The 56,338-nt window shown below is 59.5% G+C and carries 56 protein-coding genes (1 of these 56 cut by a window edge); 34 read left to right on the top strand and 22 right to left on the bottom strand.

The window, feature by feature from the left end; translation table 11 throughout:
• From VJU77_00550 to VJU77_00515, 8 genes are all read left to right on the top strand, one after another.
• Positions 1–462, top strand: the 3' portion of a protein-coding gene (locus VJU77_00550) for a trypsin-like peptidase domain-containing protein (protein ID HKP01824.1). Its footprint begins 549 nt before the window's first position; the window shows 462 of its 1,011 coding nt (coding positions 550–1,011); the start codon falls outside the window, past its left edge; the stop codon is at positions 460–462.
• Between the two features lie 107 nt (positions 463–569).
• Entirely contained in the window at positions 570–2,144 is a 1,575-nt protein-coding gene (locus VJU77_00545; protein ID HKP01823.1) for an MFS transporter, read from the top strand.
• Positions 2,145–2,374: 230 nt separating this feature from the next.
• Positions 2,375–2,548, top strand: coding sequence for a hypothetical protein (locus tag VJU77_00540; protein HKP01822.1), 174 nt, complete (start codon positions 2,375–2,377; stop codon positions 2,546–2,548).
• A complete protein-coding gene (locus VJU77_00535; GenBank protein HKP01821.1) occupies positions 2,545–2,748 on the top strand; it encodes a hypothetical protein in 204 nt (67 codons plus the stop codon). Before VJU77_00540 ends, VJU77_00535 begins: the two co-directional genes overlap by 4 nt.
• A 4-nt stretch (positions 2,749–2,752) precedes the next feature.
• Positions 2,753–3,724: a hypothetical protein gene (locus VJU77_00530; GenBank protein HKP01820.1), complete on the top strand. Its 972-nt coding sequence runs from the start codon at positions 2,753–2,755 to the stop codon at positions 3,722–3,724.
• A 66-nt stretch (positions 3,725–3,790) separates the two neighbouring features.
• Complete coding sequence (locus VJU77_00525) at positions 3,791–4,285, top strand: hypothetical protein (GenBank protein ID HKP01819.1); 495 nt, start codon at positions 3,791–3,793, stop codon at positions 4,283–4,285.
• 49 nt (positions 4,286–4,334) lie between these two features.
• The gene (locus tag VJU77_00520) at positions 4,335–5,654 is read left to right on the top strand and encodes an NAD(P)/FAD-dependent oxidoreductase (GenBank protein ID HKP01818.1); all 1,320 of its coding nucleotides are present in this window, start codon (positions 4,335–4,337) and stop codon (positions 5,652–5,654) included.
• 2 nt (positions 5,655–5,656) lie between these two features.
• Positions 5,657–6,103, top strand: a complete 447-nt coding sequence (locus VJU77_00515) for a hypothetical protein (protein ID HKP01817.1) — start codon at positions 5,657–5,659, stop codon at positions 6,101–6,103.
• Positions 6,104–6,115: 12 nt separating this feature from the next.
• On the opposite strand, the gene VJU77_00510 is transcribed toward VJU77_00515, so the two are convergent.
• Positions 6,116–7,018: a LysR family transcriptional regulator gene (locus VJU77_00510; protein HKP01816.1), complete on the bottom strand. Its 903-nt coding sequence runs from the start codon at positions 7,016–7,018 to the stop codon at positions 6,116–6,118.
• A 102-nt stretch (positions 7,019–7,120) separates the two neighbouring features.
• On the opposite strand from VJU77_00510, the gene VJU77_00505 reads away from it, so the two are divergent.
• From VJU77_00505 to VJU77_00490, 4 genes are all read left to right on the top strand, one after another.
• Positions 7,121–8,470 (top strand): efflux RND transporter periplasmic adaptor subunit, encoded by a 1,350-nt coding sequence (locus VJU77_00505; GenBank protein HKP01815.1) that lies wholly within the window; start codon positions 7,121–7,123, stop codon positions 8,468–8,470.
• Positions 8,467–11,661 carry a multidrug efflux RND transporter permease subunit gene (locus VJU77_00500; protein HKP01814.1) on the top strand — a complete coding sequence of 1,065 codons (3,195 nt, stop codon included), beginning with the start codon at positions 8,467–8,469 and terminating at the stop codon, positions 11,659–11,661. The genes VJU77_00505 and VJU77_00500 overlap by 4 nt, the downstream gene beginning before the upstream one ends.
• Before the next feature lie 144 nt (positions 11,662–11,805).
• Positions 11,806–12,150 (top strand): hypothetical protein, encoded by a 345-nt coding sequence (locus VJU77_00495; GenBank protein ID HKP01813.1) that lies wholly within the window; start codon positions 11,806–11,808, stop codon positions 12,148–12,150.
• Between the two features lie 60 nt (positions 12,151–12,210).
• Positions 12,211–12,339, top strand: a complete 129-nt coding sequence (locus VJU77_00490; protein HKP01812.1) for a hypothetical protein — start codon at positions 12,211–12,213, stop codon at positions 12,337–12,339.
• Positions 12,340–12,395: 56 nt separating this feature from the next.
• Here the strand turns inward: VJU77_00490 and VJU77_00485 are convergent, their stop codons facing one another.
• Both VJU77_00485 and VJU77_00480 read right to left on the bottom strand, forming a co-directional pair.
• Positions 12,396–14,828 carry a tetratricopeptide repeat protein gene (locus VJU77_00485; protein HKP01811.1) on the bottom strand — a complete coding sequence of 811 codons (2,433 nt, stop codon included), beginning with the start codon at positions 14,826–14,828 and terminating at the stop codon, positions 12,396–12,398.
• Between the two features lie 74 nt (positions 14,829–14,902).
• Positions 14,903–15,799 (bottom strand): tetratricopeptide repeat protein, encoded by an 897-nt coding sequence (locus VJU77_00480; protein ID HKP01810.1) that lies wholly within the window; start codon positions 15,797–15,799, stop codon positions 14,903–14,905.
• A 135-nt stretch (positions 15,800–15,934) separates the two neighbouring features.
• Here VJU77_00480 and VJU77_00475 point away from each other — a divergent pair, with 135 nt between their 5' ends.
• Both VJU77_00475 and VJU77_00470 read left to right on the top strand, forming a co-directional pair.
• Positions 15,935–16,780, top strand: a complete 846-nt coding sequence (locus VJU77_00475) for a UDP-2,3-diacylglucosamine diphosphatase (protein HKP01809.1) — start codon at positions 15,935–15,937, stop codon at positions 16,778–16,780.
• On the top strand, positions 16,777–17,124 hold the full coding sequence (locus VJU77_00470) for a hypothetical protein (GenBank protein HKP01808.1): 348 nt from the start codon (positions 16,777–16,779) through the stop codon (positions 17,122–17,124). The genes VJU77_00475 and VJU77_00470 overlap by 4 nt, the downstream gene beginning before the upstream one ends.
• A 75-nt stretch (positions 17,125–17,199) precedes the next feature.
• Here VJU77_00470 and VJU77_00465 read toward each other — a convergent pair whose 3' ends face one another.
• Positions 17,200–18,015 carry a phosphate ABC transporter substrate-binding protein gene (locus VJU77_00465; protein HKP01807.1) on the bottom strand — a complete coding sequence of 272 codons (816 nt, stop codon included), beginning with the start codon at positions 18,013–18,015 and terminating at the stop codon, positions 17,200–17,202.
• A 175-nt stretch (positions 18,016–18,190) separates the two neighbouring features.
• Here VJU77_00465 and VJU77_00460 point away from each other — a divergent pair, with 175 nt between their 5' ends.
• Both VJU77_00460 and VJU77_00455 read left to right on the top strand, forming a co-directional pair.
• Positions 18,191–18,703, top strand: coding sequence for a hypothetical protein (locus tag VJU77_00460; protein ID HKP01806.1), 513 nt, complete (start codon positions 18,191–18,193; stop codon positions 18,701–18,703).
• A gap of 15 nt (positions 18,704–18,718) precedes the next feature.
• A complete protein-coding gene (locus VJU77_00455; protein ID HKP01805.1) occupies positions 18,719–19,645 on the top strand; it encodes a CHAD domain-containing protein in 927 nt (308 codons plus the stop codon).
• Between the two features lie 14 nt (positions 19,646–19,659).
• On the opposite strand, the gene VJU77_00450 is transcribed toward VJU77_00455, so the two are convergent.
• Positions 19,660–20,700 carry an Mrp/NBP35 family ATP-binding protein gene (locus VJU77_00450; protein ID HKP01804.1) on the bottom strand — a complete coding sequence of 347 codons (1,041 nt, stop codon included), beginning with the start codon at positions 20,698–20,700 and terminating at the stop codon, positions 19,660–19,662.
• 305 nt (positions 20,701–21,005) lie between these two features.
• Positions 21,006–21,665 carry a DUF4440 domain-containing protein gene (locus tag VJU77_00445; protein HKP01803.1) on the bottom strand — a complete coding sequence of 220 codons (660 nt, stop codon included), beginning with the start codon at positions 21,663–21,665 and terminating at the stop codon, positions 21,006–21,008.
• 212 nt (positions 21,666–21,877) lie between these two features.
• On the opposite strand from VJU77_00445, the gene VJU77_00440 reads away from it, so the two are divergent.
• The 9 genes from VJU77_00440 (at position 21,878) to VJU77_00400 (ending at position 32,618) form a co-directional block, all read left to right on the top strand.
• On the top strand, positions 21,878–23,332 hold the full coding sequence (locus VJU77_00440; protein HKP01802.1) for an ankyrin repeat domain-containing protein: 1,455 nt from the start codon (positions 21,878–21,880) through the stop codon (positions 23,330–23,332).
• Positions 23,333–23,413: 81 nt separating this feature from the next.
• The gene (gene pdxH / locus VJU77_00435; protein HKP01801.1) at positions 23,414–24,070 is read left to right on the top strand and encodes a pyridoxamine 5'-phosphate oxidase; all 657 of its coding nucleotides are present in this window, start codon (positions 23,414–23,416) and stop codon (positions 24,068–24,070) included.
• Positions 24,043–24,837, top strand: coding sequence for a class I SAM-dependent methyltransferase (locus VJU77_00430; protein ID HKP01800.1), 795 nt, complete (start codon positions 24,043–24,045; stop codon positions 24,835–24,837). The genes pdxH and VJU77_00430 overlap by 28 nt, the downstream gene beginning before the upstream one ends.
• Positions 24,838–24,867: 30 nt before the next feature.
• Positions 24,868–25,380 carry an O-acetyl-ADP-ribose deacetylase gene (locus VJU77_00425; protein ID HKP01799.1) on the top strand — a complete coding sequence of 171 codons (513 nt, stop codon included), beginning with the start codon at positions 24,868–24,870 and terminating at the stop codon, positions 25,378–25,380.
• Positions 25,381–25,428: 48 nt separating this feature from the next.
• Positions 25,429–27,984 carry an ATP-dependent helicase HrpB gene (gene hrpB / locus VJU77_00420; GenBank protein ID HKP01798.1) on the top strand — a complete coding sequence of 852 codons (2,556 nt, stop codon included), beginning with the start codon at positions 25,429–25,431 and terminating at the stop codon, positions 27,982–27,984.
• Positions 27,985–28,053: 69 nt separating this feature from the next.
• Positions 28,054–28,551 (top strand): hypothetical protein, encoded by a 498-nt coding sequence (locus VJU77_00415; protein ID HKP01797.1) that lies wholly within the window; start codon positions 28,054–28,056, stop codon positions 28,549–28,551.
• A 180-nt stretch (positions 28,552–28,731) separates the two neighbouring features.
• Entirely contained in the window at positions 28,732–29,880 is a 1,149-nt protein-coding gene (locus tag VJU77_00410) for a multiheme c-type cytochrome (protein ID HKP01796.1), read from the top strand.
• An 81-nt stretch (positions 29,881–29,961) separates the two neighbouring features.
• Positions 29,962–31,920 carry a hypothetical protein gene (locus VJU77_00405; protein HKP01795.1) on the top strand — a complete coding sequence of 653 codons (1,959 nt, stop codon included), beginning with the start codon at positions 29,962–29,964 and terminating at the stop codon, positions 31,918–31,920.
• Positions 31,920–32,618 carry a DUF1353 domain-containing protein gene (locus VJU77_00400; GenBank protein ID HKP01794.1) on the top strand — a complete coding sequence of 233 codons (699 nt, stop codon included), beginning with the start codon at positions 31,920–31,922 and terminating at the stop codon, positions 32,616–32,618. The genes VJU77_00405 and VJU77_00400 overlap by 1 nt, the downstream gene beginning before the upstream one ends.
• Here VJU77_00400 and VJU77_00395 read toward each other — a convergent pair.
• The 4 genes from VJU77_00395 to VJU77_00380 are packed head-to-tail and all read right to left on the bottom strand — an operon-like array spanning position 32,592 to position 36,715.
• Complete coding sequence (locus tag VJU77_00395; GenBank protein ID HKP01793.1) at positions 32,592–34,322, bottom strand: D-aminoacylase; 1,731 nt, start codon at positions 34,320–34,322, stop codon at positions 32,592–32,594. The genes VJU77_00400 and VJU77_00395 overlap by 27 nt on opposite strands.
• Positions 34,315–34,887: a GreA/GreB family elongation factor gene (locus VJU77_00390; protein ID HKP01792.1), complete on the bottom strand. Its 573-nt coding sequence runs from the start codon at positions 34,885–34,887 to the stop codon at positions 34,315–34,317. Before VJU77_00390 ends, VJU77_00395 begins: the two co-directional genes overlap by 8 nt.
• A gap of 24 nt (positions 34,888–34,911) precedes the next feature.
• The gene (locus VJU77_00385; protein ID HKP01791.1) at positions 34,912–36,294 is read right to left on the bottom strand and encodes a glycoside hydrolase family 75 protein; all 1,383 of its coding nucleotides are present in this window, start codon (positions 36,292–36,294) and stop codon (positions 34,912–34,914) included.
• A 10-nt stretch (positions 36,295–36,304) separates the two neighbouring features.
• Positions 36,305–36,715 (bottom strand): TMEM14 family protein, encoded by a 411-nt coding sequence (locus VJU77_00380; protein HKP01790.1) that lies wholly within the window; start codon positions 36,713–36,715, stop codon positions 36,305–36,307.
• Between the two features lie 39 nt (positions 36,716–36,754).
• On the opposite strand from VJU77_00380, the gene VJU77_00375 reads away from it, so the two are divergent.
• The 6 genes from VJU77_00375 (at position 36,755) to VJU77_00350 (ending at position 42,864) form a co-directional block, all read left to right on the top strand.
• Positions 36,755–37,078 carry a hypothetical protein gene (locus VJU77_00375; GenBank protein ID HKP01789.1) on the top strand — a complete coding sequence of 108 codons (324 nt, stop codon included), beginning with the start codon at positions 36,755–36,757 and terminating at the stop codon, positions 37,076–37,078.
• A 137-nt stretch (positions 37,079–37,215) separates the two neighbouring features.
• On the top strand, positions 37,216–38,805 hold the full coding sequence (locus VJU77_00370) for a hypothetical protein (protein HKP01788.1): 1,590 nt from the start codon (positions 37,216–37,218) through the stop codon (positions 38,803–38,805).
• 18 nt (positions 38,806–38,823) lie between these two features.
• A complete protein-coding gene (locus VJU77_00365) occupies positions 38,824–39,723 on the top strand; it encodes a metal ABC transporter substrate-binding protein (protein ID HKP01787.1) in 900 nt (299 codons plus the stop codon).
• Between the two features lie 88 nt (positions 39,724–39,811).
• Complete coding sequence (locus VJU77_00360; protein HKP01786.1) at positions 39,812–40,636, top strand: metal ABC transporter permease; 825 nt, start codon at positions 39,812–39,814, stop codon at positions 40,634–40,636.
• A gap of 88 nt (positions 40,637–40,724) precedes the next feature.
• A complete protein-coding gene (lysA, locus tag VJU77_00355; GenBank protein HKP01785.1) occupies positions 40,725–42,011 on the top strand; it encodes a diaminopimelate decarboxylase in 1,287 nt (428 codons plus the stop codon).
• Between the two features lie 145 nt (positions 42,012–42,156).
• Positions 42,157–42,864, top strand: a complete 708-nt coding sequence (locus VJU77_00350; GenBank protein HKP01784.1) for a hypothetical protein — start codon at positions 42,157–42,159, stop codon at positions 42,862–42,864.
• On the opposite strand, the gene VJU77_00345 is transcribed toward VJU77_00350, so the two are convergent.
• The 4 genes from VJU77_00345 to VJU77_00330 form a co-directional block, all read right to left on the bottom strand.
• Positions 42,854–43,870 carry a quinone-dependent dihydroorotate dehydrogenase gene (locus VJU77_00345; GenBank protein HKP01783.1) on the bottom strand — a complete coding sequence of 339 codons (1,017 nt, stop codon included), beginning with the start codon at positions 43,868–43,870 and terminating at the stop codon, positions 42,854–42,856. The genes VJU77_00350 and VJU77_00345 overlap by 11 nt on opposite strands.
• Before the next feature lie 37 nt (positions 43,871–43,907).
• On the bottom strand, positions 43,908–45,269 hold the full coding sequence (gene mnmE, locus VJU77_00340; GenBank protein ID HKP01782.1) for a tRNA uridine-5-carboxymethylaminomethyl(34) synthesis GTPase MnmE: 1,362 nt from the start codon (positions 45,267–45,269) through the stop codon (positions 43,908–43,910).
• On the bottom strand, positions 45,266–46,372 hold the full coding sequence (gene hisC / locus VJU77_00335) for a histidinol-phosphate transaminase (protein HKP01781.1): 1,107 nt from the start codon (positions 46,370–46,372) through the stop codon (positions 45,266–45,268). Before hisC ends, mnmE begins: the two co-directional genes overlap by 4 nt.
• A gap of 66 nt (positions 46,373–46,438) precedes the next feature.
• Positions 46,439–46,888, bottom strand: coding sequence for a GNAT family N-acetyltransferase (locus tag VJU77_00330; protein HKP01780.1), 450 nt, complete (start codon positions 46,886–46,888; stop codon positions 46,439–46,441).
• Positions 46,889–47,006: 118 nt separating this feature from the next.
• On the opposite strand from VJU77_00330, the gene VJU77_00325 reads away from it, so the two are divergent.
• Together VJU77_00325 and nifS are read left to right on the top strand one after the other, a co-directional pair.
• Entirely contained in the window at positions 47,007–47,348 is a 342-nt protein-coding gene (locus VJU77_00325; protein HKP01779.1) for a lipid-A-disaccharide synthase N-terminal domain-containing protein, read from the top strand.
• Positions 47,349–47,402: 54 nt separating this feature from the next.
• Positions 47,403–48,590 (top strand): cysteine desulfurase NifS, encoded by a 1,188-nt coding sequence (gene nifS / locus VJU77_00320; protein ID HKP01778.1) that lies wholly within the window; start codon positions 47,403–47,405, stop codon positions 48,588–48,590.
• Here nifS and VJU77_00315 read toward each other — a convergent pair.
• The 3 genes from VJU77_00315 to VJU77_00305 all read right to left on the bottom strand — a co-directional run bounded on the left by VJU77_00315 (position 48,580) and on the right by VJU77_00305 (position 50,676).
• Positions 48,580–49,392, bottom strand: a complete 813-nt coding sequence (locus VJU77_00315; protein ID HKP01777.1) for a hypothetical protein — start codon at positions 49,390–49,392, stop codon at positions 48,580–48,582. The two genes, nifS and VJU77_00315, sit on opposite strands and share 11 nt — an antisense overlap.
• A 135-nt stretch (positions 49,393–49,527) precedes the next feature.
• The gene (locus tag VJU77_00310) at positions 49,528–49,917 is read right to left on the bottom strand and encodes a response regulator (GenBank protein HKP01776.1); all 390 of its coding nucleotides are present in this window, start codon (positions 49,915–49,917) and stop codon (positions 49,528–49,530) included.
• An 81-nt stretch (positions 49,918–49,998) separates the two neighbouring features.
• Positions 49,999–50,676, bottom strand: a complete 678-nt coding sequence (locus VJU77_00305) for a hypothetical protein (GenBank protein ID HKP01775.1) — start codon at positions 50,674–50,676, stop codon at positions 49,999–50,001.
• 212 nt (positions 50,677–50,888) lie between these two features.
• On the opposite strand from VJU77_00305, the gene VJU77_00300 reads away from it, so the two are divergent.
• Positions 50,889–51,275 (top strand): response regulator, encoded by a 387-nt coding sequence (locus VJU77_00300; GenBank protein ID HKP01774.1) that lies wholly within the window; start codon positions 50,889–50,891, stop codon positions 51,273–51,275.
• 3 nt (positions 51,276–51,278) lie between these two features.
• Here VJU77_00300 and VJU77_00295 read toward each other — a convergent pair whose 3' ends face one another.
• From VJU77_00295 to VJU77_00275, 5 genes are all read right to left on the bottom strand, one after another.
• On the bottom strand, positions 51,279–52,295 hold the full coding sequence (locus tag VJU77_00295) for an exostosin family protein (GenBank protein ID HKP01773.1): 1,017 nt from the start codon (positions 52,293–52,295) through the stop codon (positions 51,279–51,281).
• A 77-nt stretch (positions 52,296–52,372) separates the two neighbouring features.
• A complete protein-coding gene (locus tag VJU77_00290) occupies positions 52,373–52,996 on the bottom strand; it encodes a hypothetical protein (GenBank protein HKP01772.1) in 624 nt (207 codons plus the stop codon).
• Between the two features lie 14 nt (positions 52,997–53,010).
• The gene (locus VJU77_00285; protein ID HKP01771.1) at positions 53,011–55,011 is read right to left on the bottom strand and encodes a hypothetical protein; all 2,001 of its coding nucleotides are present in this window, start codon (positions 55,009–55,011) and stop codon (positions 53,011–53,013) included.
• A gap of 1 nt (position 55,012) precedes the next feature.
• The gene (locus VJU77_00280; GenBank protein ID HKP01770.1) at positions 55,013–56,041 is read right to left on the bottom strand and encodes a hypothetical protein; all 1,029 of its coding nucleotides are present in this window, start codon (positions 56,039–56,041) and stop codon (positions 55,013–55,015) included.
• Positions 56,038–56,338, bottom strand: a 301-nt coding sequence (locus tag VJU77_00275; protein HKP01769.1) for a hypothetical protein, incomplete at its 5' end; no start/stop codon positions are given. The genes VJU77_00280 and VJU77_00275, both read right to left, overlap by 4 nt.

The following is a 56,338-nucleotide window of genomic DNA, read 5'->3' as shown; positions in this document are numbered from 1 at the left end:
AATCCCGGAAACTCCGGCGGTCCGTTATTGAACAGCGCGGGCGAAGTCATCGGAGTCAATACCGCGGTGATTCTTCCGGCGCAGGGAATTTGTTTCGCGATCGCGAGCAACACCGCTCATTTTGTCGCCGGGTGGTTGATCCGTGATGGGCGTATCCGGCGAAGCTCGATTGGTTTCGCCGGACAGAATGTGCCGCTGCATCCCCGCTTGGTGCGATTCCACAATTTGCCGGTGAAGACGGGCGTGCAGGTCACCGAGATCAATCGCAATAGTCCGGCCGCCGTCGCCGGGCTCCGCGAGGGCGACATCGTCGTCGGTTTCAAAGGTCAGGCCATTGCGACTATCGACGATCTGCACAAACAGCTCGTTGCGTCTGAAATCGGCATCACCTCACCGATGATGGTCATTCGTGGCAAAGAGAAGTTCTTCCTGATCGTCACGCCACGCGAACTGACGAGCTGAGCCGCGAGCTGCCGCAACGGCGTACCCTCGCGCGAGCGCAGCGAAGAAGAGAAGCGCGATCCCCAATTGCGGTGGACGGCATGGACTGCAAGTTCCATGCTCTCCCTGTGCTCCAGCCTTGCCCTGAAGCAACGATAAGCACGGGCCCGACGATTTCGCCCTGCGGAAAAAAAGCCGAGCGCTGGGTCCTGGCCGCGACCATCCTCGGGTCGAGCATGGCGTTCATCGACGGCACCGTCGTAAACGTCGCTTTGCCTGCGCTCCAGAACGAGTTGCACGTCGGGGTCGCCGATGTGCAATGGGTTGTCGAGGCGTACCTGCTCCTGCTCTCGGCGCTGCTCCTCATTGGCGGTGCGTTAGGTGATCATTACGGGCGCCGGCGCATTTTCCTGATCGGTATCGCCATTTTCGCACTCGCCTCCGCCTGGTGCGGGCTCGCCCTCGGTATCTGGCAGCTGATTGCGGCTCGCGCACTCCAAGGTTTGGGCGCTGCGTTACTCGTCCCTGGGAGTCTGGCGATTATCTCCAGCTCGTTTCGGGAACAGGATCGCGGACGCGCCATCGGCACATGGTCGGGCTTTAGCGCGATTACGGCGGCGATTGGACCGGCCCTGGGCGGTTGGATCATTGAGCATCTTTCCTGGCGCGCTGTCTTTTTCATCAACGTGCCGCTCGCGCTCGTGGTCATCGCGATTTCTCTGCGTCATGTTCCGGAGACATCCAACCCGGCGAAAACGCCGCTGGACTTGTTAGGCGCGGTCCTGGTCGCAGCTGGTTTGGGCGCGCTGGTTTATGGACTGATCGAATCGGCCCGGCCGGGTGTCGCCCAATCAACGGCGATGATCGCTCTCGTTCTCGCGGCGCTGTTGCTGACAGCTTTTGTCGTCTGGGAAGCGCGCAACCAGGCGCCGATGGTGCCGCTGGAACTTTTCCGCTCGCCTGCTTTCACCGGGGCGAATCTGGTAACGCTCTTCCTGTACGGAGCGCTGGGCGCGACCTTTTTCTTTCTCCCGCTCAATCTCATCCAGGTCCAACATTACACGCCGACCGCCGCCGGCGCGGCCCTGCTTCCGCTTATCCTTATCATATCGTTGCTTTCGCGCTGGGCCGGTGGACTGGTGGCGCGGTTTGGTCCGAGATTGCCCCTCGTCATCGGGCCTTTGATCGCCGCAGCGGGTTTTGCTCTCTTTGCGCGACCATCAATCGGCGGCAGCTACTGGTCGGCGTTCTTTCCCGCGGTGGCAGTGCTCGGGATTGGAATGGCCATCAGCGTGGCGCCACTTACGACCACTGTGATGAACGCAGTCCCGCAGGATCGCGCGGGAGTTGCATCGGGGATCAACAATGCCGTCGCGCGGGCCGCCGGTCTGCTTGCGATCGCGATCTTCGGTGCCGTCATGCTCCATACCTTTCAACAGCATCTCGCCCCGCGAGTGGCCTCTCTTCATCTGCCGCCAACCGCCGGGCAGGCGATCGAGGATCAACAAGCAAAGCTTGCCGGCGCCGAAATTCCCTCCGATCTCATTGCTGAAACGCGCGATCAACTCCGCGCCGCGATCGACCAATCATTCGTCGCCGGCTTCCGCGTAATTGCCGTCATGGGCGCGGGCTTGGCGCTGGCGAGCGCGATCACCGCCTTGTTCATGATTGCTCCGCGAGTTCAGGAGAATCGCGAGGATTAGAAGCTGCGACTCCCTCGCGTCACGAAACAAGTAACCGGCCGCGCAGCATGCCTGTTGGTTATGCTGAGACAAGAAACGTAGTCTTTCCCAAGACCCACGTCGTGGCCGCATTGTCGGGCCATGAGCACGATATCAATCCTGTGGGCCCTGGTTCTCGCGCTGTTCACGATTACTGGCGAAAACGCGAATGGCCGTGGCGATCAGAGCCGCAAACTTGTCGGAGGTCGCTAATGAACACCACCAAAAAGAATCAAAGGAAATCACCAAGGTTACGATGGCTTTACGGGTGCCGGCGACACGACCCGATGCTGGTGTTGAGCATGGCGCTCTTTAATTCGGGCAGCAGTTGGGACCGCATCTTCAGTCCGATTCCGCAGCGCGAGAACGTGTGGGGTTACCGATGAATACGACCGGATCGACGAATTCGGCCACTCAAGGCGCGACCTATGTCGGGCTTCAGCGTGAGATGCACGATGCGCTCCGCACGCAGCACCCGGAATGGATTGAAGCAAATGGCGATTGTCCAACCTGTGACTCCTACGAATCGCGTCTCGCCCAATTGCTTGGTTTTTCCCTGGCGTTCGAACAAGGCCATGCGCATTAACCGAATGAAGACCGAAAGAGCTGGCAGGCTCGCGATTGCCGCAGCGTTTCTGGTGTTTGCCGGTTGCGCTTCGACGCGGGTTGCTTCACCGGACCATCTTCGCCACGATATCGCGGCGGCCGAATCCTCTTATCGGCAGTTGGCGCCAGATCACACCCGGGCATACAACGCGACGCTCGGTTCTATCGCGCGAGATCTCAATCTTGCCACTCCGGCAGAATTACACAGCGAGCTGCGCGACACTGGAATAACGATCGACGAGCCGGCCATGAAACTGCCGCTGGTTCGCTATCACGCTGTTCCGACAACGCCGCCGCGAAACGAGCTTTCGGCGCTTGGCGCGCCGGTCGTCCTCGAATACGACACCGGTCGCGCCCCGATTTATCCGCGCGCTGGGATGTTTCTCCCCGCGACAGCAGTCTACCGGCGAGTGCACAACCGAGCGCATCTATCCTTCCTTCCAGCCGCGAACGAAATCGCGCTGGGTCGATCGATCTATCCGCTTGCCACCGACAAAGCCGCCGCAACTTCAATGCTCGTCCGTCGCGCCCGGACCGTCGCGCAAAGCGGACTGACGAACCTGCTCCATCCGGACGTTCGCGCGAAAGCGGAGATTGTTCTGACCCAGCCCTACGATCCGGACAAGATCCCCATTTTGCTGGTGCACGGATTGCAGTCGACGCCTGTCACCTTCTTGAAACTCGTGACGGCCCTCGAAAGCGACCCAGAAATCGCCCGGCGTTTTCAATTCTGGCACTTTTATTATAGTACCGGCACGCCGGTTCTGCTGAACGCCCTCAGGCTCCGCCAGCAACTCGAGCGGACGGTCCGCCTGGTCGATCCCAACGACGACGATTTTGCGACGCACCGCATTGTCGTGGTTGGCCACAGCATGGGCGGGTTGCTCACGCATACGCTCGTCAGTTCGAGCGGCGATCGGCTCTGGACGAGTCTCTTCGTCGTTCCGCCAGAATAATTGCGCGGCAATCCCGAGACGATCCAGCTGTTGCGGCGCGGCTTGTTCTTCCAGCGTAATCCCCGCGTGGTTCGCGCGATCTTCATATCCACTCCGCATCGGGGCAGCTCGATGGCCGACTCCTGGATCGGGGGCTTCGCGCAGTCGCTCATTCGATTGCCCAACGAATTGCAAAATGGGTTCGCGGAGGTTGACCAGGCGAACACGGGGGTCACAACGACGGAAGGAGCCGCCTTTTTCAAACAACTGAACTTCACCTCAGTGCACACCCTTTCGCCCCGCAATCCAACGTTGCTCGCGGCCGCGCGTTTGCCGATCGCGGTGCCATTTCACAACATCATCGGGCAAAAGCACGACGGCGGGGCAAGTGACGGCGTCGTTGCCTACTCGAGCGCGCATCTCGGCGGCGCATCGTCAGAGCTGATCGTCCGAAGCGGACACAACGCTTTTAACAATCCCGAGGCGCAGAGGGAAGTGATCCGGATTCTTCGCGAGGAATTGGGGCGAGGCCCTGCCCGCAAACCGCGCAATTCAACCATGCTCGCTGACTATGCTGAGTAAAGAAACATGGTCTTTCCCAACCAGCACGCGCCACGCGAATGCTTTTAACATGAAGAAAACACGGATCGTGATCGCGGGTGGCGGGTTTGCCGGGCTCTACGCCGCAAAATATTTGGACAGACATCTGGCGCGCCGGGCGGACGTGGAAGTGACGCTGATCGCGCGGGAGAATTATATTCTCTTCACGCCGATGTTGCATGAGGTGGCGGCTGGCGACCTGGCGCCCGGGGACATCGTCAATCCACTGCGGCGAATTCTGCGCCACGTTAATGTGATCGGAGCTGATGTCTCAGATATCGATCCTGGCGCGCGCAAAGTTCGTTGCGTCCACGGCTTGGATCAGCGCGAGCTCGAGTTCGACTTCGATCATTTGCTTCTCGCTCTCGGCTCCGAGACAAATTTTTTCGAAAACGCCGGCATCCGGGATTGGTCGGTGACGATGAAGAGCCTCAGCGATGCGGCCCTGCTGAGAAACCGAATGGTGGCGTTTTTGGAGGAAGGAAGCCTGGAGAAGGATACGGCCGCGCGCCGCCAATGGCTCACCTTTGTCATCGCCGGCGGCGGATTTGCCGGCGCGGAAACAGCGGGCGCGGTCAACGATTTCGTTCGCCAGGCGGCGAAGTTTTACCCGCAAGTGGGCGAAGAGGAAATTCGCGTGGTGGTGATTCATCCCGGTGATTATTTGCTCCCGGAGCTGGGCGAAGAGCTCGGCCGATATGCCGAACACAAACTGCGCGAGCGCAACGTGGACGTGATCAAAGGCGCGCGCGTGGCCAGCTACGATGGTTGGGACGTTACCCTGAACAACGGCATGTCGATTCCCGCCGCGACCCTTGTTTGGACGGCGGGGGTAAAACCCAGTCCGGTGGTCGCCGCTTTGGCGTGTCCGAAAGAGAGAGGACGGATTATTGCAGATCAATATCTTCAGGTTCCCGGATTCCCCGGACTTTGGACAGCGGGCGATTGCGCGGCGGTTCCCGATGGTTACGAAACTGGAAGGTGGTTCCCGCCCACTGCGCAGCACGGAATGCGCGAGGCACTGACGGCGGCGAAGAACATCGAGCGCACGATTCTCGATCAAGAACTAAAGCCGTTCCGTTACCGGACGATGGGAATGCTCGCGAGCATCGGCCATCATACCGGGGTAGCGAGTTTCTTCGGATTCAAGTTCTCCGGGTTCATTGCCTGGTGGATGTGGCGCTCGGTTTATCTGGCGAAGCTTCCGCGGTTGGTGAAGAAACTGCGGGTGATGACGGCGTGGACACTCGATCTTGTTTTCGGACGCGAAATCGAACAGATGATCACGCTGCGCGATGTTGAGGAGCTTAGTGAGCGGTGGACACGGCTCCGCGGACGACGCGCAGCCTAGTCATGGACACTACAATCGTTACCGCGCTGGCGGGTATTTTCGGATCGCTGACCGGCGGCTCGGCGAGCGTGGCGACGGCGTGGGTCGCGCAAAAGGCTCGCAATCGGCGCGCCGCGCTGCGCGCCGAACTAAACAGGCGCGAAACGCTTTACGGCGAATTCATCAACGAATGCTCGAAACGGGTGATGGACTCACTCGAGCGAAACCTCGACAGGCCGGAGACCCTGTTGTCGATCTATGCGTTGCTGAACCGTATTCGGCTGTGCGCCTCGGAGGCTGTCCTCGCCGACGCGGTAGAGCTGGTGAAATTCATCATGGAACAATATTTCGAGCCGAATGTGTCGGTCGAAGAATTTCACGAACGTGTTCATAATGGAGGAATTGATCCGCTCAAGGCCTTTAGCGAAGCCTGCCGGCGCGAACTAATGTCACTCCACGCCCACGTCTAGGACCGGCGCGGCCTAACGCATAGAAGCAAAGGCGTCCTTCGCACACTGGCAGAACATCTCCGTGGCCGGGGTGAGTTTTCCTTTTCGCGTAATCATCCCGACGACGACGCGTTTCGGTTCAGGCGTGAGGCGCACGCATTTGATCCGGTCGTTGAACGCATAATTGAACGCGTCCGATGTGAGTGCAATTCCCGCGCCGGCGCTGACAGCGGAAAAAACACCAGACCAACCATCCTGCTCCTCCACGAGGCGCGGCTTCTCGTTCACAGGCGCAAAGATCGCACTCAAATATTCCAGGTAACGCGGATAGTCCTCGCGCGTCAGCCCGACGAACGGTTCGCGCGCGGCGTCGGCTAACGGAACGGATCGGCGCGAGGCGAATGGATGATCGCATGAAACGGCGAGGCAAACGCGCCCAGTGAACAATGGTTCGAACCGCAGCTCCTCCAGCGCATTTCCTTTGAGCGGTGGAAGAATGATCGCGAGCTGCAGGCGACCATCGCGCACTCCCGAGATGTTCTTCTCCACCGCCCAATCATGCACCTTCACTTTCACCTTAGGCATCGCTTTTTGATACGCGCGAAGAAGCCCGGGCAGGATCCGGCCGGTGGCGAGCGGCCAATCGCCAATGTGCAGCTCGGTGTCACCCTTGCCAGCGATGGCGCGCACTTTCCCCACGGCGTCGCTGGTCTGTTTTAGAATCGCGCGCGCCTCATCGAGAAACGCGCGACCTGCGTCGGTCAGGCGAACCGACTTCGCTGTGCGTTCGAGCAACTGCACGCCCATTTCATCTTCGAGATCGCGAATCTGGCGGCTGAGCGACGGCTGCGAAACGTGCAACCGCTGCATCGCGGCCCGCGAGACGTTTTCCATCTCGGCCACCGCGACGAAGTAACGTAAATGCCGCAGTTCCACGGCCCATTAGGGTATGCCCACCAGGCATGGTGAGGCAAGAAACATAGTCTTTCTCACCGGACCCGCCATGCCCCATCCTTTCCTCAACAAAGGAAGAATCATATGAACCTAATAAGTCCACCAGTTTCGCTCACCGCGCCCGGGCTCGTCCTGGAGTGGCAGGAGGGCTTGGTGACCGATTTCGGTCATCGGCAACAGAAGATTCGTCTGAGATTCGCAGACCTCCCAGACGAAGCGAACGCGCATCCGAAGAAGATCAACGAACGCAGAAGCGCAGGACGCAGCCGGACAGGGTCCATCGGACAATCCGTGCGCTTTGGGGTTGTCGCGCTGGCGGCGCTCGCGTTGGCCGCCTGCAAACCAAGCGCGCCTCAATCGCAGCCAGCGCTGCCCGTGAATGTTGTCACGGTCGTCGAGAAGGATGTGAACGAGTGGGACGAATACACGGGGCGCCTTGATGCTGTGGAGTCGGTGGAAGTGCGGCCCCGCGTTTCCGGTTACATTACAGAGGTGAAGTTCGAGGCCGGGGCCATGGTCAAGGCCGGCGATCTGCTTTACGTCATCGATCCGCGCCCGTATCAGGCCGACTTCGATCGCGCGGCGGCCGAATTCGAGCGCACCCAGGCGAACCAGAAACTCGCGCAGATCGAATTGGATCGCGCGAAGGACCTGCGGAGCAAGAACACCATTTCCGCGAGCGAGTTCGATCAGAAGGCGGCGACCTATCAGCAGGCATCCGCCGGGGCGCGTTCCGCGGAGGCCGCGAAGAATGCGGCGGCCTTGAATCTCGAGTTCACGCAGGTGAAGTCGCCGATTGCCGGACGGGTCAGTGATGCTCGCATCACGCTCGGCAACCTGGTGCAGCCAGGAGCGGGACCCGAAAGCGTTCTTACCACGGTCGTTTCCGTCGATCCGATCTACGTCCGGATCGACGCGGACGAAAACAGCCTTTTGAAGTACGTGAAGCTGGACGAAGAAGGTAAGCGGAAGAGCGCTCGCAATGGACAGATCCCTGCCTGGGTCCAACTCGGCAATGAGACTGACTTTCCGCACGAAGGGGTAGTCGACTTCGTCGATAACCGCCTCGATCCGGGAACCGGGACGGTGCGCGCGCGCGTGGTGCTTCGCAACTGGAGCACGCTCGTCGTGCCGGGCTTCTTCGCCCGCATTCGCGTGGCCGGCGCGACCCCATACCGCGCCGCCTTGGTGGCCGACAAGGTCATCAGTTCCCAGCAGGGACTGAAGTACGCCTATGTCGTCAAACCGGACAACACCCTCGAGCGTCGCAATCTCGAAACAGGCCCAATCTTTGAGGGCAAACGGATCGTTAAAAAAGGTCTGAAGGACGGCGAGAAGGTCGTCTCCACGCGTTTGCAGCTCCTCCAGCCGGGAATGCCGGTGACGCCAATTTCTGAGCAGCCTCCCTCAATAGAAAGCAAATCCGCGCAATGAACTTCTCTCACTTTTTCATCGACCGGCCCATCTTCGCCGGAGTCATTAGCATCCTCATCACGCTGATCGGCGCCATCGCGCTCTTCACCTTGCCGATCGCGCAGTATCCGGAGATTGCGCCGCCAACCATTCAGGTCACCGCCAATTATCCGGGCGCGAATGCCAAGGTGGTCGCGGAGACGGTGGCCACGCCGATCGAGCAGCAGGTCAATGGCGTGGAGAACATGCTCTACATGACTTCGCAGAGCACGAGCGATGGCAACATGGCGCTCACCGTCACCTTCAAGCTCGGGACCAATCTCGATGACGCGCAGGTGCTGGTGCAGAATCGCGTCGCGATTGCGGTGCCGACTTTGCCGCAGGATGTGCAGCGCATCGGCGTCACCACGCGAAAGCAATCACCCGATCTGACGATGGTCGTGCACCTCGTCTCGCCGGATGGTTCGCTCGATTCGCTTTTCACGAGCAACTACGCGCTCCTTCAGCTCCGCGATGAGCTCGCGCGGCTCGATGGCGTCGGCGACATCACGGTCTTCGGGGCGCGCGAATACTCGATGCGCATCTGGCTTGATCCGGACAAGCTTTCCGCGCGAGGGCTGACCGCGCAGGACGTCGTCAGCGCAATCCAGGAGCAGAACGTGCAGGTCGCGGCCGGGATCATCGGCGCGCCGCCGGTGCCGAAGGAGTCCACCGCCTTTCAATACACCGTCAGTACCCAGGGCCGGCTTGCGAATGAGGACGAGTTTGGCGAAATCGTGGTCAAGACCGGAACCGGCGGGCAGGTCACGCGCATTCGTGATGTCGCGCGGGTCGAGCTGGCGGCGCGCGATTACACGGTCAACAGCCAGCTCGGCGGAAAACCGGCGACTGCGATGGGCATTTTCCAGCGGCCCGGTTCGAATGCGCTTCAGACCTCCGCGGCGGTGCGCAAAAAGATGGAGGAGCTGAAGCACCGTTTCCCGGCCGGGCTGGACTATACGATCGTGTATGACCCGACTGTCTCCGTGCGCGAGTCGATCCACGAAGTGCAGAAGACGCTCTTCGAAGCGATCGCGCTGGTGGTGCTCGTCGTCCTCGTGTTTCTCCAGACCTGGCGCGCGGCGATCATCCCGCTCATCGCCATTCCGGTTTCATTGATCGGAACTTTTGCGGCGATGACGGCTTTTGGCTTTTCCATCAACAACATTTCGCTCTTTGGCCTGGTGCTCGCGATCGGAATCGTGGTCGACGATGCGATTGTGGTGGTCGAGGCGATCGAGCACAAAATCGAAGAAGGCCGCAGCCCGCGCGACGCCGCCCGTGAAGCGATGAGCGAAGTCGGAGGCGCGCTCGTCGCCATCGCGGTCGTGCTCTGCGCCGTCTTTATTCCCACGGCGTTCCTGAGCGGAATCACCGGACAATTCTTCCGGCAGTTCGCGCTCACGATCGCGGTCTCGACTGCGATCTCGGCGTTCAACTCCCTCACATTGTCCCCCGCGCTCGCAAAGCTGCTTCTCCGCCCGCGCGGCGCAGAGAAGGATCGGTTTCAGCGCATTCTCGACGCGCTCCTCGGCTGGTTCTTCCGCGGCTTCAACAAAGTGTTTGCGTGGGCGGGAAATGCCTACGGCCATACTGTCTCCCGGCTCACCAAGCTCGCCGTTATTGTGCTGTTCATTTACGCGGGTTTGCTTGGCCTCACCGTGCTCGGATTCAAAGTCGTCCCGGGCGGATTTCTCCCGACGCAAGATCGCGGCTACGCCGTCGTGTATGCGCAATTGCCCGATGCCGCGTCGCTCGATCGCACCCAGGCGGTCGTCGACAAGATTGCCAAGATCGCCCACGAGACTCCCGGCATTCTCAACACCGTTGAATTCGCCGGGTTCAATCTTTTCGGCGGCAATCAGACAAACACCGCCGCGGTCTTCCTGCCGTTCAAGGAATTCTCTGAGCGGACCAAGCCTGAGGAAAAGCTCCCGGCGATTCTCGCGAAGATGAATGCACGCGTGCGCGCGGAGATACCTGAGGCGCTCGTCGCGGTATTCCCACCGCCACCGGTCGCCGGCATCGGCAACGCGGGTGGTTACAAGGTTTTCATCCAGGATCGAGGCAACGCCGGCATCGAAGAGCTCCAGGCCCAGGCGTTCGCGATGGTTGGGAAAGCGAACCAAACGCCGGGCCTGACGAATAACATCACGACATTTCGGGCCAATGTGCCCCAGCTTTGGCTCGAGGTGGATCGCGTCAAAGCGAAGAGCATGAACGTGCCCTTAAGCAATATCTTCGGAACGTTGCAAACCTATCTCGGCTCTTCCTACGTAAATGATCTTACCTTGTTTGGGCGCACCTACCGCGTCACGGCCCAGGCCGACTCACAATTCCGGCTCAAGCCGGAAGACATCCGTCTGCTCAAGACGCGCAACAGCAACGGCGGGGTCGTTCCACTCGGCGCGGTCGCGACCGTGCAGGAAGTAAACGGTGCGGACAAGGTCACCCACTACAACATGTTTCCCGCGGCCGATCTGAGTGGCCAGCCCGCCCCCGGGACGAGCACAGGCGACGCGATTAACTCCATCGAGCGCCTGGCCAAGGAAATTCTACCGACGAGTTTCACGACCGAATGGACTGAGATCGCCTACCAGGCGAAAGTCGCCGGCAATAGCGCCATCTACGTTTTCCCGCTCTGCGTCCTGTTCGTCTTTCTCCTGCTCGCCGCGCAATATGAAAGCTGGTCGTTGCCGCTCGCAATCATCCTGATCGTGCCAATGTGTATCTTCAGCGCGATCGGCGGCGTCTGGCTGCGCTCGATGGACAACAACGTCTTTACTCAGATCGGCTTCGTCGTGCTGGTCGGCCTCGCCTGCAAGAATGCCATCCTGATTGTCGAATTCGCGAAGCAGATCCAGGATCGGGACCACAAAGATCGCTTCACGGCCGCCGTCGAAGCGTGCCGCCTCCGTCTCCGGCCGATCTTGATGACCAGCTTTGCCTTCATCCTCGGGGTGTTTCCCCTCGTCATCGGCACCGGAGCAGGCGCGGAAATGCGCCAGGCCCTCGGCACCGCCGTCTTCTTCGGCATGCTGGGCGTGACGTTCTTCGGCCTGCTCCTCACGCCGGTGTTCTACGTGGTGATCATGTGGTTCAAAGAACGACGGCAGGCGGCGCCGACGATCAACGCGCAGGATATTGCTATCGAGCCCGCCGTATCGCATTAACAACGTCTGCTTACGCCGACCGGCTAAATGGGTTTCAACTCCAGGCTAGCCGGGCTGACTCTTCGATCGCAACGTCAGGCGGCCGAGCGACCCATCGCGGCGATGTTGAATCGGAGCCTGCAAAGCTGTAATGTCGGATCGCGAATGCGAACGGCCCTTCGATTTCTGGTTTACGCGTTGACCTCCTGTTCGATCGCTTTTGCAGTCACACCCGCGCAGTCACCCCTGCCCCAAACAGAGAAGACCGGCTGTTGCGCCAAGGTGAAAACCGAGAGGGTGACGGACGGTTGTCCCCGGCATGAGCCGAAATCCGACCAGGAGAAGCAATGTTGCGGCGGCTGCGTCTTTTGCCTCGCCATCCTTTCGGCCCCAGCCACGCCGTTCGTTTATCCGCCGACCGGCGAAGAATCTTTTGCCGCATTCGCGGCCCGTGAGCTGGTCCGACCGCATCGTCCCCAGGTCCCGCCGCCGCGCCTCCCAGTCGCTTAACGGCGTTGGCTCCTTCCGCTCCGCGGGAGAAGAGGAAACGAAATTCAACAGGAGGATTCCATGAAATACCTGATGATGATCGTGGCGGCCCTGGCGCTGGTCGGCACAGCGAACGCGATTTCGCGTTCGGCTGATTGCTGCGGCGGTGGTGGTTGCTGCCCGTTCAAAATGCCCTGCTGCGACGAGTAAGCACGGCTGACAGATAAGCGAGCCCCCGTCGGAGAAATCCGGCGGGGGTTTCGTTCTTATGGAGTCGCGCGCCACGCCTCCCGGCGCCTGAATGATGCCAGATGCCTTTCGAATTCCCCGCGATCTTCAGAGTCGGGCGCCAACTTTGAAATGGCATCGGCCAAATACTTCTCCGCCTGCTTGAAGTCGCCGGCTTCGGCGTAAGCAGCCGCCAGCGTGTCGACATAATCTTGATTTTTCCATTGGCTCAACTCGCAGGCCTGCGTGGCATGGGAGATGGCGTCTGTTCCGTTGCGGCAAGCTCGATCCGGGCACGTCGCTAGAAACCAGCCTAACGCATTTTGAGCACGGGCCGACCGCGGAAAGCGCCCTGCCGCTTCACGCAATTCGACCTCCGCGCGTTTGAAATCTCGATCGTGCTCGAAGATCTCCGTCGGTCCCAAGATGTCATCCATCCGATCGGGATCGAGTCGTTCTGCTTCGCCGAACTCCCGGTCCGCTTTCTCCAATTGGTTTTCGGCGAGGTAAATTCGACCGCGGACTTCGTGGGGCAACGCAAGCTTTGGATCGAGTTGGATCGCCCTGGTCGCGGCTTCTGCGGCTGCGGCCGTTTGTTTATTCATTTCCAAAATATCCGCGCGCACCGCATAGGCGAGAGCGTCGTCCGGGTCGCGCCGAAGCATTTCGTCGAGATCACGAAATGCGAGCTCGGACTTGTTCTGCCGCTGGTAACAAACGCTGCGCTCCGCCAGGACCAGGCGGGAGTTGGGCTCTCTCCAGATCGCAGTGGAAAAATCGGCGACGGCCCTGGCCCATTCCCGGCGTTTCTCATAGGCCAGACCGCGGTAATAGAAACCATTTGTCGTCTCCACGGTTTCGCTCGAGGCCCAGGGAGGACGATATTTGCGATCGTGAGTACCGTCGAAAAAATGAAATAGGGCAGCCGATACGGAATCCCCTGGGTTCGGTGGCAGGACAAGGTCCAGGCAGCGGATCACGCGATCGAACTCCTGGTGCGCATAAGCGCTTACGGCTTCCTCGAACAAAGTGGGCGCCATTTCGGCACCACCCAGATCACGAATGGCAAGGCCGACGCGGTATCGGGAGAGGCGTTGCTCCATTCGGACACGATCTTTCGGGGCAATGCCGGGCATGGTGAGAACGGTCGTCGCCAGTTTCTCGGCCTGTTCGAAATCCCCCTGTTCCGCGTAGGCGGCGCCCAGCGCATCGAGCGCGTACCAATTTTGCCAATGTGAAATCTCGCACCCTTTCGTCGCTTCCTCGATTGCTTCGCTTCCGTTGCGATAAGCATCGTGCGGACAAGTCGCGAGAAACCAGCCCAAGGCGGAATGAGCGACCTCCGCCCCGGGGAATTGCTCGACCATCCGGCGGAGTTCGCCCAGGGCGCGGGAATACTCCTGGCGATAAGCGTAGGTCTGGGCGCGAAAATAAATTGCCCAAAGAAGAGTCGGATCCATTCGCAGCGTTTGATCAAAAGCGGCGATCGCTTCATCGAACTTGCCTTGAACCATCAGGGCCCTGCCCCGGAAAAAGTAAGCCCCGGCAATCTTCGGATTTAGCTCCAGCGTTTTCTCGACATAGGCCACCACTTCCCGCCAATCGCCTTTTTGCATCGCCGCGCGGGCGAGTTGGAGATAGGCATAAACGTAATCCGGCCGCAGCCGGATCGCTTCGTTGAAATTCTCGATCGCCTTATCAACCATCCCGCGATCGAGGTAAATGTAACCGCGTGCGAAGTGGAGTTGGGGCGCCGCGGGCATCGCCGCGATGGCCTCATCGATGTCGGCCAGGCCCTTGGCAAGGTTCCCTTTGCGAGCATAAGCCGCTGCCCGGTGAACGTAAGCGCCAGCGTGCCCCGGAAACAGCCGAAGGGCCGAATCGAAATCCGCGATCGCCGCGTCCACCCGATCGCTTGCCGCGCACGCTATTCCGCGATCGACAAAATATTGGGACTGAAACGGAACGCAGCGGATCGCCTCGTTGAAGTCGGCAATTGCCAGGTCCCAGTCACCTCTGAGCATGAAGATAGACCCTCGGTTATAGTATGCTTCCGCCTGGTTCGGATCCTTTTCGAGCGTGGTCGTGAAATCAGTGCGAGCCTTTTCGAAGTCGCCTTTCCGAACGTACGCCAGCCCACGATTGAAGACGCTGAAAAGCGGCTGCGGATCGAGCCGGATCGATTCCGTGAAGTCCCGGATCGCCTGGTCGTCGTTCTCCTTCCTGGTGTAACACCAGCCCCGGTTTCCATAGACAAGCGCACGCGTCGGCGAATCGAGAATTTTGTGCGAGGCCCGATCGTAGAACGCGATGGCTGAATCGAAATTCCCCGAGATTTGTTCCCGGTAACCCCGCGCGTTCAAATCTCTTCCTTGGACGTAGCTAATCAGGCAATAAAGCGCCGTCGCAGCCGTTCCGATAAACAGAAGGCCAATTGCGGCGACGATGTAAAATCTCGCTCGGGGAGTCATGGGCGCGGCAAACTGGGGTTAACTCGCACGCCGTTCAAGCGGGCCCCCTCTTTAAACCGGCCACCGAAGAGATTTTAGCGCTTCAGTTTCGTCAGGGCTTCGCGCGCAGGTTTCATTTTTGCGTCGAGGCTGAGCGCTGTTTCGTATTCGGCTCGGGCGGCAGCCAGGTTGCCTTTCTTTTCCAAAATACACCCCAGGCGGTAATGCGCGGCGGAGAAGGACGGGTTCTCCAACTCTTCCCGCACGGGCATTGCCAGATAGGTACGAAGACATTTTTCTCCCCGCTCCAGTTGCTGTCCGCTCACTGCAGCGGTCCGGCCCAGTTGATAAAGAAGGAAGGGATGGTTCGGGTCGATCCCGAGGCCGCGATCCAGGGCGGCGAAAGCTTTGTCCCAATCTTTCTTTTGCTGGTGGATGAGCGAAATCCGGGCGTGGATCACCGGATTCGAAGGATTCAGTCGCGCCGACTCGTTGTAGCTGGCGAGAGCGGCATCGTACTTGTTGTCGCCCGCCAGAAAATCGCCGTCGATTTGCGCGGCCAGGGCGGGATCGCTCCGCCGGATGATCGCCACCTGCTCGGCCGCCTTGGCGTTGCTTCCGCCGAAAATCCCCGGCAGGGCCCGGTAGAAAATCGCCAGATCATTTCGCGCCTGAAGATTATTTGGATCGAGAGAGATCGCTTTCTCCAGCTCCGTTTTCACCTTCCCAATGCTCAGCACGCTGCTGGTAATGCCATTCTGCACGCCCTGAAGCGCGAGAGCGCGGCCGAGCCACTGGTGGAATTTTGAGTTGGCGGGCTGGGCGGCCACACATTTTTCGAGCAGCGGAATGGCGGCCGCGTATCGCTGCCGGCGAACGAGTTCCTGGGCCTGGTTGTAAAGCACGGATAGATCCTCCGCGGCGGTGACCCGAATGAGGAACGCGAAAACGGTAGCGACGGCAGCCAGACGAAGGAAAAACAGGGCGTTCATTGCTACGGTTTTCACAACCATGCGCCGGAAAACGCGGTCGGGCGAAGCGAACTTCATTTCACCGACGAACCGTCACAGAAACGTAACAAAACTGGCTTTGTCGGCCGGCCGCCGCCCCTGCTATTTTTAGGGCACATGGAGAGAATCGAGCCCCTCCCGCGGTTTCGAAACCTTCGCGTCGTGACCGCACCCGCGCCGCGCCGGCTCCGCACGGCATGGATCTCCGATGTCCATCTCGGAACGCGGAACAGCAAGGCAGCCGCCCTGCTGGATTTTCTCCGCGACTACGAATTGGAAACGCTCTACATCGTCGGCGACCTCATCGATACCTGGCAGATGCGCCGAGGCATTTTCTGGCCGCAGGCGCACAATGACGTGATTCAGAAACTATTGCGGAAAGCGCGCAAAGGCACCCGCATCATCTACATCCCGGGCAACCATGACGAACTGATCGGGAGCTTCTGCGGTTACTACGGCCATATTGCGATTGAGAAACAGGCGATCCACCTGACCGCCGATGGCCGGCGCATCCTCGTTATTCATGGCCACGAGCTGGATACAGTCGTGCAAAACGCGCGCTGGCTCGCCTTCGCGGGCGACCTCGGCTACCAGTTCCTGCTTGGGCTCAATCCCGTCATCAACTTCGTCCGGCGGCGGTTCGGTCTCGGTTATTGGTCCCTGAGCGCTTACGCCAAGAAACGGGTCAAGGACGCGGTGAATTTTATCGGGGAATTCGAAGCGGCGATCGTGCGCTATGCCGAACGCCACGGCGTGGATGCAGTGCTGTGCGGCCACATCCACAGCGCCGGGATCCGGCAAATCGGAAACGTCACCTATTACAATTGCGGGGACTGGGTCGAGACCTGCTCGGCGCTCGTCGAAAATTTCGATGGCGAGATGGAGCTGCTGAATTTTAGCCCATTCCTCGAGCCGCCGCTCGAGTCCGCCAGAAAGCCCGACCTCGCAGGAGCCTTATTATGACCTCTCTCAAAACCAAAAAAAGCGCCCGCGCCAAGTCTGTCCACACCTCACCGGTGAAGGTGTTGGAATCGGAACTGGAGAAACTTCGCTCCGACCTCCGGGCTACGGTCCGCGCTTATGCCGCGCGGCTGGAGATCAATCTCGCTGAGAGCCGCGCCGCGCTCAGCTCCTTCAAGCCCGCCGAAGAATTGTCGCGCGAGCGTCTGAACCAGGTGAGGGACCTGATGATCCATGTCCGCAAGCGCAAGCTGAAGCCGGAGAAGGGACGCCGGAAGGACCTGCGCAAGATCGATTCGCTAATCGAGGACCTGCAGTTGCTCGTTCCGAACAAGCTTCAGAGATGACTTCGAAGTTCGGCCCTGGCGACCCTGTGGGGCCGGCAAGACAGATTCCTCACACGAAGGTCACCAAGAATCCGCTCAGCGGATCGGAACGAATCCCGCGTCGCCCACAATCTTCTGCCCATCCGGGCCAAGTGTGAAATCGACGAATTGTTTCACCATCCCGGCCGGTTCCCCGTTGGTATAAAAGAAGGTCGGCCTCGCGTAGGGATAGCTCTTCTTCTGCACGCTCTCGACGGACGGCATGGCGCCATCGATCGAGACCACCTTGATCCCCTGCGCTTCGGCGTAGGCAAGCCCCACGTACCCGACGCCGTTCGGGTTCTTTCCCACTTCAGCGGCGATCTGCTCGTTCCCGGCCATCTTCTGAGCGGAGGCTGCGTAGTCGCGCTTCTTCATCGCGAGCTCCTTGAACTCGGAATAGGTGCCGGAAGAAGTGTTGCGCGTGTAAATCGAGATCGCCCCGCCGGAACCACCCACCGCACTCCAATCGGACACTTCACCCGTGAAGATTTGTTCGACCTGCCGTTTCGTCAGGCCCTTGATCGGGTTGGCGGCATTGACGATCACGGCCACGCCGTCATAAGCGACGATCGTCTCTTTCAAAGTGACGCCCTTGGCTTTCGCCGCCGCGATCTCCTCGGTCTTGGCAGGCCTGCTCGACATTCCGATCTGAGCGGTGCCGTCGATCAACGCGGCGAAGCCGGTGGTCGAACCTTCCGCAGCGATATCGAAAGTGGCGCCGGGATTCTGGGTTTTGAATTGCTCGGCCAACTGCGGGACCAGTTTCGCGCCGAGGGTGTCCGATCCTTTGATAACGAGCCGTTCCGCGTGCGTCGCGGAAGCGAAGATGAGGCCGACCGTGGCGAGCAGCGTGACAATTGTCGTTTTCATGAGTTGAATTCGATAGGCTTTCTCTCGATCTCATCCATCACGGAAGCACGATGCCCAAGTTACAATTGCGTGACACTTTTGTTCGAGTGACGGGCGCGCTCCACCTGCCACCTGATTGTCACACGAAAAACTTTGACGGGCTGCAATCGCGGTCCGAAACGAATGAAGTCCCGCAATGTTTTTTCCGTTCACGAAAATCAAGCCGGCGAACATGAGGGCGTCGAACAAGCCGTCGCACCGGGAAATTGAACGCAAGTTCGTCCTCAAACGTTTTCCGCCTGGCCTGAAAAAATATCCGCACGAAAAGATCGAACAGGGCTATCTCGCGGTCGGACGCGGCGGGCTTCAGGTTCGTTTGCGGAAAAAAGGTTCCGTTCTCTCGCTGACCTACAAGGAAGGGACGCGGGGCGAGCGTGAGGAACGCGAGATTCGGCTGAGCCTGGAACAATTTAACACGCTCTGGCCCGCGACGGCCGGCCGCAGATTAACCAAGATCCGGTATGACGTTCCCTGGAAGAAGCACACCGTCGAAATCGATGTTTATCGCGGCCGGCATGACGGCCTGGTGGTCGCCGAAGTAGAGTTCGGGGACCAGCGGAGCTGCGCGGCCTTCGAACCGCCGGACTGGATCGGGCGCGATGTCACCGGGAAACCGAAGTATAGTAACGTGCTGCTGGCACATGATTGAGATGACCCCGAGCGCATGAGCTACGAATTGCGACAGGACGAGATCCTGGGCGATGGAATTCGCCGGATTGTGTCTCACCAAATCGAAAGCGCGATCAAGGCGAGCAAAGCGGAACAGAATGGCAAAGGCTCCCCGGTTCATGAAACCCGCAAACATCTCAAAAAGGCACGGGCCGCCCTGCGTCTCGTCTCCGGCGAGATCGACCGCGACGTTTGGAAACGTGCCGATCGCTGCCTGGAAAAAGTCGGCGATCTGATTTCCGAGGTTCGGGACGCCGAGGTGCGCTTGGAAACCGTGCGGGAATTGCGCGATTTCGCGCGAGGGAAGAAACGCAGCTTTCAGGAGACGGAAGAACTTCTCGCCTTCGAGCTGGATAGTTTTCTGGCGGCATTTTCGGAATGGCCACAGGAAGCGGGAGAACAGTTGAGCCAGACTCTCGAGCGAATCGGAGAATGGCCGTTGGATGATCTGGGTTGCAAGCGACTGCGGAAAAATGTGCAGAAAACCTACCAGCGTGGCCGCAAATCCCTGCGGAAGGCGATCGAGAAAACAAGCACGAAACGACTGCACACATTTCGGAAGCGGGCCAAGGAACTTTGGTATCAGTTGCGCCTCCTGCGGCCGCTGGCGCCGGCGGTATTCAAGGAAATGAACGATGAGCTGAAATCGATCGGCCAATATCTTGGCCAGATCCACGACCTGGCTTTTGTCGCGGCGCGCCTGGCTTCAATCGGCCCCGCCCGAAAGCAAGGCGAGCGCATCCTCAAGGTCCTGATCGAGGCCAGGGCCGCGGAACTCGAGCAGACCGCCGTCGCGCTCGGGGAACGATTCTACGCCGAGCGCCCGAAACGATTCGCGCGCCGGCTGGCCAAATATTTTTCGAAATGGGAGACGACGAAAGTCCGCTGTTCCCCGGCGGCCGCCGCACCGGCGCGCGTTTGAACTGAGCAGCGCGGCTACAGCGTTTCGCGCAACTGGCGCGCGATTTTCATGAACTCGAGCGCCACGGGCGAATCGTCCGATTCGGCCGTGATCGGAAAACCGCGATCGCCTGATTCGCGCGTGGCGATATCAATTGGAATCTGGCCAAGCAACGAAACCCGCAGGCGTTTCGCCTCGCGCGCGCCACCACCGGACCCAAAGATCTCGTAACGTTTCCCATCGCCCGGGCAGGCGAAATAGCTCATGTTTTCGATGAGGCCGAGGACCGGGACGTTGACCTTTTCGAACATGGTCGCGGCTTTCCGGGCATCGATTAGAGCCACCTCCTGGGGCGTGGTGACGATGATGGCGCCGGCGAGGGCTACCGTTTGCACGATGGTGAGCTGAATATCACCCGTCCCCGGCGGCAGGTCGAGGATCAGGTAATCAAGGTCGCCCCATTCCACCTGCCGGAGGAATTGCTGGGTATAGCGCGTTACCATCGGGCCGCGCAAGATCGCCGGGGAACCGTCGTCGAGCAGAAACCCCATCGACATCAGCTTCAGGTTATATTGTTCGATCGGCACAATCCGGTTTTCTTCCGTCGCCATCGGCCGATCGCGGGTGCCGAACATCAGGGAGATGCTCGGGCCGTAAATGTCGCAATCGCAGAGCCCAACCCGGGCGCCCGTCTTTTCCAAGGCGACGGCAAGGTTTGCGGCGACGGTGGATTTCCCGACACCCCCTTTTCCGCTGGCGATGGCAATGACGTGTTTGATTCCTTCAATGCGGGTTGCTCCCACGCCGGCCGCTCCGGCTCCAGCGGGCGGCGCGTGGATATCGATCAAGACCCTGGCGCTTTCGACTCCCGGCAGCTCTCGCAGAATCGCTTCCGATTCCGTCTTGATGGCCTGAGGAATTGCCGGCTCGTTCGTCGCCAAAGCCATCTGCACAACGACCGCGGCGCCGTCGATCCGAATGCCCTTCACCAGGCCGAACGAAACGATATCGCGGCTGAAGCCGGGATATTTTACCCCCTTCAGCGCTTCCTTCACCTGTTCCTCAGAGACCGCCATGGGCGGGTAAGTTACCGGTCTAGGGGTACGAGTAAACAGGCGTCACCTGGAATCTTTCCAAACACACGCGCGAAGCCCGCGGGAAAGAGGCCTAGATGCGATTAACGTTGTCGTCCTTGCAAGCCCACGCGACGCTCGTCAGGACCGAGGCGAGAGCAAGGAAGAAGGCAGAAAGTGTGAGCATACCAATTCCTTTAGCAACGGGCGTGCCTCTTCATTTTGCGGGGAAAAATCGGCGCCAAGCGTCGACTCGCCGTTTATTTTCGCGACACAACTGTCGCGATTCGAATCAAGGGTGAGCCTGCTTACTTGGGAACGAGCATGGCCTGCGAGGCGACGCATTGCCATTTCCCGTTTCGCTCTACCCAGGCATCGGTCCAACGAAAGCTTCGCTTAAAGGCTGTGCCGTCTTTCGCCTTGCCCTCCTCGGTCGAAACGCCGGTGGCGACCGCAAATTGTCCGCCGAAAACACGCACGTCGATCTTGCCGTTCTTCGTCGAGGTGTAGGTATCGGTGTCCTTCTTCAGCTCGGCCAGCAAATCGGACTTGTTCATGACCTTCCCTTTCGAGCTGATGCCGCGGAAATCGTCAGCCACGTAGGCCTGGGCAATCGAAAGATCGTGCTTCATGACGGACCCCTCCCATTTGTCTTCGATCTCCCGGATGGTGGCTTCAGGCGTAGATTTTTTGACCGGCATTGCCGCTGAAGGCGAAGCACTTTTGGTCGGGCTGCTCTTCGGTTCGGGCGAGGAAGACTTGGTCGCGGCCGGGGAGCTGGAAGGCTTCGGCGCGGGCGTCGATTTCTTTTCGGTGGTAACGGACACGCTCGGGTCCGTGGTCTCGGACTTCCGAGAAACCGACGCTTCCGGAGAGGCGTCCGGAGCGGGGCTCGATTCTTCCTGGGCCAGGGCAAGCTGAGCGCTGGCAAGAACAACCGCGGCAAGAGTGAAAATGGTCAGTTTCATCTGTTTGGTCCCCTAATCTGGTTGGTTGAGCGAGAGCCCAAGACGGCCCCGCTGGGAAGGACGCACCCTATTTGGCTCCGCAAAGCCCCGTCAAGGCCCATTTGGCGCCGGCCGCCCTTGTCGGGCCGCGATTTTGGTCGCAAACCCTCTGGCTTTGATCGTGCTCCTACCTACTTGACGAGGGGTGTAGCATTATCCTCGAAATTTATAAGATGCGCTGGTCTATCGTTCGAACCTTTCTCGTAATCGCCGCCCTGGCAGCGCTGATCGTCTACACGATGCGGCTCCCGGATGCCACCAAGGCTCCGGGGACAACCCACCCAGCGGTTGCGCAGAAACCCGCGCCCTCGACCCCGCAACCGACGCTCGTCGTAGCCCGGCCGATCGCTCCCGACTTCGTCATGCCCGTGCAGCCGGTAAAGCGGACCCACTACATTGACCAGTGCTTCACGACGGAGCCAGCCTTCGCCGCGCCCGTTATCTGGAAAGAGAACGCCGTCATCGCGGCGGCCCTGAAACGGGACTGGGAAACCGTTCGCAAACTCATCGACGCGGGCGCGCCGGTGGAGTCGACCGATCAAACCGGAATTACCGCCCTGATGATCGCAGCGAAGCAGGGCAACCTCGAGATGCTCCGGGCCCTTATCGATCGCCAGGCACGGATTGATTTCATGGACTTCGAGGGCCGCACGGCCGTCGACCACGCCTTGGGCGCGGGGGAACGGGAGGCTGTTGAAATCCTTTTCTCTTTGACCAAAAACTTCGATCCCTCTTCCGCAGGGGCGCACAAGCTCCTGGCCGCCGCCCTTGCCAGCGGCGACATGAAGATTTTCCAGACCATCCTCGGGCGGTTTCCGCCCACCCTGGCCTGGACCGCGGACACCCGCCGTGCCCTCGAAAATGCCGTGAAAGCCGGGTTGAAGGACCAGGTGCGCCTCCTCCTGAGCAAGCATCCCGCGCCGCCCACCCGGGCTGACGGGGTAGTGCCATTGATCGCCTACGCGATCGCCGCGGATGACGTGCCGTTGTTCCAAATGCTGCTCGCCGGGGGAGCGGATCCTAATACCGAGATTCCAAAGACGGCGGAGAAAGAATTTACGGATTTGCTCAAATCGAAGTATCTCCGGCTCTACATCCAGGCCGACGGGGGTGTGAACATCCTCATGCTCGCCGCCGGGCTCGGCAAAGCCGACTACGTCCGCGCCCTGCTTGATGCCGGGGCGAACCGCAACCAACACACGACTCGCGAGAAAATGCTGCCACTTTATTTCGCCGCCTGGACCGAGAACTGGCAGTGCGTCCAGATGTTGCTGGGCGGCGGGCCTCAGCCGGAACAGCTCCGGGTTGAAGTATCCCTGGCGAAACAGCACATGGTCGTGATCAAGGACGGCGCGACGGTTTTCGAAACGAAAGTCTCCACGGGACGGAATGGCTTTACCACCAAGCCCGGCTCCTATGTCATCACCGACAAGGATCGCGACCATCGCTCCACGATTTACAAGTGCCCGATGCCTTATTTCATGCGGTTGAGCTGCCGCGATTTCGGCATGCACGAGGGAGTCGTCCAACCATATCCGGCTTCCCATGGGTGCATTCGGCTTCCGGGCGATGCCGCGAAAAAGCTCTTCGCCGAGATTCCGGTCGGCACTTTGGTGACGATTAACTAGGGCGCGGTTCACCGTTCCCTGATTTCTCAATCACTCTTCGACATTTTTGCCGGTCTCCAATAATTTGGGGCGTTTCCGATTATGGACGAGACGCCGTTATCGCAGCTTTCCGGGTTGCGCCACGAATATGACGCCCATGGATTGCGGCGGGCCGATCTGCATTCCGACCCGCTCGAACAATTCCGGGCCTGGTTCGCGGCTGCCATCGCCGCGGACATTCGCGACGTGAACGCCATGAGCCTCGCCACCGCGACGCCGGAGGGCAAGCCTTCCGTCCGAATCGTTTTGCTCAAGGGGGTCGATGAGCGCGGCTTCAGTTTCTTCACCAATTACGACAGCGAAAAAGGCCGCGACCTGACGGCGAACCCGTATGCGGCCTTGTGCTTTTATTGGGTGAAACTCGAGCGCCAAATCCGGATCAGCGGGCCAGTCGAACGAACATCGCGCGAAGATTCGGCCGCTTATTTCCATTCCCGGCCTGCCGGCAGCCGGCTCGGCGCCTGGGTCTCAAAGCAAAGCGAAATCATCGACTCGCGGAAAATTCTCGACGCTCGCCTCGAGGAAATGAAGGAACGTTTCGAGGACGGCGAAATCTCGCTGCCGCCGCACTGGGGCGGATACCGCGTAAAGCCGGAGCAGATCGAATTCTGGCAAGGCCGGCCCAATCGTCTCCACGACCGGTTCCGCTACTCGCTTCGGGCCGACGGCACATGGCAAATCGACCGCCTCGCGCCGTGACTCCCGATAATTCCTTTCGCTCGCGCGCTTGGAAGGACAATCCACATCCGCGTTATTGGTGGCACCGGCTGCCCGGCATGGATTTCGTCCCGCCGGTCTATTCGGACTTGAGCGAGGCCGAATGGGAGGTGCTGCAGGCGTGGTACGATGAAACCGATAGAACGGGCCAGATCGGCGAATGCGTGGTGCCGCTGATTGCGTTGCTCCAAGGGTTCGTAATGGGAAACCGGGCCAGCCGCATCGTTCAGCTCGGCACGCACGCCGGCTATTCCACTCTTCTGCTTGGTTGGATGCTCCGCCGGATGAACGCACGGCGCGGTCTTTACAGTCTCGATCTCGATCCGGCCATGTGCGAAACGGCGCGCGGCTGGATCAAACGCGCCGGCCTGGAGGAGTTCGTTGAGATCGTCGAGCGGAATTCGCTTGATCCTCAATCTCCGGTCGCCGCCCGGGAATTCCTGGGAGGCCACCCCGAGTTAATCCTCCTCGACAGCTCTCACGAATATCAGGCGACCCTGGATGAACTCAATCTTTGGTATCCGGTCCTGGAGCCGGGCGGCCTTCTTGTTCTCCACGATGTGAGCCAGTTCGCAGTGGACTTCGACGTAACGAAAGCGGGCGGCGTCCTGCGCGCCTTCACCGAATGGAGAAAAGCACATCCGGAGGTGGAAACGCTCTGCCTGAATGGCGGGTCGCGCACGATGGATTTGCCGCGTCCGTTCTACAAGGATGCCTGTGGCGCCGGGCTCATCCACAAGCCGTTCTAGGTTTCATGGCGCTGGTCCACTCACGTCCAGATGGCTGAACCGCGAATAACCGTCGTCCGCGGCGACATCACCACGCTCGCGGTAGATGCGATCGTGAACGCGGCGAACACGAGCCTCCTGGGCGGCGGCGGAGTCGATGGCGCCATTCATCGCGCCGCCGGCCCCGAGTTGCTTGCCGAATGCAAAACTCTCGGCGGCTGCCGGCCGGGCGAAGCGAAGATCACGCGCGGCTACAAACTGCCGGCGCGCCACGTCATTCACACCGTCGGCCCCGTCTGGTCTGGCGGAAATCGCGGCGAGCCTGAGACGCTGGCCAATTGTTACCGTAACTCTCTCCGGGTTGCCGTCGACAACGGCATTCGCACGATCGCCTTCCCCGCTATCAGTTGCGGCGTCTACGGATTCCCGATCCTCGAAGCCGCCATGATCGCCGTCGCAACCACCCGCACTTTTCTTCAAATCGACACCTCGATCGTCGAAGTGACCTTCGTCGTTTCCAACTACGAAATAGAACGCACGTACGAGCCGCTTCTCGCCTCCTAGTTCGCCATTGGACGTTGGACGTTGGGCGTTCGACGTTTTCCCCCTTCCATGCGTCGCGAGGACCTGCCGATTTTTGAGCTAGAGCAACGGATCGTAGAATCTCTCCGCTCCGATTCCCGCCTGATCATCCAGGCCCCGACCGGCTCGGGCAAATCCACTCAGGTCCCGCAGATTCTCCTCGATCACGGATTACTGGGCGCCGGTCAGGTCGTCATTCTCCAGCCGCGCCGTCTCGCGACTCGCCTTCTCGCCGCGCGGGTCGCTTCTGAACGAAACGTCCGCCTCGGAGACGAGGTGGGCTACCAGATCCGCTTCGAGAACGTTACTTCCGACCGCACGAGGATTCGTTTCGTCACGGAGGGAATCCTGCTGCGGCAACTGATTCAAGATCCGCAGCTCCGCGGCGTTTCGGCGATTTTGTTCGACGAATTTCACGAGCGCCATCTCTACGGCGACATCACCCTCGCTCGCGCCCTGCATCTCCAGGCGACTTCGCGCCCCGACCTGAAACTCGCGGTCATGTCCGCGACCCTGGACGCCGGCCTTCTCGAAAAATATTTGGAGCCGTGCCGGGTCTTGCGTTCGAGCGGTCGCGCCTTTCCGGTCGAGATCGAATACCTGCCAAAGCCGGTGGACGGCGACGGCTATCCGATCTGGGACCTGGCCGCGGATGAACTCGAGCGCCTCGCCCCTAACACCGCGGGCGATGTTCTTGTTTTCATGCCCGGAAAATATGAGATTGGCCGGACCATCTCCGCTATCCGGGCTTCCCGGGTGAGCGATCGGTTCGTCGCGCTGCCGCTTCACGGGGAACTGCCGCCGGCAGAGCAGGACGCCGCCCTCGCCCATTATCAAAAACGGCGGGCTATCGTCTCGACCAACGTGGCGGAAACGTCGCTCACGATCGACGGAATCCAGGTCGTGATCGATAGCGGCCTCGCCCGGATCGCCCGGTTCGACGCTCGCCGCGGCATCAACACTTTGCTCGTCGAGAAAATCAGCCGCGCTTCCGCCGACCAACGGGCCGGCCGCGCGGGGCGAACCGCGCCCGGACATTGCCTCCGGCTGTGGACGGAGCGCGAACATCTCGACCGAGCCACCCAGGAATTATCGGAAGTGAAGCGGCTCGATCTCGCGGAAGTCGTCCTCACGTTGAAAGCCAGCGGCGTTGAGGAAATCGGTGATTTCCGTTGGCTGGAGCCGCCCGATCCGCGCGCGCTCGCTCGTGCCGAACAATTACTCGTCGATCTCGGCGCCCTTGGAGACGGCCTGCCCGCAGGCCGTTCCTCGTCAACCGTTACGCCTCTAGGACGCCGGATGCTCGCCTTCCCCCTCCATCCCCGCTATGCGCGAATGCTTCTGGCCGCGCAGGATCACGGCTGCGTCCCGGCAGTCGCCTTAATCGCGGCCCTCACCCAGGGGCGGGCTCTTCTCCGCCGTCTCGATGGCAAACAGGCGCGAGAAGACCGCGAAGATGTGCTCGGAGCCGACGCGCAGTCGGACCTTTTCCTCCTGATGCGCGCTTTTCGCTACGCCGAAAACAGCCGGTTCGATCCACAGCGTTGCTCGCGTCTCGGAATAAATACCGGCGCAGCCCGGGAGGCCGCGCAGTTGACCGAGCAATTCCTGGCCATCGCGCGGGATGAAGGCCTTAATACCCAAACCGGCGAATCCAAGCCGGGATCGATCGAACGTTGCGTCCTCGCGGGATTTCCCGACCAGGTCGCGGTCCGGCTGGATGCGGGCACGCTTCGTTGCGCGCTCGTGCACGGCCGCCACGGTGTCCTGGCCCGCGAAAGCGCGGTGCACGCCGCCCGGTTACTGGTGGCCTCCGAAGTTCGCGAGATCGAGAGCAGCGAGAAGGAGCGCCAGGTCCTTCTCACCCTGGCCACACGCATCGAGGAACCATGGCTCCGGGATCTGTTTCCGGAATCGTTTCGCGAAGAGGTCCGCGTTGAGTTCGATCCTGCCCTTCGCCGGGTGGCCGGTCGACGGGCGACGCTTTTTCACGATTTGGTTTTGCGGAGCGAAGAATTTTCCCCGAAAGACCATCCGGAAACAGCTCAAATTCTTGCCCGGGAAGTTTTGGCGGGAACGTGTCCCCTCAAACAGTGGGATAACGCCGTCGAGCAATGGATTGAGCGGGTGAACTTTGTCGCCCGAGAGTTTCCCGAACTCGGTTTTCCCCAGGTCGACGAAGCCGGAAAGCGCCTTCTCGTGGAACAAATCTGCCAGGGCGCTCTGAGCTACAAGGAAATCAAGGAGCGTCCGGTTTGGCCGGTGGTGAAGTCGTGGTTGAGCGCTTCGCAACAGCAAACGCTCGACGAGCTGGCGCCGGAGCGAATCAAGCTAGCCAAAGGGCGGGCCGCGAAAATCACCTATGGCGATGGCGTTCCGACTATTGCGGCCCGCATCCAGGATTTGTTCGACACTCCGCGAGGTCTCGCCGTTGGACGGGGTCGCACCAGCCTGAAGATCCAAGTTCTGGCGCCAAATCATCGGCCGATTCAAATCACCGACGATCTGGAGACGTTTTGGCGGGAAGGCTATCCGAAGATCAAAAAAGAGCTCCAACGAAAATATCCGAAGCACGAATGGCGGTAATATTATTGCAGCCAAAAAGAACGAACGAATTCAGAGGCGCAGGAGTCTTATCAATTACGATTTATTTATATGATCAATCCAAACGGCGACGAATTTATGGAGGACGATCCGCTGGCTGCGTCGATGCGGTCGAGTGACGAGCCAATTTCCGGGGAAAGCCCAAGCCGGTTTCGGCAGGCGGCGAGCAGGGTTTCGACCGTGGCGGGCGACGCCTGGGAACAAACCAAGGAGCGGGCCAGCACCGCTCGGGAGCGCACCGAGTTTTTCCTCCGGGAAAATCCGGTTCCGACCATCCTCGGCGCCCTGGCGGTAGGGGTCGCGATTGGCCTGGCGATTCGCTATTCCTCCAGCTCGGCGGAAAAGGAGGTCGAAGCAAAGTCGCCCCTGGCTAATGTCGACCTGAGCATCCTTTCGTTGCCGTTTCTCTGGCCATTTTTCAAAACGATGCGCCGGAAGTATGAAGACTCGGCCGATGCCGTGAAAGATGGCGTGGATCGGCTGAAAAAGGTGGACGTCGATCGCTACGTCAAACCGCTTCGCAAGAAGTGGAAAGCCTGGGCGAACTGAAGTTCGACCCGGATTTACCTTGGAGCCGGCTTGCCCTCAGGCCGAGGAGCGGATACCTCGCCACTCTGGACACCCATACGGCACGTGGGCATGCCGTCTCCATTGTAGCCGGTACGGCACGAGGGCGTGCCGTCTCCATTGCTTTGCATTTCTGGAAACGCCGGTGCTAATCTTCCCGGCGTGTCGCTGAGAGCCGCCTCGATTTGTCTTCTCCTCCTCGGGATTGCCGTCCGTGGCTCCGCGAAAGAACCCCGCCAGGTCCGCGAGACCCGGGATACGTTTGTCGGCTCGGTCGGCTGTAAATCCTCGAGTTGCCATGGCGGCGCGGGACCGAAGCGAAGCCAGTACTTTACCTGGAGCCAGAAGGACTATCACACCAAGGCATATGTGGTGTTGCTCAATTCCCGCTCCGAACGGATTGCCGAAGGGCTCGGCCTTCCCTCGGCACAAACGAGCGCGCGTTGCACCGTCTGCCATTCACCTTTCCAGGCGGTCGCGCCGAGCCGGCTCGCCTCCAGTCCCCCTGACGAGGGCGTTTCCTGTGAGAGTTGCCACGGGGCCGCGGGAGGTTGGTTGCGCGGGCACACCCGCCTCGATTGGACCTACAATACGCGCGTCGGCGCCGGGATGCGCGACTTACGCAATCTCTACGTCCGTGCTACGGCCTGCGCCGCCTGCCACCAGAATCTCGCCCCGGATCTCTTGAAAGCCGGGCATCCGGATCTGTTTTTCGAGCTCGACAGCCAGTCCATCGCCGAACCGAAACATTGGAAAGACGAAGAACCGTGGAGTGGTTTACGCGAATGGCTCACCGGCCAGGCAGTCGCCTTGCGAGAAATGAGCTGGGCGTTGGCGAGCGACCCCCCGGACGAAGCGTCAACCGCCCGCTGGAATGGCCTGGCCTGGCTTTGCGCGACCACGACCTCCGCCGCCAGCCTTTCCTCTCCAATCAGCCAGCCTTCAGGCGGTCCGTCCGGCTCGGATTTCGGCCGGATGCAATCAGAGGCGGATGCCCTCGCCCGCCGCGCTTCGGTTTCCAACTGGAGCGACAGTTCCGCCCGTTCCCTGCTGTTCGCGTTGGCTTCCCTGGACGCGGAGTTCACCGCCAAGGGAGTGGCGAACCAGGTTCTCGGCCAGCGAGCGAAACGCCTGGTCCTTGCTTTGGATCGATTGACCTATGCGCTCAACAAAAACGCCGGCTTCCATCCGAAAATCGAGTCCGAGCTGAACCAGCTTTTCCAGGATGTAAAATCACTCGATGCCTTTGAGGCGGGAAGCTTCGTCACCCACCTGCAAGCCTTCCGTGCGGCGCTGGAGAAGAGCGGGTAATTGTCCTTTGCCGGGCCCCCCGCCTGGCAAGTCTGCCGTTGAACGCCCCGCACTTCTCGCGGAAAATACCCGCCCACCATCATGGCCGCCTCTTCTGTCCCTCGCCCGAGCTGGCAACGAAATCCGGTCTTCCGGTTCTTCGCCTCGCTCAAGCTGGCCGTTGTGTTGCTCGCGGTCCTGATCGTCGGAGCGATCGCAGGCACGCTCTATGAGTCGAGCTTCGATGCGAAAGTGGCGCGCGCCTACGTTTACGGCGCGCCCTGGTTCAACATCTGGCTGCTTTTTCTCGCGGCGAACCTAGCCGTTTCGGCGCTCTCTCGGTGGCCGTGGAAAAAGCATCACGTTGCCTTCCTGGTCACGCATCTCGGGATCATCACGCTCCTGATTGGCTCGCTCATCGGACGCACCTGGGGAATCGAAGGAACGATCACGATCTTCAAAGGCGAACCGCCCACGAATCGGTTGCTGGTCGATCAACATCAGCTTCGCGTTCGGGATACCGACGGCCTGGTTAAAGGTTATCCAGCCGAATTCATTCATCGCCCGCCCACCCCCTCAAAGCCCTGGGACCTTGGCCCGCTTGCCGGCGGGGCGCGCCTCAAGATTGTCGATTACGCGCCGGCCATTGAAGGCAAGCTGAATCCGAAGCCGCTCAAGGAAGGCGGCGCGCCCGCGCTCCATTTTTCGATCGCCACCGCGATGATGGGCCAGCACCTGGAAAGCTGGCTCCTGGCGGACGATCAACAGCACAGCTCATTCAACATGGGCCTGGCGACCATCGAGTTGAAACGCGGCCACGCCCCGGAAAAAAATGCCAAAGGCGATTCACCGAATTCCGCTGCGCCGGCCGCTGGCGTAGTGGATATCCAGGAAACGATCTTCGCTTTTGCAAAAGCACCGGAGGAACAAATCGCCAAGGTGATCAAAGGAGGAAGCACCGGCGCCAAAGTTCAGTTGAATCATCCGGAAAACGGAAACAAAGGCAGCGTGGTTGTTAAGTTGAACGGAAAAACGTGGACCTTCGACGTCGCGCAAAACCTCGGCAAAGACTCGGCCATGGATGGAACGGGGTTCACTCTGCGAATCGAGAACTACTGGGCTGACTTTCGACTCGAAAACGGGAAACCGACGTCCGTGAGCGAACAGCCGAACAATCCCGCCGTGGTGATCACCCTGCGCGGAAAGGGCGCGCCAGTTTCTTCCGCGCCCAACCCTCATGGGGCCGACGCCCCAGGGGCCGCGCCAAACATGCCGGGCCCGGGAGAAGCGGCGCTGAATCATCTTACCCTGTTCATCGCCGATGACGGCAGCATTAGTTATGATCTCGCCTCCCGAAAAGCCGGGCCTTCCACCGGCAAACTGGAGGTGAATACGCCGCTCCCGACAGGTTGGGCCGACTGGCAATTGACCGTTGATCGGACCCTGCCGCATGCGGAGGAATGGATGGATTTTGTCCCGACGACGGCCGCGTCCACCGGTCCGGATTTGCCCGATGGCGTGCGGGTCCGCGTTGAGCAGGGCGGGCAAGTTTCCGAACAATGGGTTCCCGCCGGGTGGCAGGTTAGCATGCCGGCTTCGCCGGGAGACATCCAGGTGGCCTACGGTTGGAAGCAAATTGAGTTGCCGATCGCGCTGGAATTGCTCGACTTCGAAGTGCAGCGCAACGAAGGGAGCGACAGTCCCGCCGGGTTCAAAAGCACGGTGCGTGTAACGACCCTGGAAGGGGCGACCGCCGAAGGCCAATGCTGGATGAACAATCCCTTCAGTTATCCCGGGCAATGGTGGCGGACCTGGACCGGCCTCACCTACAAAATGTCGCAGGCCTCCTGGAACCCGGAAAACCTCGGCCAAAGCACCATTCAAATTCTGCGCGATCCCGGCTGGCTCCTGAAATGGATCGGCTCGCTCCTGATCGTTTCCGGGATTTTCATGCTCTTTTATGTGAAAAAATTCCGGCGGCCATCGAGAAACGTGGTTCCCCCACCCACGTTGCGTCCCGCGGTGGAGCGCGAGAAAGAACTGGCTTCGGCGATTACCTGATGACGATCCGTATCCTTTGCAGTAGACGCGCCGCTCTGTCGGCGCGCTGGCAGAACGCGCGGCGACTGAGCGCCGCGGCTCCAGCGCTTGTGATTCTTCTGTCGTTGTCCGGCTGTGTTTTTGGAAAACATAAAACCGCCCACGACAACACCAATCCGGCCGGACCGTGGGGCTATTACAGCGGCACGATCGACACGCGTTGGGACCAGGATGGCCGAAACATGACGCTCCTCAACGAGCTGCGTTACACCGATCCGAATGGCGTGGTCTGGATTGCACCAGCTGGGTCGGTGATCGATGGCGCGTCGATTCCGCGCGCCCTCTGGTCGTTCATGGGCGGGCCGTTCGAGGGCAAATACCGAAACGCGTCCGTCCTCCACGACGTCGCCTACGACCAAAAGAACAAACCTCCGGCCGTGGTAGACCGGATGTTTTACAACGCGATGCGCTGCAGCGGCGTCAGCGCCGTCGAAGCCAAAACGATGTATTACTCGCTGCTCCGGTTTGGCCGGCACTGGAAGTTCTCCGTCAAGAAGGCGAAGCCGGTGTTGCCCGATTCAACGCCCGATCTCCTGAACCGCGAACCGCGGACCACGACCGTCGACCCGTCGGAAGTCGGCGCCATCCAGCAATGGATCCGCCAAAACGATCCGAGCCTCGACCAGATCGAGTCACGCGTGGACGGGAAAGCGAGATAATCGGTACAGTTTCCCCGGCCCCCACAGCGCGCGGCCCGGCTTCGCGCCCGTATGCTCACCATCTTTCAGGACCTGCACGCCGTTCACCAAAACGTGCTTCATCCCGACCGCATACTGGTGCGGCTTCTCGAAGGTCGCCCGATCTCCCACCGTGGCCGGATCGAACATCACCACATCGGCAAACATCCCCTCTTTCAAGAGGCCACGATGATCGAGGCCGAGGTTCGTCGCGGGTAATCCGCTCAATTTCCGGATCGCGTCTTCGAGGGTGAGCGCCTTGTCTTCACGCACATACTTTCCCAGGACGCGCGCGAAATTGCCGTAAGCGCGGGGATGACAATTCGATTTCAGGAAGTTCCCTTCCGGCGCCTGGGAGGCTTCGTCCGATCCGAACGAAACCCACGGTTTCACGATCTCCTTCTTCACGTTTTCTTCCGTCATGAGAAAGTAGATCGAATCGATCCGCGACTCGTCTTCCGCAATCAAATCCATCGCGGTGTCGATTGGATCTTTTCCGCGCATCTTCGCGACCTCGGCGAGCGATTTGCCGGTGAGCGGCTTTAGCTTTTCCGAGTGGAACCCGGAGAGGAGAATTTTCTCCGGCGAACCCGCGGCAAGATAGAGGTTTTCCCATTTGTCGCTTGGCGTTTGGACTTCGGTTTTGATTTTTGCACGGGTCTCCGGATCGCGCAGCCGTTTGAACAAAGCCGGATAACCGCCGTCCTCCGTCCAGGGCGGCAAACAGGCGTCGAGTCCGGTGCCGGCCGCGGTATAGGTGTACATGTCGGCGGTGATTTTTAACCCGGTTTTGCGCGCCTGCTCGATCTTGGCCAGCATCGCGTCCGCCTTGTTCCAGTTCGGCTGGCCGGCCGCCTTGATGTGATAAATCTCCGCCGGAATGTTCGCTTCCTTGCTGATCCGCAGCAGTTCGTCGATCGCTTCCAGCAACCGGTTTCCTTCGCTTCGCATGTGCGAGATGTATTTCCCTTTGTATTTCGCGGCGACTTTGCAGAGCTCGATCAACTCCTCCGTCTTCGCGTAAAAGGCCGGCGGATAGATCAGTGACGAACCAATCCCGAGCGCGCCCGCTTCCATCTCCTGCCGGACAAGCTGACGCATTTGCTCCAGTTGCTCGGGACTCGGCTGTTTGTCTTCGAGCCCGATAACGAAGTCGCGGATCGTCGTCGCGCCCACAAACGACGCGACATTGCAGGAGACGCCGCGCTGCTCGAGGTAGGATAGGTATTCCGAAAGCGTGCTCCACTTGATCTCGTACTTGATATCACCCTGGTCGTGAAGCATCCGCTCCTTCATTCGGTCGTTGAGGGGGCCCATGGAAGTGCCTTCGCCCATGATCTCCGTCGTCACGCCTTCTCGGATTTCGCTTTGGGAGCGACCATCCTCGATCAACGACTCCGTCGACCAGGAAAGCATGTTTATGAAGCCCGGGGCGACGGCCAGCCCTTTCGCGTCGATCATGGAATTCGCCGATTCCGGTGGAAAATTTCCGAGGCCGACAATGCGGTCCCGCCGGATCGCCACATCGATCACCCTCGGCTTTTCGCCCGTGCCGTCGTAGACCGTCCCGCCTTTTATGACGACATCGAACTTCTCGACGGCCGGCGTCTGGGATGGTTCGACTCCGCGACTGATGGAAGTGAGCGCGAGGGAAATCAGGGCGACCTGAAGAAAAATCTTATTCATAGCTGATCTCTTTTATCTCAAGCGTCTCCTGGCCCGAAGGAAATTTGAAGCGAATCAGCTCGCCCCGTTTCCGATTCAAAACCGCCTTCGCTATGGGCGACATCCAGCTGACCCAATTGTTCTCCACATCCGTCTCGTCCACGCCCACGATGCGGTAGGTCGTCTCCTCGCCATTCGACTCGCGAACCGTCACCCTTGCTCCAAAGCGAACCACGTCCTCCGAACCGCCCGGAGGCCCAACGATCTCGGCTGATTGCAAACTTTCCTCGAGCTGCCTGACGCGTTGATCCAGCCGCGCGAGCTGTCGTTTTGCATCCGGATCGTCGCGGGCGTCGATCAATTGCGGCCGGGTCACTTCAACGAGCCGCTGGAGTTCATCACGCAATCGTTGGGCGCCTGCCGGCGTAATGTAATTCTTGGCTCCCGGCGATAGGGGTGACGTTGTCAGCGGAACATCGGGGATGTCCGGCCCTTCGTTCTCGTCCCGCGTAAACGCTTTGCTCACCGTGAAAGCTTCAAGAAGCGGCGGTTTGAAACCGCCGATAAAGACAGACGGCGATTTCAAATCGCCGCTCCTTGTTCCTGAGAATCATCGCTTGGGCGACGACGACGGACTCGGCGATGCGATTGGGAACGCGAACGTGGAACTCGGCGACGGCCCGGGTGCAACCGGACTGCCTGATGGGGCGGGCGTGGCCGAGGGCGTAGGACTCGGCGTTGGTGTCGGAGTCGGCAGCGGCGGAATGATGTTTTCCCAGTGATGTAAGGGCACGCTCGCCCCGCCGATTTCTTTGACGAGCGCATCGCTGCGCGCCAAAAGCTTTTCCAGGTCAGGCGGGCCGAACGGCGTCTCAGCTGTGCCCGGAAAAACCAAGTAGGTCACCTTGAGATCGCTCACCGGCCGGTTGTAAGCGGTCGCGGCCGAGTTCAGTTCCTTGGCAATTCGCAGCGAAGCCTCTCCCGCTTTGTCCGACGGTCCGATGTCGCCCACGATCGCCGGGAAAATCCGGTCGCCGAAAATCACGAGCGCGTAATCGCCGACCTTCCCCCCATCCGCTTTCCCCAGGCCCGACGGCAACACGATGTAGGGATCGGTGGCCCCGATCAGAAAGCTATACTTCTTCAACGTCTCAATCTCGTCGCGGACAGCGGCTATCCCGGCTTTGAGCTCCTTTTTCCGTTCCGGCGCGGTCGTTTTCACCGCCAGCTCATTTTCGTAACGTTTCAATCTTTCTTCCGCCGGGCCGATATACGGATTGGGAATCTGGCTCTTTTTTGGCCAACGATAACTCGTGACCGGCTTGAAGTTCGTCGACAACCCCGAGCCGGCTGGGAGGCGATCGGAATCGGAGCCATCGGCGTCGACGTCCATGTCGGCCTGCAACAGGACGACCCGGCGCTTCGTTTCCGGATGGCGCAACTGCAGCACGGTCTGGCAATCGTAAAAGTTGTGCCGCGACAAAAGCTGCTCGAGCCGGACCAGGTTCTCTTTCAGGTTCCGCAGCTTCGTATCGTAGAGCTCCTTGAAAAAAGGCGAGACGGATTCCGGCGTGATCATGGCCGCGAGACCGGGAAGAAGGCGCGGCAGCTCGGGATTGACCTTGGCCAGATCCTCAACGGTGGCATTCGGCGCCGGCACGCGGGTATGCAGCTTCAATTCCAGGACGTAGCTCTGGGGATCGGCCCGCTCGTCCGAAGCCGCGCCGCCCGGCGTCGGCTCGACGGAAGCGTGAACGGTGATGCCGCTAAATAATTTGGCGGTATCCAGCTTTCCGGTGATGACCGGAATCTTCGGCGACGGTGCCGGGGTCGGCGATTTCTCCGGGATCTCGATCTCGACCGGCGTCTCGGGCGAAACCTGCTTGCGATGCCATTGCTCGAGCGAGATCCAGCGCAGGACGATCGCGCTCAGGACTGCCGCGAGCAGAACCGACGCGAAAAAACGCAGGGTCCTGAGACGAATTTTTCGCACGCCGAGTCGGTTACTTTTTTATCCAGGCGACGATCACCACGATGACACCGATCGCGCTCAGGATGGCCATCAATCCAGCCGGCATGATTTTGCCGGTTTGCATGAAATTCGGGATGAACCTGCCCGCGAGGAGAAGGGAAACCACGCCGGCGACGATCAATCCAAGGACGACGTTTCCTAAAAGCAAAAACGCGGCCGCCAGGAGGGCGGCGCCGGAGATCCCGCCCGCGATGATCGAGGCGGTGCTGCCCGCTTTGACATAACCGATCACGCCACCCACGATCGTGAGGAGCCCGAAGATGATGAAATAGATTTTTGCCGGTCCAATCATGGTGCCGCATCGGTAAGCCAATCCCGCCGTGGTGTCCAGTTGCGGAGCCGAGTTCTTCCTGAGAGCGGCCACCACAGGCCCAAATCGCACTTGCGTCGTGCTTTGGGCCAACGCACACTCGCCGGTGAAATGAGCCGTCGCCTGTATCACTGCCGGGCAGCCCTGCGCGCGATCGTCGCCGCCGGATGCCTGGGCGCATTCCTTTTCGCGGTGGCTCTGTCCGCGATTCCGCAACTGCACGAGCAGATCCATTCCACGACCAACTCGCCGAATCACGAATGCGCGGTGACGCTACTCTCCTCCGGCAACTTCCAGCACACCCCGGTGGCGACGATCTCGCTCGCTCCGCCGGCCCGGCCCCAGGCCCTCGCCTACATTTCCCGCAGCTTTTGTCTGGTCACGGCGCATCTCGAGTTTTCACTGCTCGAACACGCGCCGCCGGCCATTTCCTGACCCATTGGTCCCTCCCCGCTTAGGTGGGGCGCCAGCCTTGTCGCGCGTTCCGCGGGCTGCCGAACCAATGTGCGCCGAATGCAAGCGATCGGTTCAGAAATGTCGGGCCCATGGTCCGATCCCGTCAGGAAAACCAAATGAAAATTCTCATCTATGTGGCGCTCGCCCTCGGCGTGGCCGCGCGGGTCTCTGCCCAAACGGCGGAACCTTCGCCAGTCTCCTCTTCGCCGGCGACGAGCGCCGAAGTCGAAGCGCTCCGCGAGGAAGTGCGTTCGCTCAAGGAGCTGGTGCAGACGTTGCAACAACAGGTGAAAAGTCAGCCGGCGCCGGATAAGTCCAATCCCGATCAGCCTCTCCTCCCGGAAAATCCAGAGAAACAAACTGCCGAAACTTCCAGTTTGCCCGCGCCCTCCTCACCGTCGAGCACGCCGCTGTTTCCGACAACCGACTCCGCCGTGGTTTCTTCAGCGCCGGCGGTCAATGCCAACGGCACGACGACCTTTCCTACCAGCGACGAATCGGTGACGACGGCGCCGACAACGACCGCAAGCACGGACACGACGTCGCCGCTTACCCAGCCGATCTCCATTCTCGGCGGCGGCAACAACAAGAACTACATGAACATCTCGTTCGATTCCGTCTTCGCCCTGGCGGCATCGAGTGAACGGCACCTGGATCGGATCGAAGTGGGCGATCACGACCCGCAGCAGCGCGGCTTCAATGCCCGCAACGCCGAGATCGCCCTCGATGGCGCGGTCGATCCGTACTTCCAGGGGTTCGCGAACATTGTCCTGAAGCTGGACGACAATAACGAAACCGAGATCGAGCTCGAGGAAGCATTCCTCCAGACGTCGAGCCTGCCCTACGGCTTGCAGATAAAAGCCGGACAGTTCTTCGATCCGTTCGGACGCATTAATGCCACCCATCCTCATACCTGGGAATTCGCCGACTCGCCGCTGGTAAATGGGCGCTTGCTCGGACCGGACGGCTTGCGCGGGGTGGGCGCGCAGGTTTCCTGGACCCTCCCCACGCCCTGGTATTCGCAACTGCTCTTCGCCGTCCAGAACGGGCGGGGCGGAACGGCCTATTCGTTCCGCAATCCCGGCGAGGACGGATTGTTCTTCAGCCGCTGGACGATCGACCGCGACGCGAGCGCGCTTCACGACATGCTGTACGTGCCGCGGTTCGAGACTTCGTTTAACCCGAGCGACACGCAGACGGTATTGCTCGGGGCGTCCGGCGCGTTCGGGATGAACGACACTGGCTCCGATAATCATACCCAGATTTACGGCGCCGATCTTCTTTACAAATGGAAAAGCTCCCACGCGGAAGGCGGTTTCCCCTTTGTAAAATGGCAGACCGAAGCGCTCTATCGCCGCTTCGAAGCGGGCCGCGGTTTCGACGATTCTTTCCCGGTCGAAGAGACGTTCCGTGACTGGGGTTTCTATTCGCAGGTGCTTTGGGGATTCAAGAAAGGATGGGTCGCCGGCGTCCGCGGCGACTATCTGCACATGCAGGAATCGGCCTTCACCGATGACGAAACGCGGCAATCGCGCTCCCGGATCTCCGCAGACCTGACCTGGTATCCGACTGAGTTCTCGAAGATTCGTCTCCAATACAATCACGATTTCCTGGATGAGAACGCGTTCCTCGCCAGCCGCGAGGCCGATTCAATCTTCCTCCAGTTCGAGTTCATCCTTGGCGCCCACGGCGCCCACAAATTTTAGAAACTCATGCAAAAACATATGAAACGAATTCTTGTCACAGCTTGCTTGCTAGTTACCGCGGCGCTGTCCGCTCACGCCAAACTGAAAGTTGTCGCCACCCTGCCCGATTTGGCTTCGCTCGCTCGTGAACTTGGCGCCGATAAGGTCGAGGTGAGCGTTCTGGCGAAACCGACCGAGGACTCGCACTTCGTCGACGCGCGCCCCAGCTTCGTCGTCCAACTGCGCGATGCCGATGTCCTGATCGACGGCGGCGCCGAATTGGAGATCGGCTGGCTGCCGCCGCTTCTCCAAAACGCGCGCAACTCGAAGATCGATGTGGGCCAGCCCGGCCGCGTCCAGGCTTCACAAGGCGTCCGTTTGATGAACGTGCCGGGGAACATCACGCGCGCCGCGGGTGATGTTCACGCCCTCGGTAATCCGCATTTCATGTCGGATCCGATCATAGCGAAAACTGTCGCGGCGCATATCGCGCGCGCGTTCACGGCGGTGGACGAAAAGAACACACTCATTTACGACGCGAACTTCAAAAAGTTCGAAGCGACCATCAATGCCAAACTCCAGGAATGGGGTGCGGCCATGCTGCCATTCAAGGGACAAAACGTGGTCGCGTATCACGATTCCTGGCCCTACTTCGCTCACCGGTTCGGCGTGAATATCGACACGTTCCTCGAACCGAAACCGGGCATTCCGCCATCGCCATCGCATCTCGCGGAGGTCATCGAGAAAATGAAGGCACAGAAGATCAAAGCGATCATCGTCGAGCCGTTTCACGACCGGAAAATTGCCGAGAAAGTCGCGAGCGCTACCGGCGCCAAAGTCGTGGATTTCGCCCAGTATCCCGGCGGGCTGCCCGGTACAGACTCATACGTGAAACTCATCGACAAGTTGGTCGCGAACCTGTCAGCAGCGCTCAAGTGAATGGTGACTAGTGATCCGTGAATAGAAACACCGCCATCATGCACCATTCACCAGTCACCGATCACCATTCACATCCAGGAGAAAACTCATGTGGGAAATAATGTTCTGGCCGAGCGCCGCCTGCATTCTCCTCCCCTGGCTGCTCGTTTATCTTGGCCTCCACGTCGTTCAGCGCGGCATCATTTTTATCGACATCGCCATGGCCCAGATGGCGTCCCTCGGGATATGCGTGGGCGTCCTTCTCGGTTACGAGCCGGAAAGCATCCTCTCCTACGCGCTCGGAGTCTGCGTGACCCTCCTGGGCGCCGCCCTATTTGCCGTCACCGGAAAGCGGACCAGCCAGGTTTCCCAGGAAGCGATCATCGGCATCACCTACGTCGTGGCCGCGGCCGCCGCCGTGCTCCTGCTCAGCCGGTCCGCCCATGGCAACGAAGAAATCCGCAACATGCTCGTGGGCGACATCACCGTGGTAAGCGCGGCGGAAGTCTGGAAATGCCTTGCTGTCTTTCTCGCCGTAGGTGCCGTTCATTTTGTCTTCCGGAAGAATTTCCTCCTGGTTTCTTTTCAGCGAGACGAAGCTTATCGGCGCGGCTGGCGGGTGCGCTGGTGGGATTTTTTCTTTTACGCCACCTTCGGCATCGTGGTGACGATTTTCGTCCGGGTCGCCGGGGTTTTGCTCGTGTTCAGCTATTTGATTGTGCCCGCGGTTTGCGCGGTCACCGTCGTGCGCTCGAATCCGGCCCGGCTCCTCGTCGGCTGGGGGATCTCGCTGGTTGGTGGGATTGCAGGCCTGTTCTTCTCGTACTGGGGCGATTTCCCTTCGGGGGCGGCAATCGTTTGTACTTTTGGCGCGTTGCTTGTGCTCGCCTCGCTGGTCGCCTTGTTGAGGCCACGGAAAGCTTCGGCGTCGTAGTTTCCCACGCCGCCTCCTCACCTGAGTCGGCGGTTACAAACCGCCGCTCCTTGAAGCTTTCCCGCCGCGCCGCTTTAGTGACACAGACATGCATTCATTTCATTACCGCGAGGGCGAACTATCCTGCGAAAACGTGTCGCTCTCGGCCGCCGCGAAGGAGTTCGGCACGCCTCTCTATGTTTATAGCTCCGGCACAATTCTCGATCACTATCGCCGGCTCGACGCCGCGCTCGGGGAGCTCGATCACCTGGTTTGCTACGCGGTCAAAGCGAATTCGAACGGCGCAATCCTGGGTCTGCTGGCGGAGGCCGGAGCTGGGTTCGACATCGTCTCGGGCGGCGAATTGTTCCGTGTCCTCCGAGCTGGGGGCTCCGCCGACAAGTGCACCTTCGCCGGCGTCGGCAAATCGCAGGAGGAAATCGAATACGCCCTCGATGAAGGCGTTTTCTGTTTCAATGTCGAAAGCGAAGCGGAATTGGAATGGATCGATCGCGTCGCGCGCGCTAAAGGCGTTCGAGCGCCGATCGCGCTACGAGTAAACCCGGACGTCGATGCCAGCACGCATCGCTACATCTCGACCGGACGAAGCGAAAACAAATTTGGGATCGCGCTAGATCGCATCGTGGCGATTTATGAAAAGGCCGCGCGCCTGCCGAACCTCCGCCTTCGCGGAATCCAGATGCACATTGGTTCGCAGATCACGGCCGCGAAACCATTCGCGGAAGCGATTACGAAAGTCGGCCCCCTCGTTCGCGAACTGAAACAAAGGCACGAACTCGAGTTCTTCAGCGTCGGCGGCGGGATGGGCATCATTTATCGGCGCGCGCTGGAAAGTGGTTCGGGAAAATGGTGGCACGACCATGGCGGCGAAGATTCCGCGTTCAGCGTGGCCGATTACGCGGCGGCGATCGTGCCACCTCTCCGCGAACTTGGTTTGCGCGTGCTGCTCGAGCCGGGCCGGTTTCTCGTGGGCAATGCCGGCATCCTGCTCACCCGGGTCCGCTACTTGAAACAAACCGCAAATAAGAAATTTGTGATCGTCGACGCGGGTATGAACGATCTGATTCGGCCCGCCCTTTATCAGAGCTATCACGAGATCGTCCCGGTGCGGGAGAGTGGGAATGACGCGCGCGAAGTTGTCGATATTGTGGGCCCGGTTTGCGAGAGCGGCGATTTTTTTGCCCAGGACCGTGATCTGCCGCCGGTGAAGGAAGGCGACCTTCTCGCGCTCATGAGCGCCGGCGCCTATGGGTTCACCATGGCGTCGAATTACAATTCGCGGCCCTTGCCGGCCGAAGTCCTGGTCACGGGCGACCAAAGCTCGCTTATCCGGCGACGCCAGACGATGGAAGACGTCGTTCGCGAAGAATGCTGAACATCCTCATCGTGCTCGTGCTCGTGCTCGGTGCTCCCTTGCCTTCGATCCCGAGCACGAGCAGGAGCACGATTACGAAGGGAAATGGCCGCCGGCCAGTTGCAAGCGACCCCATCCCAGCATAAATACTGCTCCCAACCTTGCGATGAAACGCCTGCTTCCCATTCTCCTTCTTTTCGCCCTGTTCCTGGCCCGGAATGCCTCTGCCGCGGCCCCCGTCCAGGGCGAATATGTTTTGCTCGTAGGCGGTCCTTCCTTGATGCAATGGGAGAAATACAAACAGCAGCCGCACGATCATTGGTGGGCCAATTTCATCCGGGCCGCCCGGATTCGGACCGAGCAGATTCGCGCGACCGCCGGGCCTGATGCCAAGATTACATGGCTTGTTTACGGCCAGGGCTACAAGGATCGCATGCAGCAGGAGAAACAGGACTTGTTCGCCCTCATCGGCAGCGTCCGCGACAAATTCAACCTGAAGCTGATCTATTTCTCGAAGGGCGACGAGGTCATCAATTACCTCAACAATGGCCAGCCGCGGGACACGCTGAAGGTAGCCGATTTCGAATACTTCGGCCATTCGAACCGCGCCTGCTTTATGTTCGATTATAGCAGCAACATCGAGAGCGCCTGCAAATCGTGGTTACACGAGGATGAGCTGAAGAAAATCAACGGTCGCGTATTTGCCCGGGGCGCTTTTGCCAAAAGCTGGGGCTGCCACACCGGGGAAAGCATGTCCAAGAAGTGGCTGGCCGCGACCGGCGTTCCCATGTGGGGCGTGATTGGCAAGACTCAGTACATGATGGACGAGCTGCCCATCATCGTCGGCCAAAACGCCAAGTGGGTTAACCGATAGCGGCAATCTCCCGCAACAGACCCGGGCCGCGATAGACGTAGCCGGTATAGACCTGGAGGAGTTGCGCGCCGGCCTCCCATTTTTCCCGGGCGCTTTCCGCGTCAACAATTCCGCCGGACGCGATAACCGGAAGTCGCGAGCGCGCCGTAATGGCACGCACCATCTCGGTGGATTTTTGCCGAAGCGGTCGGCCGCTGAGACCGCCTTGCTGATCATGGGATGGAGGGATAGCCGAGTGATCCAGCGTGGTGTTCGTAGCGATAATCCCGGCGATATCGTTCTGCTCTGAGATGCCGATGACCTCCTCGAGCTCCGGAAGCGAAAGATCAGGGGCAATTTTCAGGAGAACCGGCTTGCGGCTAGCCTGGTTTTCCGAGCGAATGGAACCCAATAATTCTTCCAGGGCATCCTTTCCCTGCAACGAACGAAGGCCGGGCGTGTTCGGCGAACTGACGTTGAGCACGACGTAATCGGCCTGCGCCGAGAGCAGGCGAAAAGAGTAAAGATAATCCTCCGTCGCCTCCTCGATCGGCGTGATTTTCGATTTGCCGATATTGATTCCGACCGGAATTTTCGGCCAGCGCCCACTGTCACGCACTTCTCGCAACCGGGCCGCAACTACGTCGGCCCCGTCATTGTTGAAGCCGAGCCGATTGATCAACGCCTCCTGTTCAGAATAGCGAAAGATGCGCGGCTTGGGATTGCCCGGCTGGGATTTCGCCGTCACTGTGCCGATCTCGACAAGGCCAAATCCCAGCGCGGCCAGGGCTGGAATTGCGACGCCATTCTTATCAAAGCCCGCGGCGAGACCGATTGGATTGGGGAAAGTAAGGCCGAAAAGCCTCTTCGGATTCGGCTCGGGCGCAAACCGCTCGAGTTGACGCAGCATGCTGGGACGGGTGGAGGCGGCCCGAAGAGCGCGGATCGCAAGATTGTGCGCGGCTTCGGCGGACAGGGTGAAGAGCGCCGGCCTAACGACGAATTTATACATGTCGCTGGCGATCATCTTCGGAATCTCTCGAAAGGCGCGGCGTGAGAGTTGTTCATTTCCCGATGCAGAACTGGGCGAAGAGCGCGTCCCGGACTTCTTCCGGTGTCGCCGCTCCGGTAATTTCATCGAGAGCGCGCACCGCCTCTCGCAAATCGACGACGACATATTCCGGCGCAAAAGCGGATTCCATGGTGCCAGCCGCGAGATCGCAGGCGCTGAGCACGCGGCGGAGGCAATCGCGGTGCCGCGTGTTGATCGCCACCGCGCTTTCCGGGCGGAGGTGTTTTTCGGAAATTCTGGCGAGGATCGCTTCCTCCAACCCTTCGAGCCCTCGCTCGGAAAGGCAGCAAATTCGCAGAGCATCGACGCCAGCCCAGTCGGGATGCTCCGGAAGGTCGCTTTTGTTGAGGAGCACGATCTGAATTTGTTCCGTGGAATTAGCCTTAAAGTCCGCCGGCTTCGCCACGCTGCGATCGAGCACTTGAAGGAGAAGATCGGCGCCGGCGAGAGAGCGCCGCGTGCGAGCCATTCCTTGTCGCTCGATTTCGTCGTCCGATTCGCGCAGGCCGGCCGTATCGAGCAAACGAATCGGAATACCGTGGAGGTTGATGACTTCGTCGATGGTATCGCGCGTCGTGCCAGGCTGTTCGCTGACAATCGCGCGCTCGTAGCCGAGCAGGCGATTGAGCAGACTCGATTTCCCGGCGTTTGTCGGGCCGTAAATCACCGCGCGAAGCCCCTCCCGCAAAACCCGGCCTTGATCCGCGGTGGCGACCAGGGCGCGCACTTGTTCCCGAATCGCATCCAGCCGTGCTCTCAACTTCGCGCCTTTATCCGGCGCGATGCCTTCTTCCGGAAAATCGATGGCGGCTTCCAGGTGCGCGAGGAGGTCCACCAGCGCCTTTCGAATGCCGGCAATTTTTTCTCCGAGCGCGCCTTCGAGTTGTTCCCGTGCTGACCGCAACGCAAGATCGCTTCGGGCCCGGATCAAATCCATGACGGCTTCCGCCTGAGTAAGATCCATCTTGCCATTGAGAAAGGCGCGCTCTGTAAATTCGCCCGGCCGCGCTCCGCGCGCTCCGGCCCGGAGACAGGTTTCCAGCACCTGGGCGGTGACCAGGATGCCGCCATGACAACTGATCTCAACCACATCCTCACCGGTGTAGCTCGCCGGCGCGCGGTGGACCGCGAGCATCACCTGGTCGATCACGCGATCGCCTTCAATAATTTCACCCAGCCGTTGCGTATGAGTGGGGAAATCGGAGGGATTTTCCGGCCCGCGATAAATGCGATTCGCGATGGCAATTGCGGCCTCGCCCGAGATGCGAACCAGGGCAACCGCGCCCTCTCCCGCGGGAGTGGAAATAGCGGCAATCGTCTCCCCCGGAAGCTCCGACTCGCTAGAATCAGTCACGCCGAACCACTCCGCAACGCTTCCCGCAAGGCCGCGATGCAGCGTTGATTCTGTTTCATGGTGCCGACGGAAATTCGAATCCACTGGGGCAGATCATATCCTTTCAAAGCGCGCACAATGACCCGCCGGGCGAGTAATTCCCGGAAGACTTTTGCCCCATCGCCAACGTTCACGAGAATAAAATTCGCGACGCTTGGCACGAAGCGAAGGTTCATCGCGCCCAGCTCTTTCTCCAGATACTCGCGGCCTTCGTCCGTGACCCGTTTGGTCTCGCGGCGGTGTTCCTCATCGCCGAGACTGGCGAGCGCTGCGATCTGGCCAAGGCCGTTCACGTTGAACGGCTGTCGCGTTTTTTGCAGGACCTGAATCAGCTCTGGGCGGGCAATCGCATACCCGACGCGCAAACTGGCGAGACCCTGCATTTTCGAAAAAGTGCGGAGGACGGCCACATTGCGGCCCGCGCGGACGAAGCGCAACGTATCGGGCGGATCATCGAGGTATTCGAAATAGGCCTCATCGAAAACTACGACAATGTTTTCCGGCACGCGCTCCATGAACCGGTCGATGGCGTCCTGTCCTACGAGGGTGCCGGTCGGATTATTTGGATTCGCGATGAAAATGAGGCGCGTTTTCGGCGTGATGGCGGCCAGAATTCCCTCGAGATCGTGGCAGAGATCGGGACTCGGCACTTCGATCGTCCGGGCGCCCAGGACCTCCGCGACGAGTTTGTAGGCGATGAACGCATGCTGCGAAGTGATGACGTCATCACCGCGATCCAGGAAAGCGTGGCCAAGGAACTCGATGATCTCGTTCGATCCACTGCCAAGAATGAGATGATCGCGGCTGAGACCGAGTTTTGCCGCGAGCGCCTCCCGCAGATAATAGCCCCCGCCGTCCGGATAAAGGTGCGAGGAGTCGAGCGCGGCCCGCATCGCCATCAGGGCCTTGGGTGAAGGCCCGAGGGGGTTCTCATTGGAGGCGAGTTTGATGATTTCGTCCGCATCCGCCCCCAGCTCGCGCGCGGTCTCCTCGATGGGTTTGCCCGGCTCATAAACGGACAGCGCGCGCAATTGCGGGTTGGCGATATCCCAGATGGATGACATGCGGGTGAATCTTAGGTGGAATTTGAAAGATGAACAGCACCGCGATGGCGCGAAGTCCGAGCGCGATTATCGGCTGAGCTTGAGATCAAAGTGATGCGAAGTGATTTCCATTCCGCGATTGAGATAAAAGCGGTGGGCGGCGAATCGCTGGACCCCCGAATCGAGCGTGAGGTGCTCGCAATCGTTCTCCCTGGCGTGCTCGACGAGCCAATCAAAGAGAGCGGCGCCAAATCCCCGGGAACGATCGGAATCGTGCGTGACCAGATCGTCGATATAAAGGGTGCGGCCCGAGAAGAGCATGTTGAAAATGCGAAAGCCGGCCACGGATCGGACGACCCGGTCGAGTTCGAGATAGGCAAGCTGATATCCCTCTTTCTGCTGTTGAAGAACGCGGGCGGCGAAATCAATTGCCTCGATGTGCGGGCGCAACTCTCGCATCACCGCGCTGCACCGGCCGATCTGCTCCGGCGTTTTCGCCAGCGCAATCTTCCAGGGAGATGGCCTGATTTTCGGCATGAGATTTCTTCGCCTGTCGCACCGCGAGATCAAGGGCAGGATTTAACGAAAATCGCGAGAGGTGCTCCTGACAAAAAAGCTTTCCGGCCATCGCGATCTGCCCGAACCTTGGGCCGTTATGAACAGCCTTCAGTTTCTCGCCGAGACGCACGTGTTCGGAATTTTGATTCACCCGTGGAAAATCGTGGGCTTGAGCGGAAGCCTCGTCTTCGGCCTGCGCTTTCTCATCCAATGGATCGCGTCGGAACGCGCCCGTAAAAGCGTGATCCCGTTCGGTTTTTGGGAGTGCAGCGCGCTCGGCAGCCTGCTGATGCTGAGTTATTTTGCGATCTACCAGCGGGATTCCGTGGGCGTCCTGAGCACGGCCATGCCGCTGCCGATTTACCTGCGGAACCTCTACTTTCGTTATACGCACCGGGCTCCCCAGCACCCGGGAAACGCGCCGCGCCCACCAGAGTAGATGGCGACAGCACGCTTTACCTCAACGGCACGAATATCATAAAATGACGCTTCCATGATCTCTCGCGAGCAGATCATTTATCTTGATAACAACGCCACCACGCAACTGGATCCCGCCGTGGTGGAGGAGATGCTGCCGTACCTGACGGATTACTTCGGTAATCCCTCGAGTGGCTACACTTTTGGGGCCCAGGTCCGCCGGGCAATCGACCTGGCGCGGGAACGGGTCGCCGCGCTCCTGGGATGCGAACCCAGAGAGATCGTTTTCACGAGCTGCGGAACGGAGTCGAATAACGCGGCGGTTAATTCAGCGCTCCAACTCGATCCGTCACGCCAGCACGTGGTGACGACCGCCGTCGAGCATAGTGCCACCCGGCGGCATTGCGAGACGCTTTCGAAACGCGGTGTCTCAACTACGGTCCTTCCGGTAGACGGCAAGGGAAACCTGGATCTCGATGAGCTGGAAAACGCGATCACGCCTCGCACCGCGATTGTCACCGCCATGTGGGCCAACAACGAGACCGGCGTCCTGTTTCCCATCCAGGAAATAGCAGAGATCGCGCGCAGGAAACGGGTCCTTTTTCATACCGACGCCATCCAAACCGTGGGGAAAATTCCGATTCAGCTGGCCGGCTCGACGATCAATTCGCTCTCCCTTTCCGCGCACAAGCTGCATGGCCCGAAAGGGGTCGGTGTCCTTTACGTGAACAAACGATCGGCCTTTAAGCCGACTCTTATTGGTGGGAGCCAGGAGAATAATCGGCGCGCCGGAACAGAAAACGTGGCGTCAATTGTGGCTTTAGGGAAAGCGGCTGAATGCGCCGCAGCGGCCCTGGAGGAAGAAGCCACCCGCGTCCGCGAGATGCGCGATCGTTTCGAGGCGGGTCTGCTGGAAAAGGTGCCGGATACTTTCGTAAATGGGGATTCGGTGGCGCGCCTTCCCAACACCTCGAATCTCTCGTTCGCCGGAATAGAATCGGATGCGGCCCTGGTATTGTTCGATCGACATCATCTCTGTTGCTCGGCCGGCTCGGCTTGCCGCACCGGATCTTTGGAGGCGTCGCACGTCCTGCGTGCCATGAATCTGAGCCCGGAACGGACTCGAGGCAGCATGCGCTTTTCCTTTGGGCGCTTCAACACCGAAGCAGAAGTAGATCGGGCCTTGGAGATCATTCCGGCGGTGATCGCGCAGCTGCGCGAACTATCGCCGGCCTCGCTCGCGTGGGAAAAGGTTATTGCCTAACCGGCGACCGCCGCTTTTTAGCGCGACGCTGCATCAAAACGGTAAGACCGACGGCGATAAACGAACTTACCGACGCCGAAATGGCGGGGTTGATCTCCGGCACCGGCGTAAAGGTAAGGTCGCCAATACCAATGTCCTGGTAGCGGGGCGCACCAGCGGTGTTGCCGAAGGTAAAGTACAGGTCCGTGATGAGCGTGGAACCGAAGCTAATGGTTGCGTTGCCGTTCGAGGAATTATTCGCCGAAGCAGCATTGCCAGTAAGGGTCTGGGTCAACCCGGAACCGCCCGGAGTGACCGCGGAACCGAGATTGGTGATCGTCGCAGCGACATGAGTTCCATCCGGCGCGACGCCGTAAATGTTGCTGATGATGTCGCTGTTCGTCGTCACATCGATATCGAAAATGGTGAAGGAAACGTTGTTGGCGCCTGGCAGGTTCCCCGCGGTGCCGCCGGTGAAGCTGAAATGAACGGTCAGGTTGCTGTTGGTGTGTAGATTAGCCGCGATGACCAGCGAGTTCTGAGCCGGGACCAGGCCGCCCGTCATCGTTTGATTGATGGCCGGAGTCATGGTCCCCGTGGTCGGATCATTCGTGAAAACACCGGGGTTTTGACTCGTGACCGCGACGGTCACGTCATTGAAGGCATCGCCGTTCAGGTTAAAGGAATTCGAGAGGGAACCGGGTGTCCAGGTAACGCCGTCCCAATCGAGAACGAGAGCCTTGGCCGGTACAACCCAAGCCACCAGCAGCAAAGCCAGTGAAAGGCCGAAAACGGCCACGGCGCGATGGCGGGAAACACCCATATAATTCCCATAAAGCTACTCTCGGGCCACCTTGAGAATCTAAACGCATATCCCGTTGAATATGCGTTGTTTATGTTTTTAGAATAAAAACAAAATAGCCTAGACTCCCCTCAAACTCCTGATTTGAAGCGCACCCTAGGGCAACGATGCCCCTAACTCGCTGATGGCGCCGATCAGCTCCCCGCTTTTGCCGGGTTTATCGATCACCCGATCGACCTGAAGTTCGGCGTAGCGTTGCCGGTCTTCGGGACTCAGCGAATTGGCAAAGACGATGATCTTTCCCTCGAAACCGGCGGATCGCGCCTCCTGGACCACGCCAAAGCCATCCAGACGCGGCATCCGCGTGTCAGTGACGATGAGTTGGAAGTAGGCGGGATCTTCTTCCACGCGAGAGACCGCCGAGCGGCCGTCCGTGGCCACCTCCACATGGTGTCCGGCGGATTGCAATGTCTTCGACAACATGTCGAGAACGAGAACGTTGTCGTCCGCACAGAGGACGCGAAGCGGCCGCGCTGGTTCGATCATTGGCTGGTCATCGCGCGAAGCTGCGCCGTCAGAAACCAAATCGGACGCCGACAACACGAGCCGGAATTAGCGGAAGAGGTTTTATGCCGATTTGGCGGCATGCTTGCGCCAGGCCCCAACGGAGAAGACGAGCAAAAGCAGGGCGGCCACCGGCAGGATCGCATTCATCTCGGGCACTGGCGGAAGGTCGGCCCGAATCGAGACCGGCAGAACGTCATCCGCCATGGATACCACCGAGTAATAATGAAACTGGCCGAAGTTCTGAATGGAGACGTACTGATCGTCAAAAGCGCTTCCATAAATCCCACCGACCTGCGTCCCGAGAGTCCCCAGAGTGTTCGACCCAAAAATGGCAAACTGCTCACCCGGCTGGACGCTGCCGACGCTGATCTGGCCGTTCATCATTCCCGCGGCCAGCATGGACGTGAAATCAAACTGGATAAAATGAAGGCCCACCTGGATCTCGTTGTTCGGCGTCCCGACCAAACCCAGGCCTCGCTCCACTGCGCCGCCGATCTCGGGAACGCTCTTGTAATATAATTCGTGGGCAGTGCCAATTCCGGCGTGATTATCAAATCCGTAGGCGGTAATCGAAAATCCCGAGACGGTGTAGGTGTGGCTACTGGAGCCAACCGGCGCGTTCAGATTCCCGGGATTAAGATCCCAGACAATCGCGCCCGAGGCCGAAGCCGCCGCGAAAACGGTGCTGGCGACAGCGCAAAAAAGTTTGATGAAGCGGCCGGTGTTCTGGGTTCTCATGTAGTTTTTCCTCCCTTGAAAAATGCGATTAATCCGTCGCGTTCAGTTTTGCCGGGTTTCGCCGGAAGCTGTCAATAAAAATTTTCCCGATCTTTCGATATAAAAAGCCGTGTTAATGATGGAAATTCGAATCACGCCTGTTGCGGAAAAACAGGGGCTGCAGAGAACTGTCGCGAACCGCGTCTCTGTCTGATACGTTGGTTAACGACCGCATGGAACGCACTAAGGCCCGCATTCTTCACGTAGACGATCATCAGGACACCCGGCTGATGATGGCCGCTTTGCTGCAGGATTGCGGCTACGGCGTCCTCACGGCCGGCAGCGTGGCCGAAGGGTTGGATCTCGCCAAGGAAATCGACTTCGACCTTTACATCCTGGACGTGCGACTGCCTGACGGAACCGGAGTCGAGCTTTGCCAGCAGCTGCGCGAGCTTCATCCCGATAAGCCAATTCTGTATTATTCGGCTTACGGAGATGAGGCCGACCATCAAAGTGCGCTGGCTGTGTGCGGGGACGCCTACCTCAAGAAGCCCGTCTGCATTGCTGACATCCAGGACTCAATCGCCGAATTACTCGCGAGGCGCAGCCCGAAAGAGTGAAGGCTACGGTCGGGCTGCAGGCAGCCCAATCGACTTCTTGAGGGCGCGGTACTGGGTGCCGAGGAGTCGCCTGAGATGCAATGGGCGCAGAAATTGAAGATAAGCCGGCCATCGGGCCAGACTTTCCGGGATTCGCCGTCTGCGCTGAATGTCCAGGCAAGACTCGACGAGCCGGTGGAATAAGACCTCGTCGCTGAACCATTCCTCCCACGCTTTCCGGGCAAGTTCTCCCATCGCCACCGCCTGTGATTCCTGCTGCTCGAGGAGGTGTGGAATTTGAGCAAACTCCCGCTCGGCAACCCGAATCGAAAATTTCTCCCAAAGCGGACCGACGGGCGGAACCCAATCATCCGACAGAATGACTGGCACCCGCCCAATGCGCATTGTTTCGAAGAGCCGAATGCTGGCGGCGCTCAGCCCCCTGGGGGAGAGGACAAACTTGCTGGCCTTGGTCAGTTCGGCGTAACGGCGGTCGTAATCCAGCCTTTCCCGCTTGTCCATTTTCCCGTAGAGAACCCGGTCGAAGTCTTCCGTCGTATTCTGAAAAAAGCTGCGAGGATGGGATAGCGTCGCCAGCCTGCGCCGAACCGGGGCGTTTCGGATTGAACCCATGAAACTAAAAAGGTACGGCAAGTCGTCCGTCGGTGGGCTGAACGTAGTGAATTCGTTCCTGGTCCGCCCGAGGTAGAAACCGGGCCGGGTTCGCGAGGACGACCATCGTTTCTCCACGCCCGCGTAAACCCCCGGCAACAACGGAATGACGAAAGGGTTGGCGCAGAAGAGAAAGGTCTTGTCGCGATACTTCCTCACGAGCGGATGCCGGCGGAGACGCTCAAAGTACGAACCAGCGCCATAGAATTCCGCAAAGATGATCAGATCCGCAGCTTCAGGATCGGAGGCAACAGAATGAATCTTGAATCGATCGAGCTCCGCGCATTGTCGCAGGTCCCGAAGTGGCGCGAAATTGAACCCGCTCTCATCGTCCGCTGGGGTCGCTGAAATTAGGAATACGCGCGCCATGTCTGCCGCAGCTTAGCAACAGTCGAGCCGCTGCGACAGGCGCTTCAGAGGAAGCGCTTGAAGACCCACTGCAAACCTCAGTTTGTCTTGGTCGGAGCCTGCGGAGTAGTCACGGCGGCCAGGACGGATTGATTCGACGGCTCAGTCAATCTCCACGAAACGATGCTCTGGCGGAATGACCTGTTCAAATTGTCGAAAACCGATTTCGGGGCGCTGAATTTAAAGATAAGCTGCTGGTCCGGGCATGCCACAATGATGACGCTGCGAAGAAAAGCCTGTCCGAGGGTCTGATACGCGACGATAAATTCGTAACTGAGATTTCCGTTGAGTATGACGGGATTTTCCTGCTGGCTTACCAAGGCCGCTCCCTGGCTGCCAGAGGGCAGCGTCGACAGAACTTGTTGCTCGAGGGACTTTACGGTCGGTTCGTCGAAGCGAAGGAGTCCTTTCATCGAAGCGGCCTGAACCAGGCCTTCCGCAAAGTTTTGGTTCGGCGGAGCGAATTGGAGCCGCGAAGCGTCTCCCCGGCAGCTCCAGAGTCTCGGCAGGGTGAGCGTCACCGTTCGCTGTTCGTCTTTGAACGCAACGTTCGCGTATTCGGCGCCTTCCGAAGAATAGGAGGTCACCGTCGGTGAGAAATCGATGGCGCCCCGGGCCGGTGCGGCTAGCGCGATTAAACAAATAAGGAGAAGCCTTCGCATGGTCGTTTATTCTGTCAGTAAACCTGGTACCAGCGCTGTTGCTGGAGATAAGCTGCAATCTGGAGATTTCCCGGCGGACCGGATTGATACGCGGTGAGCGAGTAGTCGCTAAAGTTCGGGTCCCAATAAAACTTTGAAACCAGCGGCGCCTTGTAGTTGTTCCCCGCGCCAGTCCAGGCAGAGGTAGCCTGCTTGCTCGTGTAAAGCTGGACCATCGAACCGTAAATGCAGAGGGTGTTGGCCTTCCAGTCCTCCAGCAGCCGGACAAAGTTCTCGCCGCCACCGCTGTAACTACCGCTACCGCTTGGCACGATCCCGCCGACGAGGGCAGCGTTAATGGTGGTGTTAGTAGCCGTGCGGTTCGAAATCGTATTGGTAGACTGGAGGTCGTTCCACGCGCCTGACAAAACATTGATGGAATCGCCAACGACAGCGGCCAGTTTGCGCGCGTAACCGCTTGCATCCGGGTCGGTGTAGGTACCATTGTTGGAGGGAATGGTGTCTCCGGCGTTTGTGGAAGTGTTATAGTTACCCTTGATAAAAACCGGATTAAGAGAAACGATCGTCATTCCATCGACGTTGTTCGTGCCGCTGTTGATCTTGGGGAGTTTATACCCATTGATGAGGCGAATCCCACGGATGGTCGTGTTTACCGTTGCCCCCGTCCCGCCGAGCGGTGCGGTGATAATACTGCCGTGGGTGCTCGTGTCGGCGATGTAAATGACCCCATTCCAAACTGAAAATTTGTCGGCCTCCGCGGCAGACGTGATCTGACTGATGTCGAGGGTAGCGAGACGGACGTAGGTATTCTCCCGCTGATCCTGAATTGCCTGGTTGATCGTGATGGCGTCCTTAAAAATCTTGCCTTCGCCTGTATTGGTCGGCAGATTCGTGCCGTCTTTCTTCGTGACTGTGATGTTGTTGCTTGAGTCTATCAGGACGCGGTAACCGGCCTGATTGTAGTAACGAACTTCCGACAAGGGGTCGGGCGTGCCGGTGGCTTGCTCGATCAATTCGTGGTAGCTGTCGTTATTGACGCTCCCGTCCGCGTTTGTCAGCTTGAGATTCCAGCCGAACGGGAGATAGGGCGAAACCTGGGCCGGCGGCATGTCGGAGTAGGTCAATGACGCGTCGCTCTTGGCAAAATTCGGTTTGGTGACCGCAGCGTTGTGATAGGTGTCCTGAGGTGAGTAACCATTCACGTATTCCCCCGCATACTCCACTAAGTTGGTGGTGGTAAAATTACTCGTGCCGATATAAAGACTTCCATTCGTGTGGATCGGTCCATTTACGGCGAGGCTGGTCGTCGGCTGCAACTCGAGGTCGTCGACAAAGAACATCGCATAGGTCCACGGGTTATCGAACTTCTTCTCGAAAATGCGGCGCACCTTGGCCGTGACGCTTCCCGTAGTGGTGGGAACGCTGACGTCCACGGCGGCGAGATAGAAATAGCTGTATTGCCACTTGTTCTTGCCATAGGCCGCGGGCGGGGTAGCGGCCGGAGAGAGAGCTACGTAGCTTAACGAGCCAAAACTGGTCTCCTTGAGAGCATTTCCATCCGCGTCGAGCGTAATCATCGGATCGACGGCCTGGATGCGATATTGCGTCAGCTGATAGTTGCCTTCAGTGGGAAAAAGCGCGGGCGCCGGTGTCGGGATGACTGGCGGAGTCGCAGCCGGCGTCATAGAAGGAACGGGGCTAGGCGCCGGTCCGGGATTATATGTGCCGGTGAAGAAAAAATTCGTTCCCAGGATGGAATAATCCGTTCCGCCCGAGTTGGTGGAGACCGTCGTCCAGGTGTTGCGGTAGATATTTCGCCAGCTTGTAAAGAGGAATTCGAGGTGGCCATCCGCAATTTCCATGGCCTGGGCCGTTTTCCGGCTGCGCTGAGATTGGCGGGAAATGGTCTGCGTGAACTGAACCGCCAGTCCCAAAAGAACGAGAAGCCCGGCGACGACGCTGATGGTAACGACGAGAGTACTGCCTTGATTGGAAACGTTTCGGCCGGTTTTCATTTTATTGGGTAATGGTAATGCGAGAGCGATAATCAATCTGCGTATCCAGCAGAGAGGCGGTGGCGAGATAACCGCGGTTACTCGATTTCGGGTCCCGGGCCGTCAATTTCACGCCTACGTATTTCGTGTTGGGCGTGCCTGCGCTATTCAACGGGATATAAAACGGTATCGGGCTGCTGATATATTTGGCAACTGTGGCAGTGTCCTGCCAATAAACAGAGGAGCCGCTGTAACGCTGTTTATACAAATGCAGCTCACCGTCCTCGAAGCGGTACCGCTGGGCCGATCCACTGGAGTAGAGCGTGGGGGTCACTACCAACGTTCCCGTCGTACTAGGTCTGTAAATGGTCCCGCTAAGGACATACCGGTCCTGGTAGCCGCTGGTGTAAGCGGCTGTGGTGATAGTGTAAGGACCCTGGGAATCGGGAATGTAAGAGCCTTTTCGAACCACATACATCGACCGATCAGTGTAGTAAGTGATGCAGTAAGGACTGCCATAATCGGGAGCGGTAATGGGAGGAGTTGATTGGTCCGCCTTAATAAACACATTGCTGTGATTGGCGGAGCCAGAGGCGGTGACTTTCGTGATATCTTCCTCGAGTCCGAAAAAGGGGATGATCAGCCGCATTCCCTCGACCGGCTTGTTGGGGTTGTCCTTGATCATGATCAGGTTTGTCGCACCTGGATCTTTCCAGACGAAGTTTGGTCCCGAGGCAATGTTTTGAAACGATACGGCCGCGGCCGTCGGCGGCACGCCGCTTACTGGATCGACGCTTATGACGTTGAATCCGTTGTCACGGAGTTGCGGCACGGAGATGGCGGCGTGGATGTCTCGAGTTAGTCGAAGCATGCCCAGCCGCGCTTCCTCATGAGCTACGTTGACGGCGGTATTTTTTGCCGAAAGAATGAGCCCCGAATTAAGGACCTGGAAAAACGTCACGCCCAAAAGCATGAGAACGCTCACCGCAACGCTCATTTCCGCGAACGTGAACGCCCGTTCCGATGATTTTTGACGAGAGAGAATTTTCATTGGTCGGCTGTTCTTAATGTGTCCATCGCCACGACGTAATCCTTATTGCGGAAACTGTAGCTCACGGTAGCCGTGACCCGGCGCAGGCTGAGGCTGTTGTTTGCGCCGACGAATGTCATCGTCGAGCCGGTATCGACTACAGTCGTCACCAGGGTCCCTGTCACGATGACTTTTCCGGAAACAGGGTCCTGGTAAATAAATGCTTGTTTTGAGACCGGCTGGCCCGAGCCGCTCCGAAAATAGGGGTAATACGGATAATATGCGCTCGTCGAAGCCGGGGTGGCGGTGGGGGCGGCG

It is taken from the genome of Chthoniobacterales bacterium, from assembly GCA_035274845.1.
GTDB lineage: Bacteria > Verrucomicrobiota > Verrucomicrobiia > Chthoniobacterales > UBA10450 > AV80.
The sequence above is the reverse complement of the archived record's forward strand: the minus strand, read 5'-3'. Positions and strand labels throughout refer to the sequence as shown.

What these genes read in the sequence shown, in the direction of transcription:
- VJU77_00540 (HKP01822.1), top strand. Translation starts at nt 2,375, where the DNA reads ATGAACACCACCAAAAAGAATCAAAGGAAATCACCAAGGTTACGATGG.
- VJU77_00535 (HKP01821.1), top strand. Translation starts at nt 2,545, where the DNA reads ATGAATACGACCGGATCGACGAATTCGGCCACTCAAGGCGCGACCTAT.
- VJU77_00530 (HKP01820.1), top strand. Translation starts at nt 2,753, where the DNA reads ATGAAGACCGAAAGAGCTGGCAGGCTCGCGATTGCCGCAGCGTTTCTG.
- VJU77_00520 (HKP01818.1), top strand. Translation starts at nt 4,335, where the DNA reads ATGAAGAAAACACGGATCGTGATCGCGGGTGGCGGGTTTGCCGGGCTC.
- VJU77_00515 (HKP01817.1), top strand. Translation starts at nt 5,657, where the DNA reads ATGGACACTACAATCGTTACCGCGCTGGCGGGTATTTTCGGATCGCTG.
- VJU77_00505 (HKP01815.1), top strand. Translation starts at nt 7,121, where the DNA reads ATGAACCTAATAAGTCCACCAGTTTCGCTCACCGCGCCCGGGCTCGTC.
- VJU77_00500 (HKP01814.1), top strand. Translation starts at nt 8,467, where the DNA reads ATGAACTTCTCTCACTTTTTCATCGACCGGCCCATCTTCGCCGGAGTC.
- VJU77_00495 (HKP01813.1), top strand. Translation starts at nt 11,806, where the DNA reads ATGCGAACGGCCCTTCGATTTCTGGTTTACGCGTTGACCTCCTGTTCG.
- VJU77_00490 (HKP01812.1), top strand. Translation starts at nt 12,211, where the DNA reads ATGAAATACCTGATGATGATCGTGGCGGCCCTGGCGCTGGTCGGCACA.
- VJU77_00485 (HKP01811.1), bottom strand. Translation starts at nt 14,828, where the DNA reads ATGACTCCCCGAGCGAGATTTTACATCGTCGCCGCAATTGGCCTTCTG.
- VJU77_00480 (HKP01810.1), bottom strand. Translation starts at nt 15,799, where the DNA reads ATGAACGCCCTGTTTTTCCTTCGTCTGGCTGCCGTCGCTACCGTTTTC.
- VJU77_00475 (HKP01809.1), top strand. Translation starts at nt 15,935, where the DNA reads ATGGAGAGAATCGAGCCCCTCCCGCGGTTTCGAAACCTTCGCGTCGTG.
- VJU77_00470 (HKP01808.1), top strand. Translation starts at nt 16,777, where the DNA reads ATGACCTCTCTCAAAACCAAAAAAAGCGCCCGCGCCAAGTCTGTCCAC.
- VJU77_00465 (HKP01807.1), bottom strand. Translation starts at nt 18,015, where the DNA reads ATGAAAACGACAATTGTCACGCTGCTCGCCACGGTCGGCCTCATCTTC.
- VJU77_00460 (HKP01806.1), top strand. Translation starts at nt 18,191, where the DNA reads ATGTTTTTTCCGTTCACGAAAATCAAGCCGGCGAACATGAGGGCGTCG.
- VJU77_00455 (HKP01805.1), top strand. Translation starts at nt 18,719, where the DNA reads ATGAGCTACGAATTGCGACAGGACGAGATCCTGGGCGATGGAATTCGC.
- VJU77_00450 (HKP01804.1), bottom strand. Translation starts at nt 20,700, where the DNA reads ATGGCGGTCTCTGAGGAACAGGTGAAGGAAGCGCTGAAGGGGGTAAAA.
- VJU77_00445 (HKP01803.1), bottom strand. Translation starts at nt 21,665, where the DNA reads ATGAAACTGACCATTTTCACTCTTGCCGCGGTTGTTCTTGCCAGCGCT.
- VJU77_00440 (HKP01802.1), top strand. Translation starts at nt 21,878, where the DNA reads ATGCGCTGGTCTATCGTTCGAACCTTTCTCGTAATCGCCGCCCTGGCA.
- pdxH (HKP01801.1), top strand. Translation starts at nt 23,414, where the DNA reads ATGGACGAGACGCCGTTATCGCAGCTTTCCGGGTTGCGCCACGAATAT.
- VJU77_00430 (HKP01800.1), top strand. Translation starts at nt 24,043, where the DNA reads ATGGCAAATCGACCGCCTCGCGCCGTGACTCCCGATAATTCCTTTCGC.
- VJU77_00425 (HKP01799.1), top strand. Translation starts at nt 24,868, where the DNA reads ATGGCTGAACCGCGAATAACCGTCGTCCGCGGCGACATCACCACGCTC.
- hrpB (HKP01798.1), top strand. Translation starts at nt 25,429, where the DNA reads ATGCGTCGCGAGGACCTGCCGATTTTTGAGCTAGAGCAACGGATCGTA.
- VJU77_00415 (HKP01797.1), top strand. Translation starts at nt 28,054, where the DNA reads ATGATCAATCCAAACGGCGACGAATTTATGGAGGACGATCCGCTGGCT.
- VJU77_00405 (HKP01795.1), top strand. Translation starts at nt 29,962, where the DNA reads ATGGCCGCCTCTTCTGTCCCTCGCCCGAGCTGGCAACGAAATCCGGTC.
- VJU77_00400 (HKP01794.1), top strand. Translation starts at nt 31,920, where the DNA reads ATGACGATCCGTATCCTTTGCAGTAGACGCGCCGCTCTGTCGGCGCGC.
- VJU77_00395 (HKP01793.1), bottom strand. Translation starts at nt 34,322, where the DNA reads ATGAATAAGATTTTTCTTCAGGTCGCCCTGATTTCCCTCGCGCTCACT.
- VJU77_00375 (HKP01789.1), top strand. Translation starts at nt 36,755, where the DNA reads ATGAGCCGTCGCCTGTATCACTGCCGGGCAGCCCTGCGCGCGATCGTC.
- VJU77_00370 (HKP01788.1), top strand. Translation starts at nt 37,216, where the DNA reads ATGAAAATTCTCATCTATGTGGCGCTCGCCCTCGGCGTGGCCGCGCGG.
- VJU77_00365 (HKP01787.1), top strand. Translation starts at nt 38,824, where the DNA reads ATGAAACGAATTCTTGTCACAGCTTGCTTGCTAGTTACCGCGGCGCTG.
- VJU77_00360 (HKP01786.1), top strand. Translation starts at nt 39,812, where the DNA reads ATGTGGGAAATAATGTTCTGGCCGAGCGCCGCCTGCATTCTCCTCCCC.
- lysA (HKP01785.1), top strand. Translation starts at nt 40,725, where the DNA reads ATGCATTCATTTCATTACCGCGAGGGCGAACTATCCTGCGAAAACGTG.
- VJU77_00350 (HKP01784.1), top strand. Translation starts at nt 42,157, where the DNA reads ATGAAACGCCTGCTTCCCATTCTCCTTCTTTTCGCCCTGTTCCTGGCC.
- VJU77_00345 (HKP01783.1), bottom strand. Translation starts at nt 43,870, where the DNA reads ATGATCGCCAGCGACATGTATAAATTCGTCGTTAGGCCGGCGCTCTTC.
- hisC (HKP01781.1), bottom strand. Translation starts at nt 46,372, where the DNA reads ATGTCATCCATCTGGGATATCGCCAACCCGCAATTGCGCGCGCTGTCC.
- VJU77_00330 (HKP01780.1), bottom strand. Translation starts at nt 46,888, where the DNA reads ATGCCGAAAATCAGGCCATCTCCCTGGAAGATTGCGCTGGCGAAAACG.
- VJU77_00325 (HKP01779.1), top strand. Translation starts at nt 47,007, where the DNA reads ATGAACAGCCTTCAGTTTCTCGCCGAGACGCACGTGTTCGGAATTTTG.
- nifS (HKP01778.1), top strand. Translation starts at nt 47,403, where the DNA reads ATGATCTCTCGCGAGCAGATCATTTATCTTGATAACAACGCCACCACG.
- VJU77_00315 (HKP01777.1), bottom strand. Translation starts at nt 49,392, where the DNA reads ATGGGTGTTTCCCGCCATCGCGCCGTGGCCGTTTTCGGCCTTTCACTG.
- VJU77_00310 (HKP01776.1), bottom strand. Translation starts at nt 49,917, where the DNA reads ATGATCGAACCAGCGCGGCCGCTTCGCGTCCTCTGTGCGGACGACAAC.
- VJU77_00305 (HKP01775.1), bottom strand. Translation starts at nt 50,676, where the DNA reads ATGAGAACCCAGAACACCGGCCGCTTCATCAAACTTTTTTGCGCTGTC.
- VJU77_00300 (HKP01774.1), top strand. Translation starts at nt 50,889, where the DNA reads ATGGAACGCACTAAGGCCCGCATTCTTCACGTAGACGATCATCAGGAC.
- VJU77_00295 (HKP01773.1), bottom strand. Translation starts at nt 52,295, where the DNA reads ATGGCGCGCGTATTCCTAATTTCAGCGACCCCAGCGGACGATGAGAGC.
- VJU77_00290 (HKP01772.1), bottom strand. Translation starts at nt 52,996, where the DNA reads ATGCGAAGGCTTCTCCTTATTTGTTTAATCGCGCTAGCCGCACCGGCC.
- VJU77_00285 (HKP01771.1), bottom strand. Translation starts at nt 55,011, where the DNA reads ATGAAAACCGGCCGAAACGTTTCCAATCAAGGCAGTACTCTCGTCGTT.
- VJU77_00280 (HKP01770.1), bottom strand. Translation starts at nt 56,041, where the DNA reads ATGAAAATTCTCTCTCGTCAAAAATCATCGGAACGGGCGTTCACGTTC.